The organism is Corallococcus sp. M7, from assembly GCF_054512695.1.
Window position 1 is genome coordinate 6042464 of record NZ_CM137252.1, and the last position, 56598, is coordinate 6099061.

The window sequence follows — 56598 nt, forward strand, 5'->3', positions numbered from 1 at the left end:
GGCGCGGGCGGCAGGTGCTGGAGGATGGGCTGGAGCCGCTCCGTGGCCACCACCGCGGGGTGGTAGCGCGCCATCACGCTGCGGTGGGCCTCCTCGCCCATGCGCTTGCGCAGCGACGCGTCCTCCACCAGCGCGGAGAGCGCGGACTCCCACTCCTCACGCGTGGTGGCGATGAAGCCGTTGTTGCCGTGGTCGATGATCTCCCGGAACGGCCCGGCGCCAGAGCAGACCGCGGGCACGCGGAAGATGGACGCCTCGATGAACTTGATGTTGCTCTTGGCGTCGTTGAAGACCGTCTGCTCCAGCGGCGCGATGGAGATCTGCCAGGACGCGAGCGCGCGCAGGTAGTCGTCCGCGTCCAGGAACGGGATGCGGAAGACGCGGTCGGAGAAGCGCTGGAAGCCCTCTGGCAGCTCCAGGAAGCCGTGGATGGCCAGGCGCACGTTCGGATGGCGCTCCATCACCGCGAGGATGGCGTCCGCGGCGATGGTGAAGTCGGCGTCGTGCGTGCGCGTGCCGCTGCCGTAACCGATGGTGACCGTGTCCGCGTCCACCACGGGCGGGCGCACTTCCATCTCCCGGACCAGCTCCAGGATGCCTTCGTCCAGGCAGTTCTCGACGACGTAGACCTTGCCGGAGATGACCTTGGCCATCTCCCTCGCGATGGTGGGCGTGCTCGCGATGGCGTGCTCACACAGGCTGAGCGCCTTGCGGTAGAGCTTCGCGCCGTTGAGCAGCAGCTCGCGCTCGGCGGCGGGCAGCCGCTGCACGTTGGAGTTCAGCCGGTACTCCTCCTCATCGAAGATGAGGTCGTCGACGTCGAAGAAGTGCGGGATGCCCAGGCGCTTGGTCTCCGCGAGCAGCACCTCCACGTCAGGGAAGGCGGGCACGCGGTAGTAGATGACCAGGCCGTGGAACTGGAGTGCGGCCTTGCACTCCGCGTGGTCGGTCCAGCGCAGGACGGTGACGTCGTAGCCCAGCCGCTGGAACATCGCGACCTTCTGATCCACGCGGTAGCGCTTGCACTGGGGCAGCGACAGCTCCGCGATGATGAGGATGCGCCGGCCCTGGCTGGCCTGGGAGATCTGCGTCAGCGGCGCGGTCCACGGAGCCGGAGGCTCGGGCGGCGCGCTCGGGGCGGGGGCCGGGGCCGCGATCGCCGCGGTGGGGGCGACGGGGGCGGCCGGCGTGAGGGCGGCCCTGGCGGCGCGCAGCGCCTGGAGCGCGCTCTGCTTCGCGGGCAGCTTGATCAGCTTCGCGCCCACCTTGTGCAGCGTGCCCTTGCTCTTCTGGTAGAGGTGGCCGCGCTTCGTGCCAGGGGGCAGCACGCGCTCGCGCATGGCCCAGTAGCGGTTGATGGCCTTCCAGGCGAGGCTGCCGTTGATGTGCGCCAGCTCCGAGCCCTGGCGCGCCACGTGCGCATCCAGTTCGAAGATGCGGGCGTTCTTGCGGCCCAGCTCCTCCTGGAGCATCCGCTGGCTCAGGTCCAGCCGCGCGATCCGGCGTTCGGACTCGCGCAGGGTCTGCGCGGCGTCCAGCGCCTGCTCACGGGCGGCATCCAGCTCCTCCTGGAGCCGTTGCGCTTGAAGCGCCTGGTCCGCGACCTGCCGCTCCTTCTCACCGTAGGCGTTGAGCAGGTGCTGCTCGTGCAGTTGGAGCGTCAGGCGAGAGCCCAGCGTGGCGAAGGCCTGCCGCACGTGTTCGCGCTCCGCGTCCCGGGTGCTCGTCAGGGCCTTCATCCCCTCCGGCTGCTCCGGGCCCACGGCGAGCACGCCCAGACCGTAGCCGTGCTCGAACTCGAAGGAGGGATACTGGTTCCGGAGCTCCTCCCACAGCCGCCAGACACCGAAGCCGCGCTCGCGCGTATGGGTGTCGTGGAAGAGGACGACGCCGCGCGCGCTCAGCTTGGGGCGCCAGCGCTCGAAGTCCGCCTTCACCTGGGCGTATTCGTGACAGCCGTCGATGTGGAGCAGGTCGATGGAGCCGTCCGCGAAGTGGCTCACGGCCTCGTCGAAGGTCATCGCGTGCAGTTGGGAGAACCGGCTGTAGAGCGGGTCATGGTGCGCGCGCAGGTCCGCGAGCACGTCCGGTCCGTAGAAGCCCGCGTGCGGGTCGCCCTTCCACGTGTCCACCGCGTGGCAGCGCGTCTCCAGCTTCAGCGCGTCCACCGCCTGGCAGAACGCGGAGTAGGAGACGCCGGTGTGCGTTCCTAGCTCCACCAGCGTCGCGGGACGCAGCAGGTCCACCAGGAACATCGCGAAGGGGACGTGCTCCACCCAGGCGGAGGAAGCCAGCAACCGCAGGGGCTGCGTCAGGCAGAGGGGGTGTTCCAGGGGATTGAGCTGTGAATGCATGGTCGTGGCGTCCGGAAGGCCGACCCTCGCAGCAGGCAAGGCACGCCCCCCTCTCCTTGGCGGATGTCCTCCATGTCATCCCCCTCCGGGAGCGTCAAGGCTGGCAGGCCGCCCGCCCCCCTTGGGAGGAGGCGCGTTCGTTGTTCTTTTCTACGGTGTCTGGACGAAGTCGAGGCGCGGATGGCCGGAAGGGTCGACCCGTCCCGCGCGAGCCCATGTTTCACGCAGCCGGGCCGCATCGTGGGAAGCCGCGTGTGTGCCATTCCGCGAACGGGTGCGCACGAGTCGCGCGTGGGGTGCGTAGAGGACGCGCAGTCCGGCTTCGCCCGCGCGCAGGCACAGGTCCACGCCCCGGGCCTCGTCGGACGTGAAGGCCGCGTCCCAACCTCCAAGTGACGCCAGGACGTCGCGGCGGATCATCGCGCAGGCGCTGGAGACGGCGCGCACGTCGCGCGGCCAATGCGAGCCACCGAATGCGCCGAGTGTGGGATCGAGCATCCCCGCGAAGGGGCGCAGCACGCGGCCCTCGGCGTCGAAGCGCAGCCCTGCCTCCAGCACCTGCCCCGAGGGCGAGACGATGCGCGCGCCCACCACGCCGACGTCGCGGCGCAACGCCTGCGATGCGAGTTCCCGCAGCCATCCCGATCCGGTCGGGAGCGTACCGGCCTCCAGGACGAGGATGAGCTCGCCACGGGCCTCGCGGAGCAACTGGTTCGCCACGGCGCCCGGGGACGCGGCCGCGTCCACCTGGACGTGGATGACGTTGCTGGTGGAGGACGCGCCGGGAGACACGACGGGGATGCGGAGCTCCACGTCCAGGTCGTCCGTGAAGGCGAGGAGCGCCGCGAGCTCAGCCTCGCCAGGCGTTTCCGACAGCAGCACGGACACCCTTGGGCGGCCCACGAGCGGGTGGCGGATCCGGTACAGCCCGGGGGCGACGGTCTCCGCCGAGCCGCCCTCCCCCATGCGCGCCAGGTGCTCCGCCACGGCCCTGCGGCCCGCTTCGGAGGCGGCGGGCTTCGCGCTGGCGTCCGTGGCCGTGGAGCCGGGCAGTGTCCGCCAGTGATAGAGCACGCGGGGGATGTGCTCGAAGCGCTGCGTGCGCTCCATCAGGCGCAGGAGCAGGTCGTGATCCTGCGCTCCCTCGAAGCCCGTGCGGATGCCTCCCACGTCGCGCAGCAGCGATGCACGCACCACGAGGAAGTGGCACACGTAGTTCACCGCGCGCAGCAACTCCGGGGACAGCGCGGGCTTCAGGTAGGGCGCGAAGCGCAGGCCCTGCGCGTTCACCTTGTCCTCGTCCGAGTAGACGACGTCCGCGTCCGGCGCCTCTCCCAGCCGCAGCGCGACCTCGGCCAACGCGTGCGGCGCGAGCAGGTCGTCGTGGTCGAGGAAGCCCACGTACTCCCCGGTGGCCAGGGCCAGCGCGGCGTTGGTCGCGCGGGCGATGCCCTGGTTCGACGCCAGCCGCTCGAAGCGGATCCGCGCGTCCCCGGCAGCGGCCTCACGCAGCGTGTCCGCCACCGCCGCCGAGCGCGAGCCGTCATCCACGATGCACAGCTCCCAGTGCGGGTAGATCTGTGCGCGCACGGACGCGATGCATGCGCGGAGGACGTCCACGGGCGTCTCCCAGGCGGGAGTGATCAGGCTGATCCGCGGCTGGCATTCCAGCCGGGCCAATGCGGCGGTCGCGGCGCGGACCTCACGGTCCTCCTGCGCCAAGGCCTCGCGCGTGTACGTCTCGGGTGCGGGAAACAGCACGGCGGGACGGGCCGCGCCCAACAGGTGCCGCAGCAGGCGGACGGTCGCGTGATTGAAGGCGACCTGCCGCCGCCACAGCTCGCGCCACAGGGGCAGGCCCACTACGCTGGTCTCTTGCGACAGCACGTCGCAACGGGCCTCCAGGGAGTTCAATGCCTCGGCGGCGCCGTCGGTCCGAAGGGGCCACCCGGCCCTGGAGAGCAGGGCCACGACCGCGAGGTTCCAGGTCCGCTGCGCCTCCAGCCCCGGCACGGAGGGAAGCCACCGGCCCACCGCGCCCACGGGCCGCGGATCCGCGAGTCGCGTGAGCTCCTCGCGGGCCAGCTGCGACAGCGTCTGTTCCGGTTGCTGGATCAACGCCCACAGCCGCAGGTCGAAGCGCAGCTGGCGGTCCAGCATCCACCGCTGCAAGGGCGAAAGCCCCCGCGTCCCCCACCGTTTGGCGGACGTGATGACCGGGCCCCAACGTGCGCGGTGCGACCGCGGTACGTCGAAGCCCAGCACCTCGACGAAGTCATCGTGCGGCGGATGCGCTCGGACGCCGGGCTGTCCCGACGCAGCCTTCGCGGCGGAGGATGGCTTCCGGTCGGCAGCGTCCAACGACATGGCCTCCACGACGGAAGATGACTTCCGGTCGGCAGCGTCCAACGACATGGCCTCCTCGACGGAAGATGACTTCCGGTCGGCCGCGTCCAACGTCATGGCGTCCTCGACAGAGGATGGCTTCCGGTTCGCCGCGTCCAACGTCATGGCCGCCTCGACGAAGGATGGCTTCCGGTCGGCTGGGTCCAACGTCATGGCCTCCTCGACAGAGGATGGCTTCCGGTCGGCCGCATCCAACGTCATGGCCGCCTCGACGGAGGATTGCTTCTGGTCGGCTGGGTCCAACGTCATGGCCTCCTCGGCGGAGGATGGCTTCCGGTCGGCAGCGTCCAACGACATGGCCTCCTCGACGGAGGATTGCTTCCGGTCGGCAGCGTCCAACGTCATGGCCTCGCCGTCCGTCTCCCGCAGGTCCTCGCTGTCGGGGGTGCCCATCGGCTTAGCGTCCGCCGTCGGGTTTGAGCCGGTTCGCCAGGGCTCGGAGCGTGCCGTGGACCCAGGGGATGCCGTGGACTCGAGCGTTCAGCGCGTCCACCACCCGATGCCGGAACTCACGGGCCTGGAGCGTCTCCTCGCGGATCCTCGCCACGGTGTCCACCCAGGCATCCAGCGGACGCACCAGCCAGGTCCCCGGCGTCACGGCGACGGGCCTCGGCTCTTGCGGCCCGCGCACCTCGCACGAGGCGATGCCGCCCAGGAACACCGGAGGGAACAGCGCCCCCATCCGCGCGGGCAGGTCCGCGAGCCCCGACTCCATCGCCACCGGGAAGGGCCCGATGCGGCTCCGGTCGATGACCATTGCGTGGACGAGCTCCGGGTGGACCACCAGGTGTTCCACCTCCAACCGGTCGCCCAGCGGGAACGGCACCTTCGCGCGCACGTAGGGCGGAGTCCCCTCACCGGATGCCCACTCGGTGCGGAACGCCCGCGCCAACGCCCAGGCCTCGCGGCCCGTTTGGAGCGCGCGCACCAACTCCACGTAGTGGCGCGGGTACACCACGCACCGCGCATCCACGAACGCCAGATACTGTCCCCGGGCCTCGCGCACGGCCTCCGCGTACAGGGCTCCCGCGGGCGCTCGAACGGTGCGCGCCTGGAACGATCCCAACCTGCCGTAGCGCTCCAGCGCCGCCTCCGCGGCGGACAGGTCCACGCCCTCGGGCGCCGCGAGCAGCAGCTCCAACGGCTGCTGCTCCTGACAGGCCAACGCGAAGAGCGTCTCATCCAGCGCCGCGTCCCGCGTCCCCTGCTCCACCGTGACGACGACGCTGAGCAGCCCCGCCACCGGCGCGCGCACGGGCCCGTCCGGTACCGCGACGTAGAGCCCCTCCTCCACCTGCGTGGACGGCGACAACTGGACCAGCAGCGCCCGCAGCGCCTGCGCCGTGTCCTCCGCCAGCGCCGTGCCTCCGGACGCGTACGGCACCACCTCGCGGTGCGCCACGCGGTAGCCCGCCTCGGCCAGCCGCCGCAGCATCCGCTGTTCGGAGAGCCCCGCGCGCACCGGCGCCTCACCCGTCAGCGCGCCCAGCAGCGCCCGCGCCGAGCCCGCGTTGCGCAGGCTGAACACCAGCTCCGTCCCCGGCGCCTCGCGCCGCAGCGCTTCCAGCCCGTGTTCCAGCACCCGCTCGACCGCGTCGCCCTCCAGCACCACCAGCGCCGGCACAGGCCCCCTGCCCCGCTTCCACTCCGGCCCCGGCAGCTCCCGCACGGTGCCGCCCCGCGCACGCAGGGCCTCCGCCAGCGCTGGCGACGCGCCCACCAGGGTCACCGCCGCGCCCGCGCCCGCACGCGACAACACCAACTCCATCCACCGCGCGGACACGGCGGACGGGGGCGCCGCATCGGAAAGAGCGTTCACCAGCGCCTCCGAGCGAACTCCAGGTGGTGCCTGAAGTCCGCGATGCCCGCGAGCTTGCGCCCGGGCTTGACGATGTCGGGCGTCCGGAACGGCTCGCCGCCCAGCTGCGCGTACTCCCGCAGGCGGGCATTCATGAAGCCCGCATCCCCGTACTTCGCCCCGAGCAGGGCCGCGCTGCGGCGGACCATCCGCTCGCGCACCGGACTCTCCTCGCGGGTGACGGTGTAGTGGTGCACCAGCGCGGCGGGCGCCACCCGGATGGACAACCCGGACGCCCTCGCTCGCCACGACAGGTCCACGTCCTCGCAGTACATGAAGAAGCGCTCGTCGAAGCCTCCCACGCGCGCGTGCAGCTTCTTCGTCACCAGCAGCACGCAGCCGCTGCACCAGGGCGTCTCGCCCGTCGACGGATGGTACGGTTTGGGGTGCTCGTCCGGGAACAGCCGGGCCTCCACCAGCCCCGTGTCCTCCCGCTGATCCGCCTCACGCGCAAGCTCCCGCACGCAGTCCGGGTGCAGCAGCCCGTCCGGGTTCACGCAGACGTAGTACCGCGCCCGGCCCGAACCGAAGGCCTCCGCCATCATCCGGTTGTGCGCGGCCCCGAAGCCCAGGTTCCTCCCGGCGTGCCGGTAGTCCGCGTCCGCGTCCAACCGCATCACCCGCGCGCGCAGCGAGTCGTCCGGCGAGTTGTCCAGCCACACGACCCGGAACGCGGGCGCACCCGGAGCCTCGCGGTTCCACCGGAGCGACTCCCACAGCCGCTCCAGCTCCCGCTCCGGGTTCCGGTAAAGCACGATGCCCAGCCAGATGCCCGGCCTCCCCCCATTCGCCGAAGCAGGGCCGCTCACGATCCGACGTCTCGCACCGGCGCCACGCGAGCCGCGGCGCCCTCCACGATCCACCGGTGCGGAGGCCGCGTCACGCCGCCGTCTTGCACGTTGGAGCGCACCTCGAAGGCGCACGCCGCCTCGTGTTTCTCCCGCACCTGCCCCGCCCGGTCGCGCACCACCACCGTGAACGTGTAGCGCCCGGCGATGAGGCCCAGCCGGTCCACCACGAAGCGCACGGTCCCGCTGCCGGACGCCGCCGCGCAGAAGGGCACCTCCTCCGCGAACGTGTCCGTGGCGTGCACCAGCACCCCGTCCGCCCGGGTGAGCTCCAGCCCCAGGCCCAGCTCCGGCGCGGGCGTGCGCGCGGTGTACGCCACGCTCAGCTCCAGGCCCTCCTCGGTGTCCACGAACTCCACCGCCGCCCCGTCCCGGTTCCGCAGCCGCACCGCGTCCACGGTGAGCGGGGACGGCTCCGCCTGGGGCGCCGCCAGCGACGGCAGCGCACCGCCATCCGACGCCAGCGCGGGCGACTCCATGGACATGCCGCGCTCCTCCGCCAGCTCCACCGCGCGGCGGTAGCTGCGGATGACGTCCGCGGGCGGACCGAACTCGCGGATGCGCCCGGCGTCGATCCACGCGCCCAGGTCGCACCAGCGCTCCAGCGTCCCCAGGTCGTGGGTGACGATGACGATGGTCTTCCCGGCCCGTTTGAACTCCGTCATCTTCGCCAGGCTCTTCTTGCCGAAGTGCTCGTCACCGACGGCGAGGATCTCGTCGATGATGAGGATGTCCGGATCCACGTGCGTGGCCACGGAGAACGCCAGGCGCATGTACATGCCGCTGGAGTAGGTGCGCACCGGCTCGTCGATGAAGTCGCCCAGCTCGCTGAAGGCGATGATCTCCTCCATGCGCGCCTTCACCTCCGCGCGCGACATCCCCAGGATGATGCCGTTGATGAGGATGTTCTCCCGGCCGGAGAAGTCCGGGTGGAAGCCCGCGCCCAGGTCCAACAGCGCGCTGATGCGCCCGTTGATGTCGATGGTGCCCGTGGTCGGCGTGTAGATGCCGGAGATGAGCTTGAGCAGCGTGCTCTTGCCAGAGCCGTTGCGCCCGATGATGCCCACCGTCTTGCCGCGGGGCACCACCAGGTCGATGCCCCGGAGCGCTTCGATCATGGACTTGCCGTCCGTGTCGCGCTGGCCACGCAGGAGGCGGATGAGCTCCGACTTGATGGTGGTGTACTCGCGCCGGATGGTGCTCTTCCGGAAGCTCTTCACCACATTGCGGAGCACGATGGCGTCCGGAGACGCGATGGCGCTGGTCATATGAACTCCGCGAAGTCCTCGCGGCGGCGCTCGAAGATGCCCGCGGCGATCCACAGCAGCGCCAGGGAGATGCCCATCCACATCAGGAGCGGGCCGGGCTGCGGCAGCTGGTGGTCGTAGAAGATGGCCTGGTAGGACGTCACCATCACCGCCATGGGGTTGAGCAGCACGAGCGGCGACTGGGCCGCGTCCGGCAGCGAGTCCACCCGGTAGAACACCGGCGTGACGAAGAACCACATCGTCAGCAGGTTGGCGATGATCTGCTGCAGGTCCCGGAACGTCACGTTGAGCGCGGACACGATGTAGACCAGCGCCACCGTCATGCACAGCTGGGTGAGCAGCACCACCGGGAAGGCCACCACGTGCCAGGTGGGCACGTAGCCCAGGATCAACCCCAGCCCCACCATCAGCGGCAGGGACAGCACGTAGTTGCACAGGTTCGTCACCACCACCGTGGCCGGCAGCACCTGCGCGGGGAAGCGCACCTTGGTGAGCAGGTCGCGCCGGTCGCTGATGGCGCTGGCCCCGCCGCCCAGGGACGTGGCGAACCAGATCCACGGCAAGAGCCCCACGAAGACGAAGAACGTGTACGCGGGGATCTTCTGCCGCATGTAGACGGTGAAGAGCAGCGAGTAGACGCCCATCTGGAGCAGCGGGTTGAGGAACGTCCAGAAGAAGCCGAGCACCGAGTTCCGGTACCGCGCCTTCAGCTCGCGCTGGGTCAGGCTGAGCAGGAGGCCCCGGTACTGGTAGAGCTCACGGAGGTTGCGAAGCATGCGGCGCCATCCATACCTCATGCCCCCGGAAGGTGTCAGGCATGGGACTCCAGCCATCCACGCGAAAGCCCGTCTGGTCGCCAGGCCTCGCGCCCCCTCCGAGAGGCCATTTCGCAAAAGAAAAAGGCCCCCTGGTTTCCCAGAGGGCCTTTGATTGGAGCGGGAAAAGGGATTTGAACCCTCGACCCTCGCCTTGGCAAGGCGATGCTCTACCGCTGAGCTATTCCCGCATCAGGTACTGCGGTGCTGCGTGCTTCGTTTGGAGCGGGAAAAGGGATTTGAACCCTCGACCCTCGCCTTGGCAAGGCGATGCTCTACCGCTGAGCTATTCCCGCATCAGGTACCGCGTTGTTGCTTGCCACCCGCCGGTCGGTGCCGCGCCGGAGGTGGGGTGCGATATACAGAGGCCTCCCGAACACGTCAAACACTTTTCGCATCCGGATCCGTGCTGCCCCGGCGGGCGAGCATGTTGAGGAACGCGCGGAAGTAGACGACCGCGCTCCACACGGAGAACGCACCGGACAGGTACACCAGCACCTTGCCCACCTGGTTGTAGTCCACGGTGACGGTGCGGAAGCCCATGTCCAGCGGGTGCACGTAGTGGACGCACAGGGAGATGATCCCCACCAGTTGGAGGGACGTCTTCCACTTCCCCTCCTGCCCCGCGGCGATGACCATGCCTTCACTGGCGGCGATGGTGCGCAGGCCGGTGACGATGAACTCGCGGGCGAGCAGCACGATGACGACCCAGGCGGCGATGCGGCCCAGGCGCACCATCATCACCAGGGCGGCCATGGCGATGAGCTTGTCCGCCAGCGGATCCATGAACTTGCCCACCACGGTGATGAGGTTCCAGCGGCGGGCCAGATAGCCGTCAATCACGTCGGTGATGGCGGCCACGGCGAACACCAGGGCGGCCAGCAGCGAGTGCAGCGGATCCGCGTCGTACGTGAGCCAGACGAACACGGGGATGAGGAGGATGCGCCCCAGCGTCAGCATGTTGGGCAGGTTCCAGAACTCCTGCACCAGGATGCTGGGACGGCGGGACGCGCGGCGGCGGGCCCGCTCCTCGCGCTTGCGCTGCTTCCTGAGGGCTCGCTCGGTGGCCATGGGCGCGCGTTCTACCGGACCCCGAGTGCGATGAGGGCAAATCCTTCACCGCCCAGCTCCACCGCCGCCTTCAGTGTCTCCCCGCCAGCGGAGGTCACGAGCGGCACCACGCGGGGCGTGAGGTTGCCCACCCAGCCCACCAGGTGCGTGAGGGGCACCGTCGCCGGCTGGTCCATGGTTACCGGCACCGAGCGCAGCGGGCCCGTCAGGCTGAGCAGCACCCGCCCCTGCCCTCGCAGGTGCACCAGGTCCAGGTCCTGGGCCAGGTCCGACGGCACGCGGCCGTTCTCGAAGACGACGGGCTCCTCGAAGGCAAAGACGCACGCGTCGCGCAGGTAGACGGACTCGTCGTCCAGGGTGACCGCCACCCACTGCCGCCCGGACACGGGCTCCAGGTGCAGCGTCCCCTGCCCCCGGGCGCGAACCATGGCCTGGTCGCCCTCGCCAAAGGGCTTGTCCGTGGCCCGGCCCCGGAAGCGCTTCATCTCCGGCTCGAAGGTGACCTGGCCACGCACGGCGACCAGCCCCTCCAGGCGCGTGAGCAGCTCGCCTTCCACCGCGAGCGCCAGCGTGGACGCGCTCTGGGTGAAGGACTGGCCCGGCGCCGCGCCCGGCAGCGCCACCGAGGGCACCCACGCGGTGAGCACGGGAGGAGTCGCGCCCGTTCCGGCGTCCGTCGCGGAAGACGGCTCGGCGGCGCGGGTCAGCGGGATGGGCTCGGCGGGCCGGGCCACCGGAAGCGCCCCGGCGGGCCGGGTCGTGGCGGGCGGCTCGCTCGTGGCCAGCGCGGCGAAGGTCTCCGCGAAGGCGTCGCCGGGCTCCGACTCCAGGTCGGACGCGAGGACGGGCGGCTCCTCGGAGACCTCGATCTCCTCCGACACCGGCGTGGGCGGCAGCTCGTCGGCGACCTCGACGTCGGCCCCGGAGGTGTCCGCGTCCGTGGTGGCGGCGAGCTCCGCGTCCTCCTCGTAGGTGCTCGCGCCGGCGGCGAGGCTGGGGTCCTCGTCCTCCTGGACCTGGACCTGGACCTGGACCTGGACCTGGGCCGCGGCGCGCGAGGTGTACGCGTGTTCATCCGTGGGAGCGGGTGGGCCCTCATCCTCCGCGAAGCGCAGGTCGTCGTCCGGCGCCTTCGCGGCGGCCTGGGGCGGCGGCGCCGCGGCCGTGCGAGGACTCCGGGGCGCCTCATCCAGACCGAACTGGGCGCCCCAGTCACTCTCTCCAGAGGAGGACGCGGGCGCGGGCAGCGCGGCGGTCTCGTCCTCCTCGCGCGGACGGGCCGCGGGCGCGGGGGGCGCGGGCGGTCGGCTGTAGCCCTCCCCCGCGATGGCGCGCGACATCTTCTCCGCCATGGCGTCGCTGCCGGACAGCAGGAAATGCTCGCGCGCGCGGCCGTACTCGCCCATCTGGGCGAAGGTGAGGCCCAGGTAGTTGTGGGCCTTCTTGTGGTCCGGGGCCAGGTCGGTGGCCGTCTCGAACTCGCGCGCCGCGCGCTGGAGCGCGTTCGTCTTCAGGTAGACGAGCCCCAGGTTCACCCGCAGCGTGGGGTCCACCGGGTTGTCCCGCACGAGCATCTCGTACAGGTCCGCGGCGCGGTCGAAGAGGCCCAGCTTGAAATACGTCAGGCCCAGGAGGTTCTGGGCCTTCTCGTGGCGCGGCTGGAGCTGGTGCGCACGCTCCAGGAAGTCCTTCGCTTCGGTGACCTTGCCGGCGCCCAGCAGCTCGCTTCCGCGCTGGAGCTGCTGCAGGAACTCCTCGTCAGCGGGGCCCGGCGACTTCGTCCCCTTCGTGCGCGTCGTCATTCTCGGATGTGGGCTCACGGCTGCTGGCCTCGGCCTGGGCGAGCCGCTCGCGCTCCTTGTAGTGGTAGTAGAGCTGGAGGACCTTGCGCACGTATTCCTGCGTCTCGGCGTACGGCGGCACCTGGCCTCCGTACTTCTTCACCGCGTCCGGTCCAGCGTTGTACGCGGCGACCATCTTCACCATGTCGCCGTCGAACATGTTGGCCAGCACGCGCAGGTAGCGGACGCCGCCCTCGATGTTGTCCTTCGAGTCGAAGATGTCCTTCACGTACATGTCCGACGCGGTGCCCGGCATGAGCTGCATCAGCCCGCTGGCGCCCTTGTGGCTGAGCGCGTTCGGATTGAAGTTGCTCTCCGTGTGCATGATGGCGCGCACCAGCGCCGGCGGGATGCGGTAGCGCAGCGCCGCGTTGGTGATGTGCGGATCCAGCTCCGCGGGCGTCCGCGAGCGGCCGCGCACGGGCGCGGACTTGGCCGGCGCGGACGTGAAGGTCCCGGACAGCTTGCGGGCCTTGCGCGCGCCGCCGGGCGGCACGTTCGTGTAGACGATGGTGCCGTCCTTCTCCACGTAGCTGTAGATGCCGTCGGCGGCGGCCGGGGAGGCGGCGGTCAGCAGGACGACGAGGGCGGTCAGGACACGCATGGCGGCGGGCGAAACCTTAGACAACGCCCGGAAAGTCCTCAAGAAAACGCCTTGTTTCCAGCACTTACCGCCATTAAGGCTGTTGGCCATGCCCCATCGGTTTGATTTCCTGGTCATGGGCGGCGGCGTGGCCGGACTGTCGTTCGCCCTGCAGGCGGCCCGGCACGGCACGGTCGCCGTGCTCACCAAGCGCGAGCGCGGCGAGGGAAACACCGCCTACGCCCAGGGGGGCATCGCCGGCGTGCTGTCCCCCACGGACAGCTTCGACGCGCACATCGACGACACGCTCGTCGCGGGCGCGGGCCTGTGCCACCGCGACGCGGTGGAGGTGACGGTGCGGGAGGGGCCCGCGCGCCTCAAGGAACTGGTGGCGCTGGGCGCGGCCTTTGATCAACGCGGCGGCGAGTTCGACCTCACGCGCGAGGGCGGCCACTCCGCCCGCCGGATCATCCACGCGGGCGACATCACCGGCCGCGAGGTGCAGCGCGCGCTGCTGGCCGCGTGCGACGAGCAGCCCAACATCACCTTCTTCCAGAACACGGCCGCCATCGACCTCATCCTGGACCGGCGTCCGCACATGCCGGCCGGCAGCAGGTGCCTGGGCGCGTACGCGCTGATGGAGGACGGCTCCATCGAGCGCTTCCTCTCCAAGGTGACGGTGCTGGCCACGGGCGGCGCGGGCAAGGTGTATCTCTACACCTCCAACCCGGACGTCGCGACGGGCGACGGCGTGGCCATGGCGTACCGCGCGGGCGCGCGCGTGGCGAACATGGAGTTCTACCAGTTCCACCCCACGTGCCTCTTCCATCCAGAGGCCAAGAGCTTCCTGATCAGCGAGGCGCTGCGCGGCGAGGGCGGCAAGCTGCGGCTCAAGGGCGGCCAGACGTTCATGGACCGCTACCACCCCATGAAGGACCTGGCCCCGCGCGACGTGGTGGCGCGCGCCATCGACGCGGAGCTCAAGCGCACGGGCAACGACTGCGTCTACCTGGACATGACGCACCTGGGCCGCGCGTACCTCACCGAGCGCTTCCCCAACATCTACGCCACCTGCAAGACCTTCAACATCGACATGGCCGTGCAGCCCATCCCCGTGGTGCCCGCGGCCCACTACCAGTGCGGCGGCGTGGTGACGGACCTGCACGGGCGCACCAACATCCCGGGCCTCTACGCCATCGGCGAGGTGTCCTGCACCGGCCTGCACGGCGCCAACCGGCTCGCGTCCAACTCGCTGCTGGAGGGCCTGGTGTTCGGCCACCGCGCGGTGCAGGTGGCGTCGGAGGAGCTGGCGTCGCTGACGCTGCCGAAGGAGGACCCGCCGGCCTGGGACTCCGGCAGCGCGGTGGACTCCGACGAGAGCGTGGTCGTCACCCACAACTGGGATGAGATCCGCCGGCTGATGTGGAACTACGTGGGCATCGTCCGCACGGACAAGCGGCTGATGCGCGCGCGGCGGCGGCTGGAGCTCCTGCGCGAGGAGATCCGCGACTACTACTGGCGCTTCAAGGTCACCCGCGACGTCATCGAGCTGCGCAACATCGCGGAGGTGGCGCACCTCATCGTGGACTGCGCGAGCCGCCGCAAGGAGAGCCGGGGCCTGCACTACACCCTGGACTACCCGCACACGGACGAGCACCAGGGCACGCGCGACACCGTCCTCTCCCGGGAGCTGTGAGCACCCATGTCCCGTCCGCGCCGCATGCTGGATGACCTCCCCGGCCCCTCCGGGCTGGGAGACGACTCGCAGGAAGACGCGCAGCGCCCCCGGGATGGCGGCGGTCCCCCGCCGGGCCAGCCCCAGCGCGCGCAGCCCACGCCCTACATCAGCTTCGCCGTCATCGCGGGCGCGGTGGTGATGTTCGTCGTCAGCCGGTCCCTGGGCCGGCCGCTCGTCATCGACGGGACGAACTACGGCATCGTGGGGCCGCTCGCGCTCTATGGGCCGTGGGTCCAGGCGGGCGAGTACTGGCGCCTGTTGGGCATGGTGTTCGAGCACGGCGGCGCGATGCACCTGCTCTTCAACATGCTCGCCGTCTATTCGCTGGGCGCGTCGCTGGAGCGCGGCATCGGGAGCCTGAGGTTCCTGGGGCTGTCGCTCGTCACCGCGCTGGGCGGCTCCGCGTTCGCGCTCTTCTTCAACTTCGACACCGTGACGGTGGGCGCGTCCGGAATGATTCTCGGTTGGGGCGGCGCGATGCTGCCCATCCTCACCCAGCAGGGCCGCCGGGAGCACATGTTCTGGCTGGTGCAGGTGGCGGTCATCAGCCTGCTGCCCGGGGTGAGCTGGGCGGGGCACCTGGGCGGCTTCGTCTTCGGCCTGCCGTGCGGCATGGCCCTGCGCCTGGGCCCGAAGGTCTACGCGCGCGCCATCCCCGTCCTGCTGTTCATCGCCGCGGCGCTGGCCGTGGTCGCCGCCCATCCCGGGCGCCTTGGAGGCCTCTGACGATGGCTGAATCCCCCGTGCGCAGCGTCTGCGTCTTCTGTGGCTCGCGCTCCGGCGTGCGCGCCGAGTACCGCGAGGCGGCATCCCGGATGGGCGCCGCGCTGGCGAAGCGGGGCCTGACGCTCGTCTACGGCGGCGCCAGCGTGGGGTTGATGGGCGCGGTGGCGGACGCGGTCATCGCCAACGGCGGCAAGGCCGTGGGCGTGCTGCCCCACTTCATGGACGCGAAGGAGCTGGCCCACCCGCGGCTGACGGAGCTGCACCGGGTGGACTCCATGCACTCGCGCAAGGCGCTGATGGCCGAGCGCTCGGACGCCTTCGTCGCCCTGCCCGGCGGCTTCGGCACGCTGGATGAGCTCTTTGAAATCGTCACCTGGGCGCAGCTGGGCCTGCACAGGAAGCCCATGGGCCTGTTGGACGTGGACGGCTTCTTCCAGCCGCTGCTCGCGATGGCGAAGCAGATGGTGGAGGCGGGCTTCGTCCCGGAGACGCAGGGCACGCCCTTCGCGGTGAATGCCTCGCCGGACGCGCTCCTGGACCGCCTGCTCGCGGGGCCCACGATGCCGCTCACGTCGAAGTGGCTGAAGGACGGCCAGCAGACCTGAGGGCCGTCCTTCGCCGCGTTCAGCGCGCGTGGACCTTCAGCTCCGCGTTCCCCAGCGACGAGGCGACGCGGAGCATCACCTGCTCGGTGCCCTCCGGGATGACGGGCTGGCCGTTGGCGAAGGCCTTGGGGAAGCGCACGCGGTAGCCCACCCAGAAGAGGCTGGCGTAGGGGTAGTAGGCGCGCACGTTGAGGTCCGCCCGGCCCAGGCGGCGGATCTCCGTGGGCGTGATTTCCCCTGCCGGCGTCACCAGCGCGATCCGCCAGATGCTGTTGCGGTGGGCGAAGTCGTCGTAGCGGTAGTCGTTGACGTGCACCGCCAGGAAGAACTCGTGGAACTTCGCCGCGTCGGCCTGTTCCTCTTCCAGCAGCTGCTCCACCTTCGCCGCGGGCAGCGTCTGGAAGATGGCGCGGCGGTGGATGCGGGCCTCGCGGAAGGCGGGCGTCTGGAACGTGGCCCCCGCGAAGACGCGCGTGTCGAAGCCGTCGTAGATCTCCTTGCGGTCCGAGTACCGGTCCAGCACCGAGAGGTAGGCGGACTCCTGCTTCGGATCATCCAGCGTGGGCGCGGGCTCTCCGACGATAGGGGGCGTGGTGGAGCAGCCCCCCAGCGCGCCCAGCAGCACCGCGGCCACCAGCAGCCTTCTCACGGGATGAAGTCCTTGCGCGTGAACAGCGTGGTGAGGCGGTGGCCGGCGGCCTCCACGGCCTCGCGTCCGCCCTCCAGCCGGTCCACCAGCGCGAAGGCGCCCAGCACCGTCAGGCCCTCCAGCTTCGCGCGCTCAATCGCCTTGAGCGTGGACGCGCCCGTGGTGACGACGTCCTCCACGATGGCCACCGGGGCGCCGGGGCCCAGCGCGGACAGGCCCTCAATCCACTGGCCGGTGCCGTGGCCCTTGGGCTCCTTGCGCACGATGAACGCGTGCAGGGGCTTCGCGCCGCCCTCCAGGAAGCTGGTCAGGCTCACCGCCGACGCGAGCGGATCCGCGCCCAGCGTCAGACCGCCCGCGGCCACCGCGGACGGAGCGTCGCGCCGGATGGCCTCCAGCAGCAGCCGGCCGATGAGGTAGTGGCCCTCGGCGAGCAGCGCCGTGCGCTTGCAGTCGATGTAGAAGTCCGACTCCTTGCCGGAGGAGAGCACCACGCGCCTGCGCTCGAAGGAGCGCTGCGTGAGCACCTCCAGGAGCCGGGCGCGGTCACGTTCGAGCGTTTCCGCCATGGCCTACAGACCCTCCAGGTACGCCACCAGCTGCGCCGAGTAGCGCAGCTGCATCAGCAGCTCCGCCTTGCGCGATTCGTCCAGCGCGGCGAACACGTCCGCGAGCAGCGACAGGTCCTGGTTGAGGGCGCCCATGCGCTGCGCGACGTCCACCGCCAGCTCGTCCGCGTCGATTTCCTCCTCGACGCCCTCCGGAGCCAGCGTCTCCTCGGTGGCGAGCGCCTTCTCCAGCATGTCGCGCACCGGCGCGGTCAGCCGGCCTTCGGCCTCCAGCGACGTGCGCTTGGCCTCCAGCACGTCGTGCTCCACCGGCGAGGCGTGGATGGCCTCCGCCAGGGACAGCAGGAGCGCGTCCTCGTCGGACAGCTCCTCGTGCACGCGCACCTGGACCTGGTCGCGCTTGAGGAAGCGCAGCGCCGCCACGCGCCGGAAGCCGCAGATGAGCTGGTAGCGGTCCTCGCCGTGCGGGCGCACGTCCACCGGGAACAGCTGGCCCAGCCGCGCCAGGTCCGTCGCCAGCTCGGACACGTCGCCCTCGTCCCGCAGGCGGAAGGTGGTGTCCTCCTCCAATCGCTCCAGCGGCAGCACCATCGCCGTCACCTGTCCCATCACGCGCGGCTCGATGGCCTGCGCGTGGGGCTCCCCTTCCGAAGTCGCCGCGCCGTCGTTGGCGCCCTGTTCCGAACCGTCCCCGGAGCCCGTGGAGCCCGCGTCCTCCTGGCTCGCACGGCTCGCCACGTCCCAGATGCCGGCGCTCAGGAGCGCGTCGTCCGCGCCCGACACCGGACCGGAGCGCGGCTCCGCCAACACGTCCTTCGCCTCGCCGCCACCGTCGCTGCCCGTGCCGGAGGCGTCCTGGACGCTCTCGCCCGAGGCCAGCTCCACGTAGCGGCCGGGGCCTTGAGTGGCCTCCGCGTCCGCCGGAGCGCTGATGCCCTCGCCCTGCGCTGCCACGCCTGCTCCTTCCGGCCCGCCAGCGTGCGGAGCTGCTTCGCCCGGCGTCGCGGCGTCCCCGGCGGGGGCCTCTCCGCGGGGCGTGCTTCTGGCTCACCGGAGGCTCCGGCGGCCGTGCTGGCCTCGGTCGCGCTCGCGGCGGCCTGCCCACCCTCTCCGGGCAGGTCGGTCTGCGCCCCACCCGCTTCAGCCTGGGGGGCACCTTCCGGCGTCACGTCTCCACTCGCGCCCTCGCCATGCTTCGGCGCGGACGCGTCAGCCGCGCCCTCCTGCTGGGACGGCGTCGCGTTCTCCCCAGGTGTGCCCGGCATCCCTTCCTGTCCCTCGGCCCTGTGCTCGGCGTCCATGGTGGCACCCCCGGTTGTTCCACCCCCGCGCCGCCGGAAACGACGGCGCGGCGGGCGGGCTTTAACGGGACTTCTTCACCACGACCTTCTTCTTCGCGCCAGCACCCATCACGCGGGGAACGGGCGCGCCAGCACTGCTCGCCTGCTCAGTGGCTGCCGGACGCGGAGGCTCCGGAGCCCGGGTCGTGGTGGCGGCGGGCGGCGGGGGCGGCGGCAGCGGCTTGGCCGACGGACGGGCCACGACGGTGGCCGGCGCCGTCGTCGCGGCCGGAGTGCGCGCGGGAGGCGGGGGCGGCGGCGTCGGGGCGGCGCGCGGCGGAGCGGCCGGCGGCGTCGGAGGACGCGGCGGGGTGGCGCCCGGACGCACCGTGGGGCGCGTCACCGCCTGGGGGCGGGCCACCGCGGGGCGCTCGGACGGCAGCCGGCCCGGTTCCACGTCGCCCATGTCCACGCGGCCGCGGAAGCTGGCCCCGTCCACGATGATGACGCGAGGGGCGCGGATGTCGCCCACCATGCGGCCTTCGCGGGTGAGCTCCACGCTCTCCGTGGCGTTGATGTTGCCCACCACCACGCCGCTGACGATGGCGTTCTTCACCGCCACGTTGGCCTTCACCACGCCGGACGGCTCCACGATGAGGGTGCGGCTGAGGGTGAGCTCACCCTCGACGCGCCCGCGGACCGTGAGGTCCTCGTCACCCGTGAGCCGACCGCTGATGAGGATGGAGGGCCCCACCACGGTGTTGTCGACGGCGTTGCCTGCAAGATCCTTCGCGGTCGCCACGGATCAGCGCTCCTTCATGTCCATGTCGACGTTGCCCTTGAAGGAGGCACCGTCGGCGATGAGGATGCGCGGGGCCTTGATGTCGCCCACCACGCGGCAGTCCGTCTTCAGCTCGACCTTGTCGCTGGCGGCGATGTTGCCCGTCACGCGGCCGGCGATCTCCACGTTCTGCGTCTCGATGTCCGCCTCGACGACGCCCGAGCCCTCCACGTAGAGGCTCTCCTTGAGGGAGATCTTCCCCTTCACGGTGCCCTGGATGACCAGGTCCTCGTCACCGGAAATCTCCCCGTCGATGACGATGCTCGAGCCAATGATCGTATTCGCCATGAGTGTGTCCGCCTTCTCGAAGCTGTGCGCGTGGGGGGCCGTGGGTCGGTCCCCGGTGGATGCTAGATGTCGTCCGGCAACTTCACGTCCATCTCGATGGAGCCGTTGAACACGGCGCCATCCTCGATGATGACCCGAGGGGCCTTGATGTCGCCCGCGACCTTCGCCGAGGCGTTGATGGCCACGCGCGTGGAGGCGTCGATGTTGCCGCTCGCCTCGCCGTTGATGGTCAGTTCCTCGGCGCGGATGTCCGCCTGCACCTTGCCGGTGCCCTCGATGGTGAGGTGGTTCTTCAGGGCGATCTGCCCCTCCACACGCCCTTCGATGACCAGGTCCCCTCCGCCCGTGAGGTTGCCCCTGATGACGATGCCCTTGCCAATGATGCCCGTTTCACCCTGTGCCATGAGGTGATCCTCGCCAGCGCCTGCTCCAGTGGGAGCGGGGCGACCTGATTATGTCAGAGATGCGCGGAGATCCAGCCGGAGATGTCCTGGAACACCGTCGCGCGGTCCCGCTCGTTGAGCGGCTCGTGCCGCATGCCGGGGTACTCCTTGAACTTCTTGTCCGCCGTCCCCGCCGCCTCGAAGAAGGCCCGCGCCGCCGCCGGCAGCGCCACCCCGTCCTCCTGGCCGCACAGCACGAACAGCGGCACTTGAATCTTCGGCGCCAGCGAGAGCGTCTGCGCCTGGGCGGCCGTGGACTCCACGAACCAGCGGGGCGTGGCGAAGGGCACGTACAGCGGGTCCGCCCCGACTGCCTTCTGGATCTCCGGGTCGGTGCTGAGCATCTCCGGGGCCAGGCCGGAGGGGACCTTCATCCAGGGCACCACGGAGCCCACCATGCGCGCGGCGAGCACCTTCGCGGCCGGCGGGGTGATGGCCAGCTTGAGGTAGGGCGCGGAGAGGATGGCGCCGGAGAGGCCCTCCAGCCGCCCGGTCAGGGCGTGCGCGGCCATCAGGCCGCCGTGGCTGTGGGCCAGCAGGAAGATCTTCTCGTTGCCCGCGGCCTTGCGCACGCGCTGCCAGAAGCCGTCCAGGTCGTCGAGGAACTCGGTCCACTTCGCGGCGTAGGCGCGCCGGCCGTCCGCGCGGCCGTGGCCCCGGTAATCGAAGCCGTGCACGGCGAAGCCGTCCTGCACCAGCGCGTCGATGACGGGGCGGTAGCGGCCGATGTGGTCGCCGTAGCCGTGGACGATGGCGACGTGCGCGCGGGGGGCCGCGTCCGGCAGGTCGAGCGTCCAGAACAGCCGGGTGTTGTCCTTCCCGGTGAAGAAGCCTTCGTCGTGGCGGGCCATGAGCCCGGGACCTTAGCGGCCCTGCGCGGTCGAGGGTAGCGCCTTCAACTTGCGCTCCAGGGTGATGCGCTGGTCCGCGGGCTCGGCGGCCTCCGGCTCCAGTGTCAGCACCTCCAGCGCGCGCTTCCAGGTCCGGACGGCGTCCGGGGCGCGGCCCGCCTTGAGGTACGCGTCCCCCAGGTGTTCCAGGATCGCGGGGTCGTCCGGGGACAGCTCCACCGCGCGCTCCAGGACCTCCACGGCCTTCTTCGCGTCGCCGCGCTGGTAGAGCACCCACCCCAGCGAGTCCACGTAGGCCCCGTTGTCCGGCCGGAGCGCCAGCGCGCGGCGCACCAGCCGCTCCGCCTCGTCCAAGTCCCGGCCCCGCTGCGCCATCACGTAACCCAGGAAGTTCAGCGCGGAGGAATGGTCCGGCTTCAGCGCGATCACCGCCCGCATGCGAGACAGTGCCCCCGGCACGTCACCCTGGCGCTCCAGGAGGGTGGCCAGGGCGAACTGCAGGTCCTGGTTCCTCGGCGCCTTCGCGACGGCGTCCCTCAAGAGCGCGAGCGCCTCCGGAGCCCGGCCCTGGCGCTCCAGCAGGGTGGCCAGCGCGTCATACGCCAGCGCCCCACCCTCCCCCGCCAGCGCCTCGCGCAGCATGCCTTCCGCCTTCGCTACCTCCCCGCCGCGCTCCAGCGCCCGGGCGTAGCCGACGCGCACCTCCACGTCGTCGGGCGCCTCCGCCATGGCCGCGCGGTAGAGCGCCAGCGCGCGCGGGTGGTCTCCCGCCAGCGACAGGCAGCGGGCCTGGCGCACGCGGGCGTCCGGGAACACCTCCGAGTCCGGGGGCACGCTCGCGAAGTCCCGGGCGGCGATGGCGAAGCGGCGCGTCCTCTCCGCGACGAGGCCGGCGTAGTACGCGAGGCGGGGCTCGTCCGGCGCGTCCTTGCGCGCGGCGTCCAGGACCTCCTTCGCGGCGGCCGACTCTCCGGAGGCCAGGTAGCTGAAGGCCACGCGCACGGCCAGCTCCGGCGATGAGGAGAGCGACAGCAGCCGGTCGAAGTACGCGCGCGCCCGGGTCACCGACCCGCCCTTCAGCGCGGCACGGCCCGCGGACAGCAGCACCTCGCGGCTGTCCGGATCCGCCTCCAGCGCGCGGGCCAGCGCGTCCTCCGCCTCCTTCGGCCGGCCGGAGTCCTCGTAGAGCCGTGCCAGCGTGGACCACACCTCCACGTCGCCCGGATCGCGCTCGGAGGCCTTCACGAGCAGGCGCTCGGCGCGGTGCGCGTCGCCGCGCTCGGCCAGGACGAGCCCCAGCCTCCGGTAGCCGGAGGCCTCTCCGGGCAGCGCGTGGGCCAGCGACTCCACGACCTTCACGGCCTCGTCGGGGTCCTTCGCGTCCAGGTACAGCTGCGACAGGACGAGGTACGCCTCCGGCTCGCGGGGGCGCAGGGCCACCGCGCGGCGCAGGTGCTGCTTCGCGCGCGCCGTGCGGCCGGACTCCAGCAACACCCGGCCCAGGAGCACGTGGGCGGCGTAGTGCGTGGGGGCCTTCTCCACGGCCTTTCGCAGCTCGCGTTCGGCGCGCGAAAGGTCACCCAGGCGCGCGTACTCCTCGCCCAACTGGGTGAGCAGGGTCGGATTGCCGTCGTCGGTGGCGAGCGCCAGCCGCAGCTCGTCCACCGAGGCCCGGTGGTTGCCCTCCAGGTGCATCAGCCGCGCCTGGAGGTAGTGCGCGTAGCTGGCGGACGACGCGGACGGCTCGTCGTCGCGGCTGCTCGCGTCCATGGCCTCGCGCATCGCCTCGCGGTCGACGTGCGGGGCCGGGGCCTTCCTCGCGGGCGCGGCCCCCGAACCTCCGGCGGCCAGCGCGAGGCACATCACGGCGGCACGGCTGAGGAGCGGGAGCGGGCGCACGCGGGCTAGTGGACCTCGGGCGGGGGCGCCCCCAGCTTCTCCAGCAGCTTCTCCACCGGATCGCTGTCCTGGCTGACGTCCGCCAGGGCGGCCCGGTACTCGATGGAGGTCACCTGCTCCACGTCCGGCATCAGGCGGTTGATGACCGTGCGCGCCGCGTCCGCGTTGCACTCGGGCAGCACCACCGCGAAGACGCCCAGCCCCAGGTGGGCGATGGAGTCCGGGTGACGCACGCGCTTGCGCATCACCTCCGCCATGTTGGGCGGCATGGCCTCCAGCTCGCGGTCCGGACGCAGCACCGCCAGCGTGAGGGCGCGGTGGTAGCGCCGGCTGCGGGCCACCTCCTGCTCCAGGCGCAGGAGCAGGCCACGGCGGTCGAGCAGGCCCGTCACGGGGTCGCTGCCGGTGCGGCGCTGGAGCGAGTTCGTCTTGTCCTGCTCCTTCTCGCCCTGGCGCAGCTTGAGCGCGCGCTCGGTGCGGTTGAGCAACTCCACCGCGTTGAAGGGCTTGGCCATGTAGTCCACCGCGCCCAGGTTGAGCGCGCGGACCTTGTCGGCCACGCCCTGGTGGGCGGACAGAAGGATGACCGGGATGTGCGCCGTGTCCGACGAGGACTTGAGCGCCATGGCCGCGTCCAGGCCGTCCAGCTTGGGCAGGAACACGTCCATCACCACCAGGTCCGGACGGGACGCGCGCGCCTTCGCCAGGCCCTCCGCGCCGTCGCGCGCCACCTCCACGCGGTACTTCGAGCGCAGCACCTCCGACAGCACCGCCGCGATCTCCGGCTCGTCCTCCACCACCAGCACGCGCGGCTGCTCGGGGGCGGCGCCGGGCGCGGGCTGCGGCCGGGGGTTGCGCGCGGCCTCCTGCGCCAGGGGCAGCGTGAAGACGAAGGTGCAGCCGCCGTCGGCCGGGCTCTCCGCCCAGATTTCACCGCCGTGCAGCTCCACGAACTCCTTGCAGATGGCCAGCCCCAGCCCCGTGCCCTTGGGCCCGTGGCGGTAGCGGTCAAAGACGAGGTGCAGCTCGTCCGGCGGGATGCCCACGCCGTTGTCGCTCACCATCACCCGCACCGCGTCGCCGTCCGGCCGCGACAGCCGCTGCGTGCGCACCACCACCACGCCCGGGTCGCTGGCGTGCTGGATGGCATTGCTGATGAGGTTCTGCAGCACCTCGTGCAGCTTCACCTCGTCGCCAATCAGCATCAGGCTGTCGGGGCACTCGGAGCGCAGCGACACGGCCTTCTCCGCCGCCAGGATCTCCAGCTCCGCCACGGCGTCGCGGCACAGCTGCGCCACGTCCAGCACCCGGGGCTCGATGGAGAGGCGCGCGGCCTCGCCCTTGCCCTTCTCCAGCAGGGACTCGACCAGGGTGAGGATCTTCCGGCCCTGGCGGATCATCGCCTCCGCGGACTGCTTCTGCTGCGCCTCCAGCGGCCCTTCCAGCAGCAGCCGGCCGTGGCCCAGGAGCACCTGGAGCGGCGCGCGCAGGTCGTGGCTGCACACCGCGATGATCTCATCCTTGAGGCGGTTGAGCTCCTTCAGGCGGCGGTTCGCGTCGTTGAGCTCGCGGTAGCGCTCCACGTACGCCAGCTCCAGGTCCTCGCGCTTCTTCTTCACCGCCGTGTGCAGGCGCGCGTTGCGGATGGAGTTGGCGAGCACGCCCGCCACGGCCTCCGCGAACTCCTGTTCGTCGCGCCCGATGGACGCCTCGCCCTTGGACACGCGCAGGAAGAGCGCGCCCAACAGGTCGTCCTGGCAGATGAGCGGCTGCACCAGGATGGACTTCACGCCCTGCGGCAACAGCGACGTGCGCACCTCCGCCATCAGCGGGTCACGCTGCGCCTCTTCAATCAGGACGGGCTGGCGCGTCTCCAGCGCGCGGCGCAGCTCCGGGTAGCGCGCCACCTCGATGTCCAGTTGGACGAGGCTCGGATCCTCCTGCGTCGCGACGACCGTGGCCGTGCGCGCGTGGCTGCCCTCCACCAGCACCACGGAACAGCGGTCCGTGCCCGTCACCTGGCCGACCTTCTCCACCGCGATGCGGAGGATCTCCTCCAGCTCCAGCGAGCTGGTGGCCGCCTGGGTGATTTCGAGCAGCATCCCCATGCGCATCCGGATGCGCTCCTCGCGCTCCTTGAGCCGCCAGGCGCGCAGGGCGGACTCCAGCCGGGGCACCAGCTCATCCGCGCCGCGCACGAAGTCGTCCACCGCCAGCCGCTTGAAGGCCTCCGCCGAGCGCGCGCGGCCCTGATCCACCAGCACCGGCAGGCGCTGGAGCTTGTCCGTCTTGCGCACCGTCTCCAGCAGCTCCGCCGCCCGCTTGGCCGTCACGGCCAGGAGCACCACCTCCGGCTGGAGCTGGTCCACCATCTCCGCCAGCCCGGTCTCCCGTTCCGTGGAGGCGCACTGGTAGCCACTCGCCGTGAGCCGCTCCACCAGCGCGTCACCCGCGGCCTTCGCCGCGAGCACGAGCACCCGCCCCCGCTGCTCAGACGACAACATCTCGATCCTCACGGCGCGCCTCCGCCCCGCCCAGACAGGGAACGACGTCGCGGAAACCCGTTGGGTGCGAAAGGGGTCATGGTCGATTCCGGATCATGCCGTCTAACCCGTCCGCGGGCCAGCGGTTGAACGGGGCTCTCCTCAAGCGAGAGGGGTGGGAAAAGGCGCGCGACGTATACCCCGGACCGGTGTTCTTCCTCCGGAATCCCGCACGCACGTGACGGTCCGATGACCGGAAACCGCTCGCCTGGCCCTTGTAGCGGCGGAATCCCACGAAAACAGCCAGACTGTCACTTTCTTCCAGCACCACTCTTGGCGTTCGGCCGGAGGCAGTGCGGGCAGGCAGGCGCCCACCGGGGTTTTTCCAGGGGATCCCGCGATCAGGAATCCGGGTGAAGGCGCTGGGACGTGGCCCCGCCCGCTTCCCGAGGGAGCGCGGTAGAGTGCGAAACCATGCACTCCGTCCCTTCGCGCCCGTTCGCGCCGCGGGCCTTCCTGGCCTCGCTGACCCTCTGTGCTTCCGTGTTCGCCGCCTGTGGTGGCGAGAAGCCGGCCCCTACTCCGGACCCGCCGACGGTGACCCTCACCGTGCCGCAGCCCAACACGGCGGCCCCGTCGCTGACGGTGCGGGTCATCGTGTCCGGGTGTGACGCCGTGTCGCAGGTGGACATCTACGACCGGGACACGTTCCTGAAGACCGTGCCGTACACCAGCGGCTCCATGGACTTCGAGCTGGCCGCGAATGAAATCAAGTACACGCGCGGCCTCGCCGTGGGCCTGTCGCTCAACGCGCGGGCGACGTGCTCGGACGGCCGGACGAACGTGTCCCAGCCGCAGGCGGCCACGTTCCTGCCGGTGACGAAGGTCATCAAGGATCCGGACCCCAACGGCCAGGTGGTGACGGACTTCTTCATCGCCGAGGGCAGCGGCACGAACGTCGCCTTCATCGGGTGCGGCAACCCCACCACGGGCTCCGGCACGCTCTTCCGCGTGGACTCGGCGGGCGTGGTGCGCAACTCGGTGGAGATGGGCATCCCGTGCAGCTCCTCCACGGTCATCACCAGCATCAATGGCCAGAGCGGCAAGCGGTGGGTGTGGACGCCGGGCTCGGGCGCCGTGGCGGTGGACGCCAACTTCGCCATCACTGGCCGCACCGCGCCCACGTACAAGCTGCAGCAGCTGTCCGTGATGGCCAACGGCGACGCGCTGGTGAACGACCTGTACACGGTGTCGCGCCTCAAGCACACGGCGTCCGGCGGCTCCTTCCAGTGGACGTTCGAGAACGCGCCGCTGCAGCCCATCACCCCGCCCAAGGAGAAGGGCCAGCAGGTGCTGGTGGCCTACCCGACCGACGCGGGTGGCGGCGGGAACACGCTGCAGATTGAGATCGCCACCCTGGATGCCAACGCCACGAGCGCGGACCTCCAGCCGGTGAACACGCGCGTCATCTACAAGTACAACGGTCTCATCAGCGCGCCCCCGCCCGCGTCGTTCAGCGTGGACGGCTCCACGCTCTACATGTCGTTCGACTTCGCCAACAACCAGTCGCGCATCGAGGCCTGCTCCACGGAGGCCGCGGGCTGCGAGGGCACCGCGTACCGCTGGTCCAGCACCACCTTCCCGGTGCCCATCCGCTTCCTCTTGCCGTACTCGGCCGGTTCGCGGCTGGCGGCCATTGGCGACCAGCGCGTGTGGTTCCTGGACTCGGTGAACGGCATCGTCGCCAACAAGGGCGGCACGTCCGTGGACGCGTCCGGGCAGCTGCGCATCCTCCAGGTGCAGCTGGGCCAGCCGACGAGCCCGGAGTTCTACCTGCTCACCGGCCCGAACGTGGCGGGCGCCCTGCCCCAGGAGATCGTCGCGGTGGACTCCGCCGAAAAGGGCGAGCTGTTCCGCTACGAGGTCTCCAGCAGCCTGTCCTGCTCCGTGGATGACAGCGGGCGGCTGTGGATGCGCGTGGGCAACAACCTGGTCCAGGCCCTCACGCTGCCCGAGTACCGCGCCGTCAAGCCGTGACGGCGGGCCTCAGGGCCTGTCGGCGACGAGGAGCGCTTCCACGTTGCCGGCGGGCCCGGGCACGGGTGAGTCCATCACCCCGCGCACGCTGAGCCCGTGCTCGCGCACGAAGGCCGTCACGGTGTCGATGGCGTCCTGCCGCGCGGCCGGGTCGCGCACCACGCCGCCCTTGCCCACGCGCTCCGGGCCCACCTCGAACTGGGGCTTCACCAGGGCGATGAGCAGGCCGCCCGGTGAGAGGAACGGCAGCACCGACGGCAGCACCTGGGTGAGCGAGATGAAGCTCACGTCGATGACGACCACGCCCACCTTCTCCGGCAGGTCCTCGTCCGTGAGGTAGCGCGCGTTGACCCGCTCGCGGGAGCGCACGCGAGGGTCCACGCGCAGCTTCTCGTGCAGCTGTCCGTAGCCCACGTCGATGGCGTGCACCCGCACCGCGCCGTGTTGGAGCAGGCAGTCGGTGAAGCCGCCGGTGCTGGCGCCGATGTCCGCGCCCACGCGGCCCGTCACGTCCAGGCCGAAGCGGTCCATGGCGGCCTTCAGCTTGAGGCCGCCGCGCGACACGTACGGCAGCACCTCGCCCTTGAGGCGCAGCTCGGCCTCCACGGGGACGAGGGAGCCGGGCTTGTCCACGCGCTGGTCGGCCACCACCACCTGGCCGGCGAGGATGAGCGCCTGGGCCTTGGTGCGCGACTCGGCGAGCCCGCGCTCCACCACCAGCACGTCCAGGCGTTCCTTCTTCGGCTTCACCGGCTCTCCTCTCCCAGCAGCGCACGGCCCGCGCGCCGCAGGCCCGCCGCGTCCAGTCCCAGTTGCGTGCGCTGCACCCGCGCGTCTCCGTGCGGCAGGAAGACATCCGGCATGCCCAGGAGCGTCACCCGGGGGGACACGCCCGACGCGGCGTACAGCTCCAGCACCGCGCTACCCAGACCGCCCCGGACGGTGCCCTCCTCCGCCACCACCACATGCCCGCCCGCCGCGGCCTCCAGCAGCGCGGCCTCATCCAGCGGCCACGCCCGGCGCACGTCCAGCACGCACCAATCCGGCTCGGACCGCGCGGCCTCCAGCGCGGACAGGCCCAGCGGTCCGAGTGTCACCAACGTCAGCCGCGAACCGGCCACGCGCTTCAGCCAGCGCGCGCCCGGCAAGGGGAACGCGGCCGGCGTCCCCCGCGAGGCCGCGGAGCCCATCGCCCCTACCGCGCCAGCGCGCGTCGGTTGTCCCGGGACATCCGCCCCGCCCTGTGCCAATTCCGGCGGGAGGTCCGGCAACGTGCCTCGCGGGAAGCGCAGCACGGAGGGCCCAGGGGCCTGGAGCGCGGTGGCGAGCATCGGCCCCAGGTCCTCCCCCACCACTGGGGCCCATTGCGTGAGGCCCGGCAGCGGCCGGAGGAAGGACACGTCGTAGGCGCCCTGGTGCGTGGCGCCGTCCGCGCCCACGAGCCCTGCCCGGTCCACCGCGAAGACGACGGGCAGCCCCGGCAAGCACACGTCGTGGACCACCTGGTCGTACGCGCGCTGGAGGAAGGTGGAGTAGATGACGCAAACCGGCTTCGCGCCCGCCGCGGCCAGCCCCGCGCAGAACGTCACCGCGTGCTGCTCCGCGATGCCCACGTCGTGCACGCGGTCCGGGAAGCGCGCCTTCAAGCCGGTGAGCGCGCTGCCCTCCAACATCGCGGGTGTCACGGCCACCACGCGCGGGTCGCGCTCCAGCGCTTCGCCCAGGACCTGGGCGAAGGCCTCGCTGAACGTGGGCCGTCCTCCGCGCGAGCGCACCAGCTTGCCGTCGCGCCACTCGTACGGCCCCATCGCGTGGCCACGCGTCTGCTCGTCCGCCTCCGCGGGTGGAAAGCCGCGCCCCTTCTTCGTCAGCGCGTGCACCACCACCGGGCGCGACGATGCCTTCGCCTCGCGCAGGGCCCGCGTGAGCGCGCCCAGGTCGTGCCCGTCCACCGGGCCCAGGTAGGTGAAGCCCAGCGATTCGAAGAAGGCGCGGGCGTTGCGCGTGCGCAGGAGCGCGGGGATGGCGCCCACGTTCGCGCTGATGGACATCTGGTTGTCGTTGAGCACCACCACGAGCGGCAGCGGGCTGCCCCCCGCGTTGTTGAGCCCCTCGAAGCTCAGGCCCCCGGTGAGCGCGCCGTCGCCCACCACCGCCACCACGTGGCCCGTGTGGCCCAGTTGCCGCCGGCCGGAGAGCAGCCCCAGCGCCGCGGAGATGGCCGTGCACGCATGACCGGCCGCCAGCGCGTCGTGGTGGCTCTCGCGCGGGTCCAGGAACGGCGCGATGCCGTCCGCCTGCCGCAGCGTGTGCATCCGGTCGCGCCGGCCGGTGAGCAGCTTGTGCGCGTAGGCCTGGTGCCCCACGTCGAAGAGCAGCGCATCCTGCGGCGTGTGGAAGACACGGTGCAGGGCCACGATCAATTCGACCGCGCCCAGCGACGCGCCCAGGTGGCCGCCCACGCGACCGCACGTGGTGATGATGGCCTCGCGCAGCGCCTCGCACAGGCCGGGCAGCGCGTCCTCGGGGAGCGCGCGCACATCCGCGGGAGACGCGACACCGGACAGCACGTCCGCCATCAGGACTTCCGCTCCACCGAGTAGCGCGCCAGCGCCGCCAGCGGACCGTCCACGCCCTCCAGCGGGCGCACCGCGGCCTCCGCCCGGGCCACCAGCTCGTCGGCCATGCGGCGGGACTCGTCCAGCCCCACCACCGCCGGGAAGGTGAAGCGCCCCGCCTCCGCGTCCGCGCCCACCGGCTTGCCCATGGCCTCCGCGCTGGAGGTCACGTCCAGCACGTCGTCGGCGATCTGGAAGGCCAGGCCCACCGCCTCGCCGTACGTCACCGCGCTCGCCAGCGCCGCCGCGTCACCGCCGGCCGCCAGCACGCCCATCCGGCACGCCGCGAGGATGAGCGCGCCCGTCTTCATCCGGTGCAGCCGCAGCAGGTAGTCCAGCGCCGCGGCCCGGTCCGCCGCGATGTCCAACACCTGCCCGCCCACCATCCCGCTCGCGCCCGCCGCGCGCGCCAGCTCCGCGCACAGGATGCCGCGCACCGGCTCCGGCCCTCCGGCGAGCACGTGGAAGGCCTCCGTCAACAGCCCGTCCCCGGCCAGCAGCGCCAGCGGTTCGCCGTACACCTTGTGGTTCGTGGGCCGGCCCCGGCGCAGGTCGTCATTGTCCAGGCAGGGCAGGTCGTCGTGCACCAGCGAATAGGTGTGTACGTACTCCAGCGCGCACGCCGCATCCAACGCCACGTCGTTCTTGGTGCTCGCCTTCGACACCGCGTCCGCGAAGGCCAGGCACAGCACGGGGCGCAGGCGCTTGCCGCCCGCGAGCAGCGAGTAGCGCATGGCCTCCGCCAGCCGAGGCGGCGTGCCCGCGGGCCCCAGGCGGTCCGCGCGGTCGAGCAGGAGCGCCTCCACCCGCGCCTGGTGCGTGCGCATGAAGGGTTCCAGGTTGAATGCGGCCATCGGCGTCAGGGCTCCTTCGCCACGTCGGCGGGGATGAGTTGGCGGATGCGCTTGACGAGCGAATCCAGCTCCAGCGGCTTCACGAAGTAGTCGGCCGCGCCGACCTCCATGCCTCGCCGCTTGTCCTCCGGGTCTCCCCGCCCGCTGATGAAGATGATGGGGATGTCCCGGAACTGCTTGTTCTGCTTCACGGCCTGGCACAGCTCGAAGCCGTTGATCCAGGACATGTTCACGTCCAGGAGGATGGCGTGCGGCCGGTGCAGCTCCAGCGACGCGACGAGCCGCAGGCCATTGGCCGCGGACATCACCTCGAACCCCTCGGCCCCCAGGGCCTCGGCGAGCAGCTCGCGCGTGTCGCGGTCGTCATCGACAATCGTAATCTTCGGCTTCGACATGCCCGGCCTCCGCCCTTCCCCAGCTGATGCCTAGAACGGGACATCGTCCTCCGGTGGCGGACGCGCCTGAGCGGTCGTCCGGGGGGCGGCCTGGGGAGCGGGACGCGCCGCCACCGCGAGCGGCGCCACCACGTCCTGGCCGTCCTCGTCCACCAGCAGCTGCTCGATGCGCTGCTCGGCCTCCGTGAGCAGCTTCTCGCCCCGGCGGACGAGGCGGATGCCCTCCTCGAACGCCTTGAGGGACTCTTCCAACGACAGGTCGCCGCTTTCCAGCCGCGCCACCGTCTCTTCCAGGCGCGACACAACGTCCCCGTACTGCTCCGGAGCGGGCTCCACCTTGGGGTTCTTGTCCGACTTCGCCACGGCCATCCACCTCCCCGAGCGGGGCGCGGAATGTAGAGGGTGGCCCGCTAGCAGTCCACCGGGCCTTTCAGGCTGGTAACGGTCGCTTCGATTTCTTCACACCCACCCAGGGTTTTCGCCCCGTGGGCCGCCAGCTTGATGCCCAGCACGTCTCCCACCACCACGTCCGCCGTGGAGCGCACCACGACGCCGTCCCGCTGGCGGAACGTCACCGCGTAGCCTCGGGACATCACCTTCAGGGGGCTCAAGGCGTCCAGGCGGCCCCCCAACCGTCCGAAGTGCGTCTGCGCGGACGCCAGCATGCCCCGCTGCAGCTCCAGGAGCCGCGACCGCGCCTGGGCCACCTTCGCCCGCTCGGCCGCCACCCGCGCCGTGGGGGATTGCCGCTCCAGCCCCAGCCGAGAATCCGCCAGCGCGCCCCGCCGCCGGGACACGCCCGCGCGCGCCGCCTCCGACAGGCGCATGGCCAGCTTCAGCAGGTGCGCCCGCTGCTCCGACAGCCGCGTCTGGGGCCGCGCCCGCTGCAACCGCTCCTGCAAGCCGCGCAACGTCTCCCGGTCCTGACGCACGCGGGGGCGCAGCACGCGCATCATCGCCTCCACCTGTTCGGACAGGTGCAGACGCTGGTGGTTCACCTCGCGGCGCGGGTCGGGCAGCCGCGCGCGAAGCTCGCCCTGGCTCTGGCGCAGCTCCAGCACCCGGCGCTCCATGGCCCGGCGCAGGCGGCCGGACTGCGTGGCCAGCGTCAGCTCCAGGTCCGCGAGCACCGGCGCCAGCCGCTCCGCCGCCGCGCTGGGCGTGGGCGCGCGCAGGTCCGCGACGAAGTCGGAGATGGTGAAGTCGATCTCATGGCCGATGGCGGACACCACCGGCACCGGCGAGGCGAAGATGGCGCGCGCCACCCGCTCCTCGTTGAACGTCCAGAGGTCCTCCACGGAGCCTCCGCCGCGCGTCACGACGATGACGTCCACGTCGGTGCGCGCAAGCCGCTCGATGGCCCGCGCCACGTCCTCCGCGGAGCCCTCGCCCTGCACGCGCGCGTCCGCCAGCAGCACGCCCAGCCGGGGGTTGCGCGAGTGCAGCACGCGCAGGAAGTCCTGGAGCGCCGCGCCGGTGCGGCTCGTGACGACGCCGATGCGCCGGGGCAAAAACGGCACGGTCCGGGGGGGCCGCACGCGCCGGTCGCCGATGAGCCCCTCCGCCGCCAGCCGCTGCTTGAGCTGCTCGAACGCGAGCGCCAGCGCGCCCTCGCCCACCGGCTCCAGCCGGGACACGATGAGGCTGTAGCGGCCCTGCGGCTCGTACAGGTCGACGCTGCCCTCGGCCACCACCTCCATGCCGTCGCGCAGCGCGAAGCGGATCCGCGACGCCATGGACGCCCACACCTTCGCGTCGATGGAGGCGTCCGAGTCCTTGAGCGTGAAGTACCAGTGGCCGCGCGCGTTGGCGCCGCGGAAGCTGGACACCTCGCCGCGCACCATCACGCGCGGGAAGCGCGACTCCACCGTCTGCTTGATCTGCCGGGTGAGCTCGCCCACCGACAGCACCGTGCGCTCCGGGCGCGGCGGCGGCGTGACGGCGGCCGGGGGCGGCGCGGCGAGCTCGGCCACCGGCGCGGTCGGGGGAGCCGGGGGGGCCGGAGGCGGCTTGCCCGTGCTGGCGGCCTTCGCCGGCGCGGGACGCAAGGGGGGTAGCAGCGACGTGCCGAACAGGTCGCCCTGCCCCGGCTCGTCGGCCGGGGGCGGCTCCATCCCCTTGCGCTTCTTCATCGCGACAGCTTCTCGACCCAGCCCTGGGCCTTGCCGTGCAGCTCGTCGTCCGGCGGCGTCATCGCGACGACGTCGCGGAACTTGGGCAGCGCGTCCTCCGGGCTGGAGTCCTTGATGGAGTAGGCCTGCATGTACAGGTCCTTCGCCTTGCCCTTGAGGTCGTTGACGATGTTGGCGGCGCCCGCGTGGCTGGGGTCCGCCTGGAGCGCGCGGCGGGCGAACTCCATGGCGCGCGACCACTGGCCGGCGGCCTTCGCGCCCGCGGCGCTCTTGTAATAGATGTTGCCCGCGCGGGTGCCCGCGTTGCGCGCCATCTTGCTCGTGCGCCCGTCGGTGATGTCCTTGTCCAGCGCGAGCAGGCGGGTGAGCCCCTTGGCGTCCAGGTCCTCCAGCTTCTTGTAGAGGTTGCCGAACTCCGTCACCTGCGCCATCAGTTGCTTGCACTGGGCCGTCTTGGCCGCGCACGCGTTGAGGATGGCCACCGCGCCGGTGATGTCCGCGTCGCGGAAGCGGTCCACCGCGGGCTCCCACGGCTTGGGCGCCGCGGCCACGCGCACCGGATCCGGACGCGTCAGGTCCGCGATGACGCGCACGGCGTCGTCATTCACGAGCTTGCCGTCGCGGTGCTCGGGGAAGGTCGCGAGCACGTCGTCTGTGATGGCCTTGGCCTGCTGCACGCTCTCCAGCTGGCGGGAGTCCAGGAGCCGCTTGGCCTCCTTCGTGCGCGTGTCGGCGGCGTCCGCCAGGTTCTTGCGCGCCGTCTTCAGCTGCTCGTAGAGCTGGGTGTCGCTGGTCACCTTCTCGATGGACGCCTTCGCGTTCGCCAGCTCGCCCTTGTCCAGCGCCGCCTTGGCCGTGATCAGGTGGTTCTGGTTGGGAATCTCCCGCTCCGCGGCCTTCAGGTAGTCCGCCACGCCGGGGTAGTCCGGCGCCTGCGCGTGGAGTTCCTCCAGCTTCGCCTTGGCCTGCTGCCACTGGCCCTCGCGCACCAGGTTCTTGGCCTCCTGGAAGAGGCCGCCCAGTTGCTCGCGGTAGCTGCGCTGCTCCGCTTCGATGCGGCCCTGCTCTTCCGCCTGCGCACGCATGCGCGAGCGCGCGACGCCCAGGTCCGCGAAGAGCAGCACCAGCACGGCGGCGCCCGCGAGCTTGATCCGCATGCGCTTCTTCTGCATCTCCGGCGTGAGCTCCGCGGCGGCTGCGGCACGCGACGTCTGCGGGCGCGCGCGGCCTTCCCGGGCGGGACGCGCGGGCGCGGCCGAGGCACCGCGGCCCGCCGAGGACGGACGGGGCCGGGGGCTGGAGGGGGCCTGCACCTTGGCGGTGCTGTTGGCGGTGTCCTCGTAGCGCAGCTCCGAGTCGCCCAGCGTGATGACGTCGCCGTTGGCGAGCAGCGTCTCCTCGGCGATGGGCTCGCCGTTGACGATGGTCCCGTTGCCGGAGCCCATGTCACTGACCATCCAGCCGGCGGACTCCTTGCGCAGCGTCACGTGCTTGCGGGAGACGGACGTGTCCTGGATGCAGATGGGGTTGTCCGTGGAGCGGCCGACCGTGTACTCGAGCTCGGAGAGCGCGAACTCCTCGCCCTCCATGGGGCCGGCGACGACGACCAGCTTCGCGGGGCGGGCCGCGGCGGCACCGGCGGTCGACCGGCGGACCGGCGCGCGGGATCCGGTCCCGGCGGAGGGCGTGCCAGATGTAGGCCGTCGGCGGGCGGGGGGAGGTGCGTTCGACATGGGGTCACCGCGTCCTGCTGAGGGGGGCACGAGCCCTAAAGCTCGTGCTCATAGGCTCTTTCCAGCGCGAGATTGTGGCAGCGATGCTCGGCCGTAGGGAAGCGTCTCCGTACGTCTTCCAGGGTCGCGACCGCATCCCGTCGGCTGCGGAACTGAACCGCCCGCTGGAACTGCATCATCAGCTGGCTGCAGCGGTGGTCCAGCTCCGTTGAAATCTGGGCGATCCGCTCCCGGACGTCCTCGTAGAGCTCCGGCTTGTCGTCCAGCGCTTCCAGGGTGATCCACGCGGCGCGGTACTCCCGCCACGCCTTGAACAGGTTCTCCGCGCCCACGTCCTTGAGCTCGTAGAAGCGGGCCCCGGCCTTCGCGGCCTCCCGGGCGGAGGCGATCAGCTGGTCCGGCGGCGCCTCTGGCACCGGGATGATCTCCAGCCGCAGGTTCCAGATGCGCCACGGGTCGCGGCCGGGCGGGTTGAGGGCGTTGTCGAAGAGGAGCTGGTTGTTGGCGTTGCGCCGCAGGAGGCTGGGCGGGAGGATTTGCTCCAGCTCACGCTCGGCCGTCTGGGCAGTGTCCGGGGGAACCCAGCCCAGGGACACGCCGTTGAGGGACAGGTTGACCTCGTCCCGGGCGATGCTGCTCGCCTGGTAGTGCAGCACCGCCACGGCGCGCGTGGGGGACACGAAGCGGAAGTCGAAGAGCTTGTCGTCGGCGTGGACCCAGCGCACGCCCTCGCCCAGGCCGAAGGAGTCCGTCACCGGCTCCATGCCCAGTTGGAAGGGTTCGCGGCCCGGGAGCCGGATGGCCGTGGGGGCCGCGAGCGCCACGAGTAGCGTCACCACGCCCAGCACGGCCACGGCCGCCAGCGCCCCGAGGCCGATCCGCTTGGGCAGCGACTGACGCTGCCAGAAGAGGACGAACTGGCCCTGGAGGGACCTGGCCAGTTGACGCCGCCTGCGGGCCTTGTCGGCTGCGGACGAGGGCTCGACCTTCGCGACGACCGTCACCGGGCCGTTGGGCGGGGGCTGGACGAAGGAGTCCTCCAGGTCGGCCGGCACGGGCTGGGTGGCGTCACCCTCCACGTCCGGAGCGGGCACGCGGGCCAGCACCGGGGTTTCGCCCGGCAGCGGGCCGGGGTCCAGGGTCGGGGCAGGCGCGGCCCGGTCCCGGCCGACGAACGTCACCGGCTCCGGCGAAGGCGGCGGGACGGGCGGGCTCCAGGCCGGAGGAGGTGCCACGGGGCCGGGCTCGACCTGGCCCGTGAAGGTGCCCGAGGCCCGGGTCTCCTCGGGGGCCGAGGAGAGGTCATCGTCCTGGCCGACGAAGGTCGAGGGCTCGCTGGAGTCGACCGAGGGGGCGGCGAGCGCGACGCGGACCGGAGGGGCCACGAGCGGACTGACCGGGGTGATGGGCCGCAGGTCGAGGACGGTCCGCTCCTCGGGCTCCTCCATTACCGGAGGGAGCAGCGCGGGCGAGGCCTCCTGCGGCGGCGGTGCGTCTTCAACGGGTGGCGCTTCCGGGGTCGCCGGAATCGCCATCAGCGTGCGCTCCTCGGGTTCCTCCAGCTCCGGAACGGGCAGCGCCACGGGAGGCAGCGCCGCGGCGAACTCGGGCGAGTCCACCGTGGAGATCGCCATCAGCGTGCGCTCCTCGGGCTCGTCCAGCTCCGGAACGGGCAGCACGGGGGGCGGCGCGGCGAGTGCGTCCGCCGTGGGAATCGCCATCAGCGTGCGCTCCTCGGGCTCATCCGGCACCACGGGGGCCAGGTCCACGGGAGGCGGTATGACGGAAGGCCGTGCGGGAGGCGGCGGAGCGATGAGCCCCGGCGGCGACATCAACGGAAGGCCGAGCGCGGACGCCACGGCGCCCCGGGCCGCCGGAGCAGCGGACGACCCAAGGCCCAGCGAGGGCGAACCGACACCGGGAAGGTTCGCGACGGCGTTCCGCTTCGCGGCAGCCACTGGCTCGACGGGGGCTGGAGCGGAGGTCGCCGTCTGCGCAGGGATTCCGGCCGCGGGGAGCTCGATCGCGGTGGGGTGCGAAGGCTCGGAGGCGGCCCCCGGCGAGGACGATCGGCCCGGACCGGAGGCACCGACCGCGGCCAGTCCCGGCCCGGAGGCCCGGACGGAGGCGGAAGCGCCCGAAGCCTTGTTCGCGGCCGAGGCGCTCAGCACCGGAGGGCTCGCAGGAGCCTTGGCCGGAGCACCCGCGCCCGGAGCGGAGGCTCCCAACACTGGGGGGCCCGCAGGAGCCTTGGCCGGAGCACTTGGCGCGGAAGTCCCCAATACGGGAGGCGCGGCGGGAACCTTGCCCGAAGCGGCTGACGCCGAGGCCCCCAGTGCAGGCGGACTCGCGGGAACCTTGCCCGAAGCGGCCGACGCCGAAGCGCCCAATGCAGGCGGACTCGCGGGAACCTTGCCCGAAGCAGCCGACGCCGAAGCGCCCAATGCAGGCGGACTCGCGGGAACCTTGCCCGAAGCAGCCGACGCCGAAGCGCCCAGTGCAGGCGGACTCGCGGGAACCTTGCCCGAAGCGGCTGACGCCGAGGCCCCCAGTGCAGGCGGACTCGCGGGAACCTTGCCCGAAGCAGCAGATGCCGAGGCGCCCAGTGCAGGCGCAACTGCGGGAACCCTGCCCGAAGCGGCCGACGCCGAAGCGCCCAGCACAGGTGGCCCCGCGGAAGGATTGGGCGGAGTCGCCGCTCCCGGCGCGGGCCGGACCGGCGTCGCGGATGCCTGCGCGGCGGCGCCGACCGCCGGCAGATCCGGAGCGGAGGGCCGCTTCGGTGTGGCCGCCGGCACCGGCATCGCCCCACTCTTCGGGGCGGGCACGGCCATTCCCGGACGCGGCGGGGACGCCGGCCGGGCCATGGCCGGCATCGACTGCTGATAGCTCGTGGGCGCCGCTTCGATCTCCGCGAGCGACGCCTGCTCCACGCCCTGCGGCGACACCTGCGCGTGGGGCGGCGCGAGCACCCGCCGGATGGGCCGGGTGACGTCGTCGTCATCCTCCGGCGCCACCCACACGAAGGTGAACTCCACCGGCCCCACGGTGATGCGGTCGCCGTCGCGCAGCTGCTTCTCGCCGCCCAATGGCTGGCCGTTCAGCTGCGTGCCGTTCGCGCTGCCCACGTCCTCGGCGAAGTAACGCCCATTCCTCGCCGTGATGCGGGCATGACGCCGGGAGACACCGTGGTCATGCAGCACCAGGTCGTTCTCCGAGGTCCGGCCGATCTTCACTTCGGCCTGCTCGAAGGCGAGCTCCCGTCCAACCTGGAGCCCCTGGGTGATGGTGAGCAGGATGGGCAGAGGACTAGCCCCCGACGTTGCCGAACATGAACTGGAACACGATGGGCCCGAAGAGCACCATGAACACCGTCGGGAAGATGCAGGCGATGAGCGGGAAGAGCATCTTCACCGGCGCCTCACCCGCGAGCTTCTCCGCGCGCTGCGTGCGGTCGATGCGCATCTGCGTGGACTGGATGCGCAGCACCTTGCCCAGGCTCGTGCCCATCTTGTCCGCCTGGATCAGCGCCGTGACGAACGTCGTCAGCGACGGCAGGTCCACGCGCACGATCATGCTCTTGAGCGCCTCTTCACGCGTCTTGCCCATCTTGAGCTGCTTGAGCACCAGCTGCAGCTCCTCACGCAGCGGACCCTGGCGGCCCTTCTCCACCACCTTCGCCAGCGCGCCCGTGAAGTCCATGCCCGCTTCCACCGACAGCGTCAGCAGGTCCAGGTTGTACGGAAGCGCGCGGCTGATGGCCAGGTGACGGCGCTTCACCTGGTCGTTCAACCAGATGAGCGGATAGAACAGGCCCAGCAGCATCACCAGCAGCGACCAGGCCAGGTTCACGCCCAGGCCGTTGACGACGAACAGGCCGGCGAGCAGCGCGAGGAACGCACTCACCTCCTGCAGCGCCATGATGTCCTCGGGCTTGTACTGGGACGGCTCGCCCGCCTTGATCAGCTTGCGGCGCGTCTTGGACTCGTAGCCCGGCCACATGAAGCGCCGGTTCATCGCGCCCAGCTTGCGGATGGCGACGGAGCCCGCGCCCTTCATGCCGCCCGCGGACTCGTCGCGGACTTCCGTGAGGAAGCGCTCCAGGAGGTTGGAGTAGAGGCCGATGCCCAGGAACGCCACCGCGCCCGCGGTCAGCAGTGCCGAGCCGCCCATCAGCAGAAATGTCAGGACGTCCTGCACGGTGCGCCTCGTTTCAGATGTCGATGTTGACGATGCGCCGGATGATGAGGATGCCCATGATCTCCATGATGGCGATCAGGGTCACCAGGATGTAGCCGAAGATGTGGTTCATCATCGGCTCCATCAGGTCCGGACGCATGTAGTTGAGCACCATGCCCAGCACCGCCGGCATGGCCGCGACGATCCACCCTTGAAGCTTGCCCTGGGACGTCAGCGCGTCGATCTTGCCTTCCAGGCGGAAGCGCTCGCGGATCACCGTGGAGATGGTCTCGAACATCTCCGCCATGTTGCCGCCCAGCTGGCGCGCGATGTTGGTGGACACCACCACCAGCTCCAGGTCGTCGCTGCCCACGCGGCGGCCCATGTTCACGAGCGCCTCCTCCAGCGGCACGCCCAGCTTCACTTCCTTCACGAAGAGGCCGAACTCCTGCGACAGGGGCGGCATCGCCTCGCGCGCCACGTGCTCGATGGCCTGGGGGAACGTCAGACCCGCCTTGAACGCGTTGGCCATGGCCTGCAGCGCGTCCACCAGCTGCACGTTGAACTTCTTGATGCGGCGCTTGCGGTAGTGCTTCACGAGCAGCATCGGCAGGAAGAAGCCGAAGATGGTCGCGAGCACCGCCAGGATGGGGTTGAAGATGATGTAGCTGAGGATGCCCAGAAGGCACATGCAGGCGATGTTGAGGATCAACATCTGCCGCGCGTCGATGAAGAGGAACATGTCGCTCAAGTCGTTCATCGACTTGGCGACGTAGCGCTCCTGGTACTGCTCATACGCCTTCGACAGGACGCTGAAGATCACCAGGCTGAAGAAGAACACCGAGCCGGTGACGAGAAGGAGGACGATACCTGCGAGCATGGGCGCGAATCCCCGGGGGATGAGGGAGGGGTCGGCAGGGCCGCTTCAGCCTGGAAGCAAAGCGGCCCCGCGCGCGACGACTACGGAGCTCCGGCCGCGGCCTTCTCGCCGCTGCCACTGCCCTTGATGATCTGGATGATCTCCCGGCGCTTCTGCTCCAGCACGCGGGTGCGCTCACCGGAGAGCAGCGTGCTGATGGTCGCGCGGCCACGCTCCTCGATGAGGTCCACGTCGTCCTCGTTGCGCAAGGACAGCGTCAGCTGCCCCAGCTCCGCCGCCAGCACCAGGATCTCCGCCTCTTCCGGCAGCACCATCAGCGAGACGTTGGAGTACTCGCGCTGGTTCTCAGGGATGAGGTTGATGTTCGTGGTGCCGGTGATCTTGCCCGTGGCGACCACGATGATGTTCTGCAGCAGCGTCACCGCGACGCTCTCGTCCGTCTGCGGATCGCGGAACGTGCCGATGATGTCCACGTGGTCGTTGGGGCGGATCCAACCGCCCACGGACGTGGTGTTCTTCGCCTCGATGGTGATGGCGCGCGCCTTCTTCTGCACCTTCGTGGACAGGCGCTCGGCGGCCTTCGTCGTCTCGAACTGGCTCCAGAGGATGGGGTCGCCGGCCTGCAGCGCCACCAGCACCTTCTGGTTCACGATGTAGTTGGCGGAGTCCGGCTTCACCACCGACGAGGTGACGAACTGCTCCGGCACGGAGCGCTGGGAGATCATCTCGTACGTGATGACCGACCCCTCGGGCATGTCCTGGCCCGCCACCACCACGGGCACCAGGTTCCACCCGCGGCGCACATCCGATTCCTTCTTCTTGATGGCCGAGTAGGCCACGATGCCCGCGAGCAAACCGAGCACCAGTGCGACGACGAGCGGGGTCTTACCCTTCAACATGGTTCAAAGTCCTCCAGAACGGTGGGGCGCCGTCGTGGCGGCAGGACTGCTTTGGACGAGGGGGCAATGCCAGGGCGCGAACAGGGCAAGATGTTAGCCATGCCCCAGAGCAGGTGTCAAAACCACCTCTCGTGACAAAGCGGAATCCCAGGACCTCCAGCACTCACGGAGCCTGCCCGCCCAGGGGGGAGGACAGCTCGACGCAGTGGGTTGATCCGCGGCCTTCTGGCCCTCAGGGGAACGGCAGGTTCAGCACGAAGTAAAACGAGTCGTAATAGATCTGGTACGCCTCGAGGAACAGGTCGATGACGTTGGTCTGCCGGTCGTCCGTCCAGCGGATCTTCACCGTGGCGCCGATGACGAGCCCGACGATCAACACCCAGTTGATCATCGAGTACTCCACCATGGCCTGGCCACGGCGGGCCCGGCGCGGGGAGCGCGGCGGCGACTTCCGGGGGCTGTTCACGGGGGGAGCGTGCACGTCCGACGTCATGTCCCCATTATCCAGGACCCGGGCCCCGGACGCATCGGTCATGTGGACTGCCCCGCCCTCCCCTACTGCGCGGGCTGGGCGGGCGCGGCCTTCGCCGGAGCGGACGCCGGAGCCGCGGGAGGCGAGACCTGACGCAGGCGGCGCTGGGCCAGCTGCGCCGCGCTGGAGCCGGGGGCCTCCGTGATGATCTGCCCGCAGACGGCGGCGGCCTCCTGGGTCCGGCCCTGGACGGACTCCGACTCGCAGAGCCGTGAGAGCAGCGCCAGCCGCTCACTGCCAGTGGCTCCAGCCGCGAGCGCGGCGCGCAGCAGCCGTGCCTCCCGGGCGCGGTCCCCCTGGTTCGCGGCGGCCTGGGCCTGGGCGGACAGGTCGCGCGCCGTCATCGCCTCCTTGGAGGCGGACTTCTCCACGGGAGCGGGCTTCGCGGCCTCCGCGCGGGCGGACTCCGGCTTGGGCGTGGCGGTCGAAGGCTCCGGGGGCGGCGCACCGCGGACGGATCCGATGGAGCCCATGGCGGCTGGCGTCGTGGGCATGGCCTGGACCACGGGGGCGGAGGCCACGGAAGGAGGTGGCGGAGGCGCGTCCGCGGCGACGCTCTCGTCATCGTCCGTGCCGAGCCCACGGCCATAAGCCGACTCACCGAACCGCAGGGAGTCACCCTTCGTGCCCATGGCCTTGTCGCTGAGCTTGCCCGAGGAACGCCGCGGCGCGGGCTCGGCCTTCGCGAGGTAGCCGTCGTCGGCCTGCTCTTCCTTCGGAGGCGCCTCCATCGCGGGCGCTCCAGCCGACGCCTGCTCGAGCGCGGCGAACTCTTCCGCCTCGTCCCGGACGGCCTTGGACATCTTCTTCCTGGGAGCCTCGGCCTCCGCGCGGCGCTCCAGCAGCGCGCCACCGCCGCCCGCGTTCATCCAGTCCGACGGACGGGCTGCGGCGGCGTCCTTGCGCTTCGGCTTGGCCTCCACCTGGTTCTTGCTGAACTCCAGCTCGCGCGGCGCGGCGGCCAGCGCGTCCGAGGAGACCCCCTCGGGCACGTCCACTTCGAGGGTCTCGCTCGAAGGCGCGGGGGCCACGGCGCTCGGGGCGCGCTGATCCCTCGGCGGCGCTTCCTGCTTCGCCGCCTCCATCGCCAGAGCAGGCGCGGCCTTCCGCGACAGGTTCGGCGACAGGTCGAGGTTCTCGCTCACCGTCAACGTCAGCAGACCGAAGGTGCTCACCGTGGCCAGGCCCACCGCGGGCAACAGCCAGCGGCGCCAGCGCGAGGGCTTCGGCTCGGGCCCGGCGGAGGCGCGGCGCGCGGACTGCTGTGCGTACGCGAGCAGCGACTCCAGGCCCGCGTCCGGCGCGGGCTCCGACGACAGCTGCGCCATGGTGGTTCGCACGCCGCGGATGTCCGCCAGCGCCTTGGTGCAGCGCGCGCAACCCTGGACGTGCTGCTCCAGCGCCTGGGCCTCCGACGCGGGCAGCTCGCCGTAGGCGAAATCGAGGAGCCGGTCCTCGTGCGCGTGGGCATTCTGGGCATTCATCCCGCCACCGTCCTTCCATCCTCCGACAGGTCGCCGTCCACGCCCAGCTCACCCAGGCGGCGGCGCAGGCCCTCCAACGCGTAGCGCATGCGGCTCTTCACCGTGTTCTCGGACACGCCCGTCACCTCGGCGATCTCCTTGAACGGGATGCCGCTGTACTCGCGCAGCACGAACACCTCGCGCTGCTCCTCCGGCAGGGCCGACAGGGCCCGCTCCAGGAGCGGCCGGAGGCGGGCGTTGTGCGCGCCGCGCTCCGGGCTGGCCCCGGCATCCGGCAGCCCCTCGCCCAGCGGACGTCCCTCGTCGCCATCGGCACCCGCCGACGGGGCTTCCAGGGACGTCGCCTGGCGGTAGCTCTCTTTGCGCGTGCTGTCCACGCAGAGGTTCCTCGCGATGGTGTACAGCCAGGTCGTGAACCGGGCCTTGGGCTCGTATTCCCGGGCGCTGCGGACCACCTTGAGCCAGGTCTCCTGCAGCACGTCCTCCGCCCGCGCCCTATGGCCCACGAAGCGCAGGATGAAGTTGAACACCGGCGCGCGGTGCTTGCGCACCAACGCTTCGAACGCACGCGCGTTTCCCGCCTGGAAGGCGAGCATCAGCTGCTCGTCTGAGGTTTCGGGTGCCAAACTTCCCCCAGTGCCCATGAAGCCACGGGTGCCATCCCCTTCACCGCCCACGGCCTGTAACGGACAGCCGTGCGCGAAAGGTCTATTCCGGCCGTGGCCGCCGGTAAGTGGCGAGAATGACAGGGACCGCCACCCCTGTCACCAGAAGTGCCTGCGCCAGCAGCACCGCCGGTAACGGGCGCTGCACATGCACGTACAGCGAGCGGCCGAGCCCCACTCCCAACAGGATGCCCGTCAGCGTGCGCACCGCGTTGGACCCGGAAGCGGGCCGGAAGCGTCCCACCGCCCAGTCCACGAGCGCGGGCAGCGTGAGCCCCAGCACCACCGGCACGTCCCACTCCCACTGGAGCGGCGCCTTCAGCGCGAACAGCCCGACGAAGACGGCGGCGAGCACCGGATACGTGCCCAGGCATCGCGCGCACACGCGCACGCCCGCGAGCACGTACGTGCGGTTGTACTCATCCGGGTGATGATGGCTGAGCCAGAACACCGGCACCTCCTCCGGACGTGGAAACAGCGGACCCGTCCTGCACGTCGCGCGAATCCCCTTCGGCCAGGAAGCACGCCGCGGCGTGGCCTCCGCCCAGGGGATACAGCGGCGGTGATTCGCGGCGGCAGCGCTCCATCGCATGCGGGCAGCGCGGATGGAACGCGCAACCGGTCGGCGGCGACAGGGGCGAAGGCGGCTCTCCTGGCAGCAGCAGCCGCGCGCGGGGACGCTCCGGATCCGGCACGGGCACCGCGGACAGCAGCGCCTGCGTGTACGGATGGCGGGGCCCGGCGTACAGCGCCCGGGACGGCGCGACCTCCACGATGCGGCCCAGGTACATCACCGCCACACGCGTGGACACGTACTCAACAATCTTCAGGTCGTGCGCGATGAAGACGTAGGTGAGCCCGCGCTCGCGCTGCAGGTCCACCAGCAGGTTGACGATTTGCGCCTGGATGGAGACGTCCAGCGCGCTGATGGGCTCGTCCGCCACCACCAGCTCCGGACGCAACGCGATGGCACGTGCAATGCCGATGCGTTGACGCTGGCCGCCGGAGAACTCGTGCGGGTAGCGCTGGCGCGCCTCGCGGGGCAGCCCCATGGCGTCGAGCAGCGCCAGCACCTCGTCCTCGCGCGCCTTGCCCTTCGCCAGGCCGTGGATGGCGAAGGGCTCCGCGAGGATGTCCCCCACCGTCATGCGCGGGTTGAGCGACGCGTACGGGTCCTGGAAGACGAGCTGCATCTGCCTGCGCAGCGGCCGCAGTTCGCGCTGCGACAGGCCGGTGAGTTCGCGCCCGGCCACGCGGATGGAGCCGGAGGTCGGGTCGATGAGCCGCAGCACCGCGCGGCCCAGGGTGCTCTTGCCGCAGCCACTCTCCCCCACCAGGCCCAGCGTCTCGCCGCGGGCGACGTCGAAGGACACGTCGTCCACCGCGCGCACCGTGCCGCGCGTGCGGCCCAGCAGGCCGCTCTTCACGGGGAAGTGCACCTTCAGGTCGCGCACCTGGACCAGCGGTTCGCTCATGGCGCGGGCACCGGATGATGGCAGGCGGCGGACTGGCCTCCGCGCTTCGGCTCCAGCACGGGCGTGACGCGGGCACACAGCTCCGAGGCGCGGTCGCACCGGTCGCGGAACGCGCACCCGGACGGCAGCGCGGTGAGCGACGGCACCATGCCCGGAATGGCCTTCAGGCGCTGGCGTCCGCCCTCCCCCGCCGCGCCCGCGTCGTGCAGCGACGGGATGGAGCGCAAGAGGCCCGCCGTGTACGGGTGCGCGGGCCGGGCGAACAGCTCGCGCACCGGGGCCTGCTCGACGATGCGGCCCGCGTACATCACCACCACCGCGTCGCAGCTCCCCGCCACCACGCCCAGGTCGTGGGTGATGAGCATCACCGCCATGTTCCGCTCGGCCTGCAGGCGCTTGAGCAGCTCCAGAATCTGGGCCTGGATGGTGACGTCCAGCGCCGTGGTGGGCTCGTCCGCGATGAGCAGCGCCGGGTCGCACGCGAGCGCCATGGCGATCATCACGCGCTGGCGCATGCCGCCGGAGAGCTGGTGCGGGTACGCATCCACGCGCTCGCCGGGCGCCGGGATGCCCACCTGCCGGAGCATCTCCACCGCGCGCTCACGCGCCTGCGCCTTCGTGGCGCCCAGGTGCAGCCGGACGCCTTCGCCAATCTGCTCGCCCACGGTGAACACCGGATTGAGCGACGTCATGGGCTCCTGGAAGACCATGGCCACGTGCCGGCCGCGCACGCTCCGCATCTCCTTCTCCGGCAGGGCCAGCAGGTCCTCGCCCCGGAAGCGCACCTCGCCGCCCACCACGCGGCCGGGCGGCTGGGGAACGAGCCGCATCACCGACAGCGCCGTCAGGCTCTTGCCGCAGCCGCTCTCCCCCACCACCCCCAGCGTGCCGCCAGGAGGAACGGTGAAGGACACGCCGTCCACCGCGCGCACCGTGCCGCGCGGGAGCGACAACTGGGTGACGAGCCCCCGCACGTCCAGGAGCGGGGCCACGGCGCCGGCCGGAGCCTCGGGGGACGGCGCGGCTCCGGTCACTTCTGGGCCAGCTCCTCCAGGAACTCCGCCTCCTGGATGAGCCCCTTGCGGATGAGCAGGCGGATGAGGCTCGCGACCATGCGCGCGGGCTTCACCTTCTCCGTGTCCAGGCTGGCCTCTTCACCGCGCGAGATGCGGTCGATGTCGTCCAGCACCGCCAGGTCCTCCTCGGAGAAGTCCGGCTTGGGCGTGAGCGCCACGGACGGCTTCACGCCCTGCGCGGCGCCGCCGAAGAGCACCACCGGCACGCGCGGCTTGCTCGGATCCTCCGGCTCCGCGGAGGGCGGAGGCGGCGGCGGACGGGCCGCGGCGGGCGGAGGCGGCGGACGCGGGGCCTTGGGGACCTTGGGACGGGGCGTGGAGCCCAGGATGTCCTCCAGCACCTCCGCGCCGTCGGCGCCCGAGTCGTTGGGCGGCGGCGGCGGCAGGTCCCAGTCCAGCGTCGGCGGCGCGGGCGGACGCGGCGGCGTGGGCGCGCGCGCGGCGGCCGGAGGGGGCGGCGGCGACGGCAGGATGTCCGGCGAATCGTCCTCGTCCATGTCCATCGGTTCTGCCTCCACGATGTCCAGGGGCTCGCCCCGTCCGCGAGAGAGCGCCTGCTCCATATCGTCCGGCGCGGCGACGAACACCTTGAGCGGCTTGCGCAGTTGGAAGCGCAGCTCGTCCACCAGCATCAGGTTGCCCGGGTCCTCCACCGCGACGTGGATCTTCTCGCTGCGGCCGTCCTGCTCCGCCGCGAAGAGGAGCACCCGGTGCTCGGTCTGGAAGTCCATGGACACCAGCGAGGACACCGCATGCGGGATGTACTCGGGGATCTCCACGAACGGCAGCTCGTGCTGCGCCGCCAGCGCCCGCGCGATGTCCCGGCCCGTGCACAGGCCCATGGACACCAGCACCTCACCCAGCTTGCGGCCCTGGCCGCGCCGTCCGGACGCGAGGGCCTGCTTCACCTGCTCGTCCGTCACCACTCCGGCCTGGACGAGGAGCTCACCAATCTTCTTGCGCATGGCCGGGGGCTACCGCTTGACCTTGGCGAGGTATTCCTCGCGGGAGAAAACGCCCTTCTCGATGAGCAGCTCCACCATGGCCTTCAGCGCCGCGACCTCCTTGCGCTGGACCTCCTCCACGCTCTTGAGCAGCTCCGCGGGGCTGCCGGAGGCCGCGCGAGGCGCCTCTGGCGGGGGGGCCTGACGGGGCGGCGGAGCGGCGGCCGGCTTGGGGGACATGGCGACGGCGGCGGCCGGATCCAGGTCCTTGAGGTTCTTCACGACGGTGCGGCCCTGCGCGTCCACCACCTTGAAGTTGGTGTCCGCGTCCTCCAGCTCCGCCGTCTCCTCGTAGAGGCGCGCGAACGCCCGCGCCACGGAGGTGCGCCCGGCCACGTTGGCCACGATGCGGCACTTGGACAGGGCGCGCAGCTCGTCCAGGACGCGCACGTTGAGCGGATCCGACATGGCGACCACCAGCGTCTTGCCGTCGTCGCGCAGTTGCAGCGGCACCACGGAGAAGTCGCGCGCCGTCTGCGCCGGAATCTTGGCCTTCACGTGCGGCGGCACCATCTGCACGGAGTCCAGGTTCACCGCCGGCATGCCCAGCTGCTTCGACAAGGCGCGCACGAGGATGTCCTCGGAGACGAGGTTCATCCGGACGAGGATCTCGCCCAGCTTCCCGCCCCACTTGGCCTGCTCGGCGAGCGCCGCCTTGAGCTGGCTCTCCTGCAGGACGTTCGCCTTGATCAGCAGTTCTCCAAGCTTGATCTGTGCCATGTCGTGCGCGCCATAGTACCCGGTTTGCGCCGGGACGCTGCCTTTCGACGCCTGGAAGCTCAGGAACCCGGCGCGGGGGGCGGCTGAGACACCGGCCCCTCCGGCCGGACCTCCTGGCCCCTCGCGTCGACGTCCACCACCTTCGCCCCCTCGGGAGCGCCCATTTCATAGAGCGTCAGGTCCGGGCGGCCGTTGAGGCGGATGTCCGTGTACTTCAAGTCCAGCTTCGTGTCCGCCGAGGCGGCGATGAGGTGCACCTTGTCCGGGAAGAACTGGTCGCCCCGCTGCTGGAAGTCCTCGAACGCCAGGTCGTAGCCCGGCACGCCCCGGACCTCGCTCTTCACGATGCGCAGGTGCTTGGGGTCCACGCGCAGTGTCTGCGTGGCCGGGCCCCGCTGGAGCTTGAGCACGTACACCCGCTCCTTCTCGTCCAGCTCCAGGGTCATGGACTCCGGCGGCAGCAGGGGGACCTGGCCCAGCATCACCGCCACCAGCTCCTCGCTCGGCAGGACGACGGGCAGGAAGCGGGACACGTTCTCCGCGCTCGCCGGGCCCTGGAGGTACGTGTTCTCCCGCGCCTGGTAGATGCCGAAGCGCTCACCGTCGGAGACGAGCGAGGCCACCGGGCGGTTGAAGAAGTCGTACGTCTCCAGGTGGATGAGGGCCGGGCGGGTGATGGAGAGATAGGTGGAGAGCGTTCCGCTGCCCTGGGGTGAGTCCACGTGCAGCTTGGCGTCACCCTCCAGGTTCACGACCTTCGCCTGCCGCTCGCGCACGTGCTGGTAGAGCGTCTGGGCGTCCTCGATGCGGCCCTCCGGACCGAACTCGAGACGTTTGGGGCAGGCCGAACAGAGGAGGACCAGGAAGATTGCGGCGGCTGCGCGGTTCATATGTCCTAGTGTGAGCCAGGGCCGCCTGCCCGGTCATCCATCATGAGCCTGAACGATCTACTTCATTACCTTCGCCTGGGCGGCGTCACCCTCGCCCTCCTCCTGGGCGCCTCCGTGGTGGCCCTGGGCGTGGCCATCGAGCGGCTCATCGCCCTCTGGGGCGTGAGCGAGCGCTCCCGCAACCTGGGGGAGATCGTCCAGAAGCACCTCCTCCGGGGTGACATGGCCGCCGCCCGCACCGCCGCCGAGCGCTCCGACGCCGTGGCGGCCGACATCTTCCTCGCCGGGTTCGACCGCTGGGAGCGCTCCCGCTCCACGGGCGGCAACGGCATCGAGACCGCCGTGGAGCGCGAGCGCGCCCAGGTGGGGCTCAAGCTGCGGCGCAACCTGTGGCTGCTCGCCACCATCGGTTCGACGACGCCCTTCGTGGGCCTCTTCGGAACCGTGGCCGGCATCATGCGCTCCTTCAAGGACCTGGGCGTGGACGTGGAGGCCGGCGGCACCGGCGGCTCCGCGGCCGTGATGACGGGCATCTCCGAGGCGCTCGTCGCCACCGCCGTGGGCATCCTCGTCGCCGTGCAGGCGATGGTCTTCTACAACTATTTCCAGGCCCGGCTGTCCCGCGTGCTGGTGGAGCTGCGCCTGCTGGGCGACGAGTTCGCGGAGGTCCTCAAGGAGCGCTCCGCCGGTGGCCCGCTGCCGGAAGCCACGCCGCCCCCGCGCGAGAGCACCACGCCCCCGGCTTCGCGCCCGGATCCGCAGCCCGCCTCGTAAGGAGACACGCCCACCATGGCCATGGGAAAGACGCCCGGCTCGGGCGACGACGAGGTGGAGGGCGCGGGCTTCGCGGAGATCAACATCACGCCGCTGACGGACGTGATGCTCGTGCTGCTCATCATCTTCATGGTGACCAGCTCGGTCATCACCCAGCAGGGCCCGGGGGGCGGCGCGAAGGCGGGCCTCAAGGTGAACCTGCCCAAGGGCGGCGCCGCGGACGTCACCGCGAAGACCACCGACCTGTCCGTGGCGGTGCTGGCGGACGGCCGCTTCGTGCTCGCGGGCAACGTCGTCGCGGAAGCGGAGCTGAAGCAGGCCTTCGACACCGCGAAGAACCAGAACCCCGACACGGTGGTCATCGTGCAGGCGGACGAAGGCGTCCCCCACGGCACCGTGGTGCAGGTGATGGAGCTGGCGAAGAAGGCCGGCCTCGCGCAGCTCGCCATCGGCGTGCGCGAAGGCAACTAAGCAAAAGGCCCCCCGGCGCATGTGCCGGAGGGCCTTCTTCACTTCAGGACTTCAGGTGCCCTAGACGCCGCCGAACGCCGCGTCGGTGATGTCCATCGGAGACGTGTCCTCGGTGGCGATGAGGCGCGCGGCGTACTCCACGTTGGGCAGCACGTTGCGCGCGTACCACAGGGCGCTGAACTTCTTGCCCTCGTAGAACGCCTTGTCCGGGTGGTCGGCGGCCACGTTGGCGGCGGCCTTCTCCGCGATGACGGCCGCGTCCAACAGCAGCCAGCCCACGGCCACTTCCGACATCATGTTGAGGAAGCGGTTCGCGGACAGGGGGATCAGCGGGAAGCGGCCCGCGTCCTGCGACCAGCCGAACAGCGCCATCGCGCTGGACATCAGGCCTTCCTGCGCGCCGGCCAGCGTCTTCACGGCCTCGCCCAGCACCGGGTGCTCGCGGTGCGCTTCCACGAAGCTGCCCACGTCGCCCATGAACTGCTGGAAGTGCGCGCCGCCCGCCTGGCCCATCTTGCGGCCCACCAGGTCCATGGCCTGGATGTGGTTGGTGCCCTCGTAGATGGAGAAGATCTTCGAGTCGCGCGTGTACTGCTCCACCGGGTAGTCCTGGATGTAGCCGGCGCCGCCGTACACCTGGATGGCCTGCGCGCAGAGGCGGAAGGCCTGGTCGGAGCCGTAGGACTTCACCAGCGGCGTCAGCACCTCCACCTGACCCTTGTGGTAGGTGGCCGCGTCGTCGTCCTTGCCCGCCAGCTGCTTCGCCTTGTCCAGGTGCATGGCCAGCTTGATGACCAGCGCGCGGATGCCCTCCACGTGCGCCTTGATGTCCAGCAGCATGCGGCGCACGTCCGGGTGCTCGATGATGGAGGCGCGCGGCGCGGACGGGTCCTTCCACTTGGTGAAGTGGGAGCCCTGCTTGCGGTCCTTCGCGTAGTCGAGCGCGTTGTAGTACGCGGCCGACGCCAGGCTCACGCCCTGGATGCCCACGGCGATGCGCGCGCCGTTCATCATCTTGAACATCTGGCTCATGCCCACGTGCTCGACCGTGCCCACGAGCTCGCCCAGACAGCCGTCGTTCTCACCGAAGTTGAGGACACACGTGGCCGAGCCGTTGATGCCCATCTTGTGCTCGATGGACGCCACGGTGACGTCGTTGGACTGGCCGGAGGAGCCGTCCGCGTTGATGCGCAGCTTGGGGACGATGAACAGCGACAGGCCCTTGGTGCCCACCGGCGCGCCGTCAATGCGCGCGAGCACCAGGTGGATGATGTTCCCGGCCATGTCATGGTCGCCGCCGGAGATGAAGATCTTCGTGCCCTTGATGCTGTAGGTGCCGTCCGCGTTGCGCTTCGCGGTGGACTTGGCCGCGCCCACGTCGGAGCCGGCGTGCGGCTCGGTGAGGCACATGGTGCCGCCCCACGTGCCGTTGAGCATGCGCTCCACGAACTGCTTCTGCTGCGCGGGGGTGCCACACTCGGCGATGACCTCCGCCGCGCCGAACGCCAGGCCCGGGTACATGTTGAAGGCCGTGTTGGCGCCGGAGAGGATCTCCTCCACCGTCACCTGGAGCATCATCGGCGCGCCCTGGCCGCCGTGGTCGGGGCTCACCGCCACCGTCTTGAAGCCCTGCTCGTAGAGCTTGCCCCACGCGTCCTTGAAGCCCTTGGGCGTGAAGACCGAGCCGTTCTCCACCCGGCAGCCCTCACGGTCACCGACCGAGTTGAGGGGCCCCAGCACCTCGCGGGCGAAGCGGTACGTCTCCGTGAGGACCGCCTTCGCCTCGTCCGGTCCCAGGCGTCATAGGGGGCCGTGCCCGCCACCTGGCCGAAGCCGAACTGCTCGAACAGCGTGAAGAAGATCTCTCGAAGGTCGGTCTTGTAGGTGTTGATGCCGGCGGACATGGCCACTCCTGCGTAGGGGCTCGCTGCCTGCCTGCTTCCCGCAGGGCGGGAAAAAGTAAGGGTCAGCGGCCCATGTGACGCAGGAAGTGTGGCGTCGACTGATTTTTGAGTCAACCCAAGATGACACCCCGCGTTGACGAGCGGTCGAAGCCGCCCTTCTCGAACGCGGGATTTCGTCTTGGAACGCCTACTTCTTGGCCTTCTTCGCGGCCGGGAGGGACGCTGTCTTCGCGGCGGGCTTCTCCCGGGGAGCGGTCTTCTTGGACGAGGCGCCGGAGCGGGGCTCGTCCGACTCCTCGTCTTCGTCCTCGTCGTCCTCGTCCCGGTCGCGCTCCGGGGCGGCGGGCGCCGGGGCGCTGGAGGCGGCTTCCGGGGCGGCGGGCGCCGGGACGACCAAGCTCTCGCGGGGGACCTCCACCACGATGGGGGACTGGCCGGAGCGCTGCCGGTTCTCGTCCTCCAGCGAGTAGAAGAGCTGGATCTGCGAGCCGCCCTTCATGACGAGCTCGCCCTTCTGGTTCTCCGCCCAGAGGTCGATTTCCACGAAGTACCGGCCGCCGGAGCCGTGGCGGTCGCTCACGCGGCCCTTGCAGACCACGGTGTCGCCCGGCCACACCATCTTGATGAAGCGGACGTTGTAGCGCCGCAGCTGGCCGCCCCGGGCCCAGTCGCTGATGAGCTGGCCCAACATGCCCATGACGAGCATGCCGGGGGCGTAGACGGACGGCATGCCCACGCTCTTGGCGTAGAGCTCGTCCACGTGCACGGGGTTGTAGTCGCCGGAGGCGCCCGCGTAGCGCGACAGCTGGACGCGGTCCACCGGGGCCTTGGCCAGCGCCGGCAGCTCGTCACCGACGCGGATGGATTCGAAGTAGAGCTTGCGCGCGGGCATCAGGCGTTCTCCTTGGCGGCACGCACCACGAGGGTCCGGCGGGCGCGGAAGACGAGGTTGCCCTCTTCGTCCCGGCCTTCGTCCTCGATGACCGCGATGTCCATCTTGCCGGACATGCCCGGCCGCTCGAAGACGTCCGACACGCGGGTGGACACGTAGATGCGGTCCCCCGCGAAGATGGGCCGCTCGTAGTCGAAGCCCTGCTCGGCGTGCAGCAGGCTCTTGATGCCCACCCCCAGAAGCTCCCGGAGGTCCGCGGCGGAATGGAACGACGCGGGGAACGTGGGCGGCGCGACGATGGTGGGGTAGCCCGAGGCGCGGGCGTACTCCTCGTCGTAGTAGATGGGATTGTAGTCGCCGATAGCTTCGGCGAAGCGCCGGATGGCGCCCTTCTCCACCTCGTTGAGCGTCGGCGGCGAGGCGCGGCCAATCGCGTTCTTGTCCAGCATTTCCCTCTCCTGATGAGTCTTCAGCGTCCTGACGGAAGCTCGAGCACCGTCAGGAGCCCGGCCTCCGCGGCCGTCAAACGTGGCGCGGCATTCACCAGCGCGTTCGCGGTGGCCCGGTCGCCCGCCACTCCCCCCGGTATCTCCAGCACCAGCTTGGGATCCGCGTCGATCTCAATGCGATCCCGTGGGTTGTCCGCCCCTACCGCGATGGTCAGCTCCAGGCGGACCCGCTCCTGCCCCTCCTCCAAACCCACCACGGACTGGAACATGCCCGCGACGCGGCCTTTCTTCACGACAAATGCGCCGCCGGAGATCTCCTCCTCGGCGAAAACAGGAGTCACTTCCTCCTCGAAGTCGTCGCAGTCCAGCCCCAGCCCCAGCGCCGCCAGCGCCGCGGACTCCACCAGCCCCACGTGGCCCAGCTCCTCGCGGTCCACCAGGTCGAAGAACTCCTCCTCCGTCAGGCCCGCGCCCACCTTGCGCTGCAGGGCCTCACGGCGCGTGCGGGCGTCCACCACGCGGCTGGCGGTCACCTTGCGCACGGGGCCGCACACCTGACCAGCGGTGGCCACCAGGCGGTCCAGGACGAAGCCCGGGTTCACGCCCGTGCCCACGATGGCGACGCCCGCCTTCTGCGCCGCGCGCTCCAGCTTGTCCGCCAGCTCCGGGTACTTGAGGTGCGGGAACGCCAGCTCCTCGCAGGTGCTGGCCACCGGCAGGCCCAGTTTCAGCGCGTCCAGCAGCTGATCCATCACCTGGGAGAGCCGGGAGCTGGTGGCGTGCAGCACCACCACGCCCTTGCGGCGCCCCACGGCCTTCTCCAGCGAGTCCGACACCTTGAAGCGCGGGCCGGCCTGCCCCAGCACGTCGCCCAGGGGGCGACCCACCAGGGAGGGCTGCGAGTCCACCGCGCCGATCAGCTCCACTTCGGGGGACGACAGGGCTGCCCTGGCAATCTCCTGCCCGATGAACCCCAGCCCCATCACCACCACCGGCACCGGCCCATCTGGGGCTCTAGCCATCGGAGATTGCTCCCGAATTCCAAGGGGTTACAGCCATTTACGTTGGGTAGGCGGCCACCATAGAACACGGCTCGACGGGCAGGCAAGCAGGACGTGGAGTCCCGCGACCGCCTGTTTGAGGGAAACTTCAAGAATTCCGGTAGTTTGGCGGCACTGGAAAGCTTGGGGGGGCCTGTTTGCCCGCATGCGGACCGGCTATAAGAGTCTGAGAAAACCGCAGCCCACTCGCTCGGAGCGTATCAGCCCATGGCCCGAATCCTCGTGGTGGACGACGACGTGCTCATCCTCGCGGCGCTGTCCCGGATCCTCCACGCGGAGGGTTACGAGGTCGTGACACACAGCGACCCGGTGGTGGCGGCGCGGGAGCAGGGGTTCGACGTCGTCCTGACGGACTTCATGATGCCGTACCTCAACGGCATCGAGCTCTTGTCGGCGCTCCGGGAGAAGAACCCTCGCGCGGTGCGGCTGATGCTGACCGCTGCGGCGGACTTCAAGACGGCGTCGGAGGCGGTGAACCGGGGCGAGGTCTTCCGGCTGCTGGGCAAGCCGTGGGCGCTGAGCGAGCTGACCAGCAGCATCCGGCAGGCCTTCGAGCACCACCGGCTGGTGGCGGCCAACGAGCGGCTGACGCGCGAGGTCGCGGAGAAGAACGCGGAGCTGCTGGCCATCAACGAGGGCCTGGAGCGCCGGGTGATTGAACGCACCACGGGCCTTCTGGACGGGCTGATCAGCGCGCTGGACTACCGGGATACGGAGACGCAGTGGCACTCCAGGCGCGTGTCGCTGTACGCGCGGCGGCTGGCGCAGGAGATCGGCCTCACTGGACCCGCGCTGGACGTCGTGGAACAGGGCGCGCTGCTGCACGACATCGGGAAGATTGGCGTGCGCGACTCCATCTTGCTCAAGCCCGGGCCGCTCACGCCGGATGAGTGGGTGGAGATGAAGCTGCACCCGGAGTTCGGCTACCGGATGCTGGCGAAGATGCCGTACCTGCACGAGGCGGCGCTCATTGTCCTGCAGCACCAGGAGCGCTGGGACGGCAAGGGCTACCCGCTGGGGCTCAAGGGCGAGGAGATCGTCATCGGGGCGCGCATCTTCTGCCTCGTGGACACGCTGGACGCCATCACCTCCGACCGGCCCTATCGCAAGGGGCGTCCCATGAGCGTGGCGCGCGACGAGGTCCGCCGCTGCTCGGGTACACAGTTCGATCCGATGCTCGCGGAGGCGTTCTTGGGCCTGCCGGAGACGGAGTGGGCCCGCATCCGCCGCGAGGTGGAGGTGATGGAGGAGGCGGAGAGCCACCGCTGGACGGGCGCGAAGCTCGACGCGAACGGACAGCCCGTGCCCGCGCGCGCCGCCGGAGCCTGATTCACGGGGCGCGGGTGCCGACGATGACGTCGTCGATGATCGTGCCCTCCAGGAGCGCGTCCACCACGTCCATGCCTTGAGTCACTTCACCGAAGGCCGTGTAGCGGCCATCCAGGTGCGGCTGCGGTGAGTGCGTGAAGAAGAACTGGCTGCCGCCGGTGTCCTTGCCCGACAGCGCCATCCCCACCGTGCCCCGCGCATACGGCCGGCGCGTCATCTCGCAGCGGATGGAGTAGCCGGGGCCACCCTCCCCGTCTCCGCGCGGGTCTCCGCCCTGCGCGACGAAGTCCGGCACCACGCGGTGGAAGGTGATGCCCCGGAAGTAGCCCTGCTTCGCGAGCGCCACCAGGTTGCCGCCCGTGAGCGGCGCCTCCGGATCCAACAGGACGGTGATGTCGCCCTTGCGCGTGCGCAGCGTGAGCGTCGTGCCCGGGGGCGCGGCCGGCGGACGGTACGTCTCCGGAGGCAGCTCCACGCGGGCGGAACGGACCGGCGCGCCCGTGAGGGACGTGAGGGACTCGGCCGCGACCCGGCGCACGTTCGCGTGCGGATGCGCCAGCCATTCGCGCAGACGGGGTTCCGCGGCCTTTCCCTGCAACGCGACCAGCGCGCCGGCCACCGCCTCCGCCAGGTCCGGCTCCTTGGGGACGCGGTCGGCCAGGGCCTGCACCGCGGTCAGAGCCTCGGCGTCCTTCAGCTTGCCGGCGGCGGACGCGGCCAGCCCCGCCA

Annotated in this window: 52 protein-coding genes, 2 tRNA genes and 1 pseudogene (2 of these 55 only partly in view); 9 read left to right on the top strand and 46 right to left on the bottom strand. The window is 70.9% G+C overall.

Going from position 1 to position 56598, the window contains the following annotated elements:
- The 11 genes from ACX114_RS24100 to ACX114_RS24150 form a co-directional block, all read right to left on the bottom strand.
- Positions 1-2354: the 5' portion of a glycosyltransferase gene (locus tag ACX114_RS24100; RefSeq protein ID WP_459288193.1), read on the bottom strand. The gene continues 1270 nt to the left of window position 1, outside the view; only the first 2354 of its 3624 coding nucleotides appear in the window; it begins with the start codon at positions 2352-2354; the stop codon falls past the left edge of the window.
- 150 nt (positions 2355-2504) lie between these two features.
- Positions 2505-5153 (bottom strand): glycosyltransferase, encoded by a 2649-nt coding sequence (locus ACX114_RS24105; protein WP_459288195.1) that lies wholly within the window; start codon positions 5151-5153, stop codon positions 2505-2507.
- Positions 5154-5157: 4 nt separating this feature from the next.
- Positions 5158-6579, bottom strand: a complete 1422-nt coding sequence (locus ACX114_RS24110; RefSeq protein WP_459288197.1) for a hypothetical protein — start codon at positions 6577-6579, stop codon at positions 5158-5160.
- Positions 6576-7373 (bottom strand): glycosyltransferase family 2 protein, encoded by a 798-nt coding sequence (locus ACX114_RS24115; RefSeq protein WP_459288199.1) that lies wholly within the window; start codon positions 7371-7373, stop codon positions 6576-6578. The genes ACX114_RS24110 and ACX114_RS24115 overlap by 4 nt, the downstream gene beginning before the upstream one ends.
- A 50-nt stretch (positions 7374-7423) precedes the next feature.
- The gene (locus ACX114_RS24120) at positions 7424-8734 is read right to left on the bottom strand and encodes an ABC transporter ATP-binding protein (protein ID WP_459288201.1); all 1311 of its coding nucleotides are present in this window, start codon (positions 8732-8734) and stop codon (positions 7424-7426) included.
- Positions 8731-9510 carry an ABC transporter permease gene (locus ACX114_RS24125; RefSeq protein WP_459288203.1) on the bottom strand — a complete coding sequence of 260 codons (780 nt, stop codon included), beginning with the start codon at positions 9508-9510 and terminating at the stop codon, positions 8731-8733. The genes ACX114_RS24120 and ACX114_RS24125 overlap by 4 nt, the downstream gene beginning before the upstream one ends.
- Positions 9511-9665: 155 nt before the next feature.
- Positions 9666-9740 (bottom strand) — tRNA-Gly (locus ACX114_RS24130).
- Between the two features lie 30 nt (positions 9741-9770).
- Positions 9771-9845, bottom strand: a tRNA-Gly gene (locus tag ACX114_RS24135).
- An 85-nt stretch (positions 9846-9930) separates the two neighbouring features.
- Positions 9931-10620 carry a CDP-diacylglycerol--glycerol-3-phosphate 3-phosphatidyltransferase gene (pgsA, locus tag ACX114_RS24140; protein WP_459288205.1) on the bottom strand — a complete coding sequence of 230 codons (690 nt, stop codon included), beginning with the start codon at positions 10618-10620 and terminating at the stop codon, positions 9931-9933.
- An 11-nt stretch (positions 10621-10631) separates the two neighbouring features.
- A complete protein-coding gene (locus ACX114_RS24145; protein WP_459288207.1) occupies positions 10632-12422 on the bottom strand; it encodes a tetratricopeptide repeat protein in 1791 nt (596 codons plus the stop codon).
- Positions 12379-13065, bottom strand: coding sequence for a lytic transglycosylase domain-containing protein (locus ACX114_RS24150; protein WP_459288209.1), 687 nt, complete (start codon positions 13063-13065; stop codon positions 12379-12381). Before ACX114_RS24150 ends, ACX114_RS24145 begins: the two co-directional genes overlap by 44 nt.
- Before the next feature lie 88 nt (positions 13066-13153).
- On the opposite strand from ACX114_RS24150, the gene nadB reads away from it, so the two are divergent.
- The 3 genes from nadB to ACX114_RS24165 are packed head-to-tail and all read left to right on the top strand — an operon-like array spanning position 13154 to position 16113.
- Complete coding sequence (nadB, locus tag ACX114_RS24155; RefSeq protein WP_459288211.1) at positions 13154-14740, top strand: L-aspartate oxidase; 1587 nt, start codon at positions 13154-13156, stop codon at positions 14738-14740.
- A gap of 6 nt (positions 14741-14746) precedes the next feature.
- The gene (locus tag ACX114_RS24160) at positions 14747-15508 is read left to right on the top strand and encodes a rhomboid family intramembrane serine protease (RefSeq protein WP_459288213.1); all 762 of its coding nucleotides are present in this window, start codon (positions 14747-14749) and stop codon (positions 15506-15508) included.
- Positions 15509-15510: 2 nt separating this feature from the next.
- Entirely contained in the window at positions 15511-16113 is a 603-nt protein-coding gene (locus tag ACX114_RS24165; RefSeq protein ID WP_459288215.1) for an LOG family protein, read from the top strand.
- 19 nt (positions 16114-16132) lie between these two features.
- Here ACX114_RS24165 and ACX114_RS24170 read toward each other — a convergent pair whose 3' ends face one another.
- The 9 genes from ACX114_RS24170 to ACX114_RS24210 form a co-directional block, all read right to left on the bottom strand.
- Positions 16133-16762 (bottom strand): hypothetical protein, encoded by a 630-nt coding sequence (locus tag ACX114_RS24170; protein ID WP_459288217.1) that lies wholly within the window; start codon positions 16760-16762, stop codon positions 16133-16135.
- Positions 16759-17331 (bottom strand): orotate phosphoribosyltransferase, encoded by a 573-nt coding sequence (pyrE, locus tag ACX114_RS24175; protein ID WP_459288219.1) that lies wholly within the window; start codon positions 17329-17331, stop codon positions 16759-16761. The genes ACX114_RS24170 and pyrE overlap by 4 nt, the downstream gene beginning before the upstream one ends.
- 3 nt (positions 17332-17334) lie before the next feature.
- A complete protein-coding gene (locus ACX114_RS24180) occupies positions 17335-18285 on the bottom strand; it encodes a ParB/RepB/Spo0J family partition protein (protein ID WP_459288221.1) in 951 nt (316 codons plus the stop codon).
- Between the two features lie 408 nt (positions 18286-18693).
- On the bottom strand, positions 18694-19413 hold the full coding sequence (locus tag ACX114_RS24185; RefSeq protein WP_459288223.1) for a bactofilin family protein: 720 nt from the start codon (positions 19411-19413) through the stop codon (positions 18694-18696).
- Positions 19414-19416: 3 nt separating this feature from the next.
- On the bottom strand, positions 19417-19740 hold the full coding sequence (locus ACX114_RS24190; protein WP_120565586.1) for a bactofilin family protein: 324 nt from the start codon (positions 19738-19740) through the stop codon (positions 19417-19419).
- 62 nt (positions 19741-19802) lie between these two features.
- Positions 19803-20144, bottom strand: coding sequence for a bactofilin BacN (gene bacN, locus ACX114_RS24195; RefSeq protein WP_014397642.1), 342 nt, complete (start codon positions 20142-20144; stop codon positions 19803-19805).
- A 53-nt stretch (positions 20145-20197) separates the two neighbouring features.
- Positions 20198-21034: an alpha/beta hydrolase gene (locus ACX114_RS24200; protein WP_459288225.1), complete on the bottom strand. Its 837-nt coding sequence runs from the start codon at positions 21032-21034 to the stop codon at positions 20198-20200.
- A 12-nt stretch (positions 21035-21046) separates the two neighbouring features.
- Positions 21047-22933, bottom strand: coding sequence for a tetratricopeptide repeat protein (locus tag ACX114_RS24205; protein ID WP_459288227.1), 1887 nt, complete (start codon positions 22931-22933; stop codon positions 21047-21049).
- Positions 22934-22938: 5 nt separating this feature from the next.
- Entirely contained in the window at positions 22939-25434 is a 2496-nt protein-coding gene (locus tag ACX114_RS24210; protein WP_459300260.1) for an ATP-binding protein, read from the bottom strand.
- Positions 25435-25890: 456 nt separating this feature from the next.
- Here ACX114_RS24210 and ACX114_RS24215 point away from each other — a divergent pair, with 456 nt between their 5' ends.
- Complete coding sequence (locus ACX114_RS24215; protein ID WP_459288229.1) at positions 25891-27453, top strand: hypothetical protein; 1563 nt, start codon at positions 25891-25893, stop codon at positions 27451-27453.
- 9 nt (positions 27454-27462) lie between these two features.
- On the opposite strand, the gene ACX114_RS24220 is transcribed toward ACX114_RS24215, so the two are convergent.
- The 8 genes from ACX114_RS24220 to ACX114_RS24255 are packed head-to-tail and all read right to left on the bottom strand — an operon-like array spanning position 27463 to position 37044.
- Positions 27463-28203 (bottom strand): TlyA family RNA methyltransferase, encoded by a 741-nt coding sequence (locus tag ACX114_RS24220; RefSeq protein ID WP_206793232.1) that lies wholly within the window; start codon positions 28201-28203, stop codon positions 27463-27465.
- On the bottom strand, positions 28200-30032 hold the full coding sequence (locus tag ACX114_RS24225) for a 1-deoxy-D-xylulose-5-phosphate synthase (protein WP_459288231.1): 1833 nt from the start codon (positions 30030-30032) through the stop codon (positions 28200-28202). Before ACX114_RS24225 ends, ACX114_RS24220 begins: the two co-directional genes overlap by 4 nt.
- A complete protein-coding gene (locus ACX114_RS24230) occupies positions 30032-30925 on the bottom strand; it encodes a polyprenyl synthetase family protein (RefSeq protein WP_459288233.1) in 894 nt (297 codons plus the stop codon). Before ACX114_RS24230 ends, ACX114_RS24225 begins: the two co-directional genes overlap by 1 nt.
- Before the next feature lie 5 nt (positions 30926-30930).
- Positions 30931-31320 carry a response regulator gene (locus tag ACX114_RS24235; RefSeq protein ID WP_459288235.1) on the bottom strand — a complete coding sequence of 130 codons (390 nt, stop codon included), beginning with the start codon at positions 31318-31320 and terminating at the stop codon, positions 30931-30933.
- Between the two features lie 30 nt (positions 31321-31350).
- Positions 31351-31689, bottom strand: a complete 339-nt coding sequence (gene xseB / locus ACX114_RS24240; protein ID WP_014397651.1) for an exodeoxyribonuclease VII small subunit — start codon at positions 31687-31689, stop codon at positions 31351-31353.
- A 41-nt stretch (positions 31690-31730) separates the two neighbouring features.
- Positions 31731-33452: an exodeoxyribonuclease VII large subunit gene (gene xseA, locus ACX114_RS24245; protein WP_459288237.1), complete on the bottom strand. Its 1722-nt coding sequence runs from the start codon at positions 33450-33452 to the stop codon at positions 31731-31733.
- The gene (locus ACX114_RS24250) at positions 33449-35185 is read right to left on the bottom strand and encodes an FHA domain-containing protein (protein ID WP_459288239.1); all 1737 of its coding nucleotides are present in this window, start codon (positions 35183-35185) and stop codon (positions 33449-33451) included. Before ACX114_RS24250 ends, xseA begins: the two co-directional genes overlap by 4 nt.
- 35 nt (positions 35186-35220) lie before the next feature.
- Complete coding sequence (locus ACX114_RS24255; protein WP_459300262.1) at positions 35221-37044, bottom strand: hypothetical protein; 1824 nt, start codon at positions 37042-37044, stop codon at positions 35221-35223.
- 499 nt (positions 37045-37543) lie between these two features.
- Between ACX114_RS24255 and ACX114_RS24260 the strand changes: the two genes are divergently transcribed.
- A complete protein-coding gene (locus ACX114_RS24260) occupies positions 37544-38071 on the top strand; it encodes a hypothetical protein (protein ID WP_459300419.1) in 528 nt (175 codons plus the stop codon).
- A gap of 6 nt (positions 38072-38077) precedes the next feature.
- Positions 38078-38329 (top strand): hypothetical protein, encoded by a 252-nt coding sequence (locus tag ACX114_RS24265; RefSeq protein WP_459300421.1) that lies wholly within the window; start codon positions 38078-38080, stop codon positions 38327-38329.
- Here ACX114_RS24265 and ACX114_RS24270 read toward each other — a convergent pair.
- The 13 genes and pseudogenes from ACX114_RS24270 to ACX114_RS24330 form a co-directional block, all read right to left on the bottom strand.
- Positions 38266-38421, bottom strand: a pseudogene (locus tag ACX114_RS24270) (FHA domain-containing protein); the annotation flags it as partial. The gene ACX114_RS24265 and the pseudogene ACX114_RS24270 overlap by 64 nt on opposite strands.
- Positions 38422-38494: 73 nt before the next feature.
- Positions 38495-39385: a type II secretion system F family protein gene (locus ACX114_RS24275; RefSeq protein ID WP_459288240.1), complete on the bottom strand. Its 891-nt coding sequence runs from the start codon at positions 39383-39385 to the stop codon at positions 38495-38497.
- Positions 39386-39398: 13 nt separating this feature from the next.
- The gene (locus ACX114_RS24280; protein ID WP_206793217.1) at positions 39399-40244 is read right to left on the bottom strand and encodes a type II secretion system F family protein; all 846 of its coding nucleotides are present in this window, start codon (positions 40242-40244) and stop codon (positions 39399-39401) included.
- A gap of 80 nt (positions 40245-40324) precedes the next feature.
- Positions 40325-41143, bottom strand: coding sequence for a Flp pilus assembly protein CpaB (gene cpaB / locus ACX114_RS24285; protein WP_459288243.1), 819 nt, complete (start codon positions 41141-41143; stop codon positions 40325-40327).
- A gap of 232 nt (positions 41144-41375) precedes the next feature.
- Positions 41376-41636 (bottom strand): hypothetical protein, encoded by a 261-nt coding sequence (locus ACX114_RS24290; protein ID WP_120565599.1) that lies wholly within the window; start codon positions 41634-41636, stop codon positions 41376-41378.
- A gap of 62 nt (positions 41637-41698) precedes the next feature.
- The gene (locus tag ACX114_RS24295; RefSeq protein ID WP_459288245.1) at positions 41699-43159 is read right to left on the bottom strand and encodes an anti-sigma factor family protein; all 1461 of its coding nucleotides are present in this window, start codon (positions 43157-43159) and stop codon (positions 41699-41701) included.
- Positions 43156-43803 (bottom strand): RNA polymerase sigma factor, encoded by a 648-nt coding sequence (locus tag ACX114_RS24300; protein WP_206793212.1) that lies wholly within the window; start codon positions 43801-43803, stop codon positions 43156-43158. Before ACX114_RS24300 ends, ACX114_RS24295 begins: the two co-directional genes overlap by 4 nt.
- Positions 43804-43867: 64 nt before the next feature.
- Positions 43868-44275 (bottom strand): DUF2085 domain-containing protein, encoded by a 408-nt coding sequence (locus ACX114_RS24305; RefSeq protein ID WP_459288247.1) that lies wholly within the window; start codon positions 44273-44275, stop codon positions 43868-43870.
- Complete coding sequence (locus tag ACX114_RS24310) at positions 44244-45299, bottom strand: ABC transporter ATP-binding protein (protein ID WP_459288249.1); 1056 nt, start codon at positions 45297-45299, stop codon at positions 44244-44246. The genes ACX114_RS24305 and ACX114_RS24310 overlap by 32 nt, the downstream gene beginning before the upstream one ends.
- Complete coding sequence (locus tag ACX114_RS24315; protein ID WP_459288251.1) at positions 45296-46333, bottom strand: ABC transporter ATP-binding protein; 1038 nt, start codon at positions 46331-46333, stop codon at positions 45296-45298. The genes ACX114_RS24310 and ACX114_RS24315 overlap by 4 nt, the downstream gene beginning before the upstream one ends.
- The gene (locus ACX114_RS24320; protein ID WP_459288253.1) at positions 46330-47340 is read right to left on the bottom strand and encodes a GspE/PulE/PilB domain-containing protein; all 1011 of its coding nucleotides are present in this window, start codon (positions 47338-47340) and stop codon (positions 46330-46332) included. Before ACX114_RS24320 ends, ACX114_RS24315 begins: the two co-directional genes overlap by 4 nt.
- A 9-nt stretch (positions 47341-47349) precedes the next feature.
- Positions 47350-48099, bottom strand: a complete 750-nt coding sequence (locus ACX114_RS24325) for a GspE/PulE/PilB domain-containing protein (RefSeq protein WP_223741404.1) — start codon at positions 48097-48099, stop codon at positions 47350-47352.
- A 59-nt stretch (positions 48100-48158) separates the two neighbouring features.
- Positions 48159-48989 (bottom strand): DUF4292 domain-containing protein, encoded by an 831-nt coding sequence (locus tag ACX114_RS24330; RefSeq protein ID WP_459288256.1) that lies wholly within the window; start codon positions 48987-48989, stop codon positions 48159-48161.
- 42 nt (positions 48990-49031) lie between these two features.
- Here ACX114_RS24330 and ACX114_RS24335 point away from each other — a divergent pair, with 42 nt between their 5' ends.
- A complete protein-coding gene (locus ACX114_RS24335) occupies positions 49032-49763 on the top strand; it encodes a MotA/TolQ/ExbB proton channel family protein (protein WP_459288258.1) in 732 nt (243 codons plus the stop codon).
- Between the two features lie 15 nt (positions 49764-49778).
- The gene (locus tag ACX114_RS24340; RefSeq protein ID WP_459288260.1) at positions 49779-50234 is read left to right on the top strand and encodes an ExbD/TolR family protein; all 456 of its coding nucleotides are present in this window, start codon (positions 49779-49781) and stop codon (positions 50232-50234) included.
- 60 nt (positions 50235-50294) lie between these two features.
- Here the strand turns inward: ACX114_RS24340 and ACX114_RS24345 are convergent, their stop codons facing one another.
- The 4 genes from ACX114_RS24345 to ACX114_RS24360 all read right to left on the bottom strand — a co-directional run bounded on the left by ACX114_RS24345 (position 50295) and on the right by ACX114_RS24360 (position 54501).
- Positions 50295-51974 carry an acyl-CoA dehydrogenase gene (locus ACX114_RS24345; protein WP_459288261.1) on the bottom strand — a complete coding sequence of 560 codons (1680 nt, stop codon included), beginning with the start codon at positions 51972-51974 and terminating at the stop codon, positions 50295-50297.
- Between the two features lie 351 nt (positions 51975-52325).
- On the bottom strand, positions 52326-53030 hold the full coding sequence (locus ACX114_RS24350) for a MaoC family dehydratase (RefSeq protein ID WP_459288263.1): 705 nt from the start codon (positions 53028-53030) through the stop codon (positions 52326-52328).
- Complete coding sequence (locus ACX114_RS24355) at positions 53030-53479, bottom strand: MaoC family dehydratase N-terminal domain-containing protein (RefSeq protein ID WP_014397671.1); 450 nt, start codon at positions 53477-53479, stop codon at positions 53030-53032. Before ACX114_RS24355 ends, ACX114_RS24350 begins: the two co-directional genes overlap by 1 nt.
- 20 nt (positions 53480-53499) lie before the next feature.
- Positions 53500-54501, bottom strand: a complete 1002-nt coding sequence (locus ACX114_RS24360) for an NAD(P)H-dependent amine dehydrogenase family protein (RefSeq protein WP_459288266.1) — start codon at positions 54499-54501, stop codon at positions 53500-53502.
- 246 nt (positions 54502-54747) lie between these two features.
- On the opposite strand from ACX114_RS24360, the gene ACX114_RS24365 reads away from it, so the two are divergent.
- Positions 54748-55869: an HD domain-containing phosphohydrolase gene (locus ACX114_RS24365; RefSeq protein ID WP_459288268.1), complete on the top strand. Its 1122-nt coding sequence runs from the start codon at positions 54748-54750 to the stop codon at positions 55867-55869.
- Between the two features lies 1 nt (position 55870).
- Here the strand turns inward: ACX114_RS24365 and ACX114_RS24370 are convergent, their stop codons facing one another.
- A protein-coding gene (locus ACX114_RS24370) for a peptidylprolyl isomerase (RefSeq protein ID WP_459288270.1) crosses the window boundary here: on the bottom strand, positions 55871-56598 show its 3' end. Its footprint extends 1369 nt past the window's final position; only the last 728 of its 2097 coding nucleotides appear in the window; the start codon falls outside the window, past its right edge — the gene reads right to left on this strand; its stop codon occupies positions 55871-55873.

Bases quoted from the DNA above. Each gene is read 5' to 3' on its own strand.
- ACX114_RS24105 (WP_459288195.1), bottom strand. From the start codon at position 5,153: ATGGGCACCCCCGACAGCGAGGACCTGCGGGAGACGGACGGCGAGGCC.
- ACX114_RS24120 (WP_459288201.1), bottom strand. From the start codon at position 8,734: ATGACCAGCGCCATCGCGTCTCCGGACGCCATCGTGCTCCGCAATGTG.
- ACX114_RS24125 (WP_459288203.1), bottom strand. From the start codon at position 9,510: ATGCTTCGCAACCTCCGTGAGCTCTACCAGTACCGGGGCCTCCTGCTC.
- pgsA (WP_459288205.1), bottom strand. From the start codon at position 10,620: ATGGCCACCGAGCGAGCCCTCAGGAAGCAGCGCAAGCGCGAGGAGCGG.
- ACX114_RS24145 (WP_459288207.1), bottom strand. From the start codon at position 12,422: ATGACGACGCGCACGAAGGGGACGAAGTCGCCGGGCCCCGCTGACGAG.
- ACX114_RS24150 (WP_459288209.1), bottom strand. From the start codon at position 13,065: ATGCGTGTCCTGACCGCCCTCGTCGTCCTGCTGACCGCCGCCTCCCCG.
- nadB (WP_459288211.1), top strand. From the start codon at position 13,154: ATGCCCCATCGGTTTGATTTCCTGGTCATGGGCGGCGGCGTGGCCGGA.
- ACX114_RS24160 (WP_459288213.1), top strand. From the start codon at position 14,747: ATGTCCCGTCCGCGCCGCATGCTGGATGACCTCCCCGGCCCCTCCGGG.
- ACX114_RS24165 (WP_459288215.1), top strand. From the start codon at position 15,511: ATGGCTGAATCCCCCGTGCGCAGCGTCTGCGTCTTCTGTGGCTCGCGC.
- pyrE (WP_459288219.1), bottom strand. From the start codon at position 17,331: ATGGCGGAAACGCTCGAACGTGACCGCGCCCGGCTCCTGGAGGTGCTC.
- ACX114_RS24190 (WP_120565586.1), bottom strand. From the start codon at position 19,740: ATGGCGAATACGATCATTGGCTCGAGCATCGTCATCGACGGGGAGATT.
- bacN (WP_014397642.1), bottom strand. From the start codon at position 20,144: ATGGCACAGGGTGAAACGGGCATCATTGGCAAGGGCATCGTCATCAGG.
- ACX114_RS24200 (WP_459288225.1), bottom strand. From the start codon at position 21,034: ATGGCCCGCCACGACGAAGGCTTCTTCACCGGGAAGGACAACACCCGG.
- ACX114_RS24215 (WP_459288229.1), top strand. From the start codon at position 25,891: ATGCACTCCGTCCCTTCGCGCCCGTTCGCGCCGCGGGCCTTCCTGGCC.
- ACX114_RS24225 (WP_459288231.1), bottom strand. From the start codon at position 30,032: ATGGCGGACGTGCTGTCCGGTGTCGCGTCTCCCGCGGATGTGCGCGCG.
- ACX114_RS24230 (WP_459288233.1), bottom strand. From the start codon at position 30,925: ATGGCCGCATTCAACCTGGAACCCTTCATGCGCACGCACCAGGCGCGG.
- ACX114_RS24235 (WP_459288235.1), bottom strand. From the start codon at position 31,320: ATGTCGAAGCCGAAGATTACGATTGTCGATGACGACCGCGACACGCGC.
- xseB (WP_014397651.1), bottom strand. From the start codon at position 31,689: ATGGCCGTGGCGAAGTCGGACAAGAACCCCAAGGTGGAGCCCGCTCCG.
- xseA (WP_459288237.1), bottom strand. From the start codon at position 33,452: ATGAAGAAGCGCAAGGGGATGGAGCCGCCCCCGGCCGACGAGCCGGGG.
- ACX114_RS24250 (WP_459288239.1), bottom strand. From the start codon at position 35,185: ATGTCGAACGCACCTCCCCCCGCCCGCCGACGGCCTACATCTGGCACG.
- ACX114_RS24280 (WP_206793217.1), bottom strand. From the start codon at position 40,244: ATGCTCGCAGGTATCGTCCTCCTTCTCGTCACCGGCTCGGTGTTCTTC.
- cpaB (WP_459288243.1), bottom strand. From the start codon at position 41,143: ATGTTGAAGGGTAAGACCCCGCTCGTCGTCGCACTGGTGCTCGGTTTG.
- ACX114_RS24290 (WP_120565599.1), bottom strand. From the start codon at position 41,636: ATGACGTCGGACGTGCACGCTCCCCCCGTGAACAGCCCCCGGAAGTCG.
- ACX114_RS24295 (WP_459288245.1), bottom strand. From the start codon at position 43,159: ATGAATGCCCAGAATGCCCACGCGCACGAGGACCGGCTCCTCGATTTC.
- ACX114_RS24300 (WP_206793212.1), bottom strand. From the start codon at position 43,803: ATGGGCACTGGGGGAAGTTTGGCACCCGAAACCTCAGACGAGCAGCTG.
- ACX114_RS24310 (WP_459288249.1), bottom strand. From the start codon at position 45,299: ATGAGCGAACCGCTGGTCCAGGTGCGCGACCTGAAGGTGCACTTCCCC.
- ACX114_RS24320 (WP_459288253.1), bottom strand. From the start codon at position 47,340: ATGCGCAAGAAGATTGGTGAGCTCCTCGTCCAGGCCGGAGTGGTGACG.
- ACX114_RS24325 (WP_223741404.1), bottom strand. From the start codon at position 48,099: ATGGCACAGATCAAGCTTGGAGAACTGCTGATCAAGGCGAACGTCCTG.
- ACX114_RS24330 (WP_459288256.1), bottom strand. From the start codon at position 48,989: ATGAACCGCGCAGCCGCCGCAATCTTCCTGGTCCTCCTCTGTTCGGCC.
- ACX114_RS24335 (WP_459288258.1), top strand. From the start codon at position 49,032: ATGAGCCTGAACGATCTACTTCATTACCTTCGCCTGGGCGGCGTCACC.
- ACX114_RS24340 (WP_459288260.1), top strand. From the start codon at position 49,779: ATGGCCATGGGAAAGACGCCCGGCTCGGGCGACGACGAGGTGGAGGGC.
- ACX114_RS24350 (WP_459288263.1), bottom strand. From the start codon at position 53,030: ATGCCCGCGCGCAAGCTCTACTTCGAATCCATCCGCGTCGGTGACGAG.
- ACX114_RS24355 (WP_014397671.1), bottom strand. From the start codon at position 53,479: ATGCTGGACAAGAACGCGATTGGCCGCGCCTCGCCGCCGACGCTCAAC.
- ACX114_RS24360 (WP_459288266.1), bottom strand. From the start codon at position 54,501: ATGGCTAGAGCCCCAGATGGGCCGGTGCCGGTGGTGGTGATGGGGCTG.
- ACX114_RS24365 (WP_459288268.1), top strand. From the start codon at position 54,748: ATGGCCCGAATCCTCGTGGTGGACGACGACGTGCTCATCCTCGCGGCG.